The sequence below is a fragment of the Pseudosulfitobacter sp. SM2401 genome, assembly GCF_042932805.1.
In the GTDB taxonomy this organism is placed as follows: Bacteria; Pseudomonadota; Alphaproteobacteria; order Rhodobacterales; family Rhodobacteraceae; genus Ascidiaceihabitans.
On record NZ_CP170633.1, the window covers coordinates 2447758 to 2505428 of the forward strand.

The following is a 57671-nucleotide window of genomic DNA, read 5'->3' on the forward strand; positions in this document are numbered from 1 at the left end:
GATCAGCCACGCATCGGTGGGCGTGCCACTGCGCGAGGCAAGGCAGGACACAACTGCATCAAAATTTTCGCCTCGAAAACCATCATTTTGAAGGGAACCAAGGTCGTTTACGTCACCGTTTCGTCGTGTGGCCCCGGGTAGGTTTAACGTGCTTGACAGGCGCAGAAAACAGACAACGTCGTGACCCGCATCGATCAACCCTTGCGCGGTGGCGTGGCCTGCCGTCCCTGACGCACCAATCATGAAAATCCGCATGATTTAGAACGGCCAGAGCAGCGGAATAACGGCAGATGCAAGGATTCCGATGCTCAGGTTCAGCGGAATGCCGACACGCATAAAATCAGTGAATTTGTAGCCCCCCGGACCATACACCAGCATGTTGGTTTGATACCCGATGGGCGTCGCAAAACTGGCTGACGCGGCGACCATCACCGCCACAACCAGCGGTCGCGGGTCAATGCCCAAAGCCGAGGCAAGGCCAATCGCAATCGGCGTCACGACCACAGCAACTGCATTGTTGGACACCAATTCGGTCAGTACCGACGTCAGCAAATAGATCGCCCAGACGATCAAAAATGGTGGCAAAACACCCAAGGCCGGCGCGATAAAATCAACGATCAGCGCGACAGCGCCAGATGCCTCGAGCGCGGCCCCAATGGCCAGCATCGAAAAGATCAGCGCCAACAGGCGACCATCCACAAAGGAGAACGCCTCTTCTGCGTCGATGCAGCGGGTGATCAGCACCAACGACACCGCCAAAATAGACAGCAGCAAGATCGGGGCGACACCAAATGCAGCCAGTCCAACAATCGCGATCAAACCGGCAATCGCGATAGGCGCGTGACTGCGGCGAAACGCGCGGCCTGACGGTTTGGAAACATCCACCATTTCCATCTCGATCGACAGCTTTTGAATGTCGGCAGGTGCCCCTTCGAGCAATAGCGTGTCGCCGACTTTGACCACCAGATCATCTAGTTGCCGCCCGATGTTCTGGTTGCGCCGATGCACGGCCAATGGATACACGCCGAACCGTCGACGCAGCCGCAGCGACCCGAGCGAACGCCCGATCATTTTGCACCCCGGTGTTATCAATGCCTCGACGGTTGAGGTTTCAACGGCCGACACCTGATCGACGCGCTTGAGTTCTTTGTTGCGCTGTAGGCTAAGCAATTCCGTGATCTGAGTGCGCAAAACCACGCGGTCCCCGACGGCCAGCTCCACGCCTTGCAAATTGCGCCGCAGGGATTGGTCGCCGCGGACCACATCAATCAGGCGCACACCGTCACGTTTGAACAGCTGAACGCCAGTGACCTCCCGCCCGATCAGGTTGGATTCAGGCGGGATCACGGCCTCGGTAAAGAACTTCATCCGGCTGCGGTCAGACAGCAAGTCGGCCATGCTTTCCCGATCTGGCAGCAGTTGTGGCGCGATGAAACGCAGGTAAATCATGCCCCAAATGACCAGAATAATGCCCAGCGGCGTGACCTCGAAAATCGAGAACCCTTCGAGCCCTTGGGCCCGCGCTACACCATCCACCAATAGGTTGGTCGATGTCCCGATCAAGGTTAACGTACCACCCAAGATCGCGGCATAACTGAGCGGGATCAACAGCTTGGATGAAGACACACCCATGGTTTTAGCCAGCTGAATGAACACCGGGATCATCACCACAACCACCGGCGTGTTGGACACAATCGCCGAGGCCAGAACCACAAACGTCATCAGCATTGCGATGGCCAGCGCCGGATTGGTTTTGGCGGTGCGATCGGCAAGGCCGGTGAACGCCTCAAGCGCACCAGTGCGCACCAAGGCCCCCATGATGATAAACATTGCAGCGATGGTCCACGGGGCGGGATTGGACAAGACCGCGAGTGCCTTTTCGTAGGGCAAAACGCCAAGGCCCAGCATCAGCGCTGCACCGGTTATAGCGACCACTTCGGTTGGAAAGGTTTCGCGCAAGAACAACACAAACATTATGACCACGACAGTCAAAGTCACCACGGCGCTGCCGGTCTGCGAAAGCTCGAATAGGCCCATCAGCGTGTCCTTGAAACAAGATCGTTGAAGGTCAGTGTCGTTGAAAGTGATGCAGCCTGCAACAGGCTTAGGTGCGTTTGGGTTGGACCAGATACATGCCCGCCAGCATCACGCATAACGCGATCCAGATTTGTGGGGCATAGCTTTCGCCAAGCAAAACGCGCGCCCAAAAAACGCCAAAGATTGTAACCAGATAGCTGACTTGTACCGCGAACACTGGTCCGGCGCGCCCGACCAACCAAACGTAGCCGCTGTAGACTAAAACGTGGATGACCGAGCTGGCGATCAACGCATAATCCGGCGCGCTGTAGGGTGGGAGCGGGTTGATCCACTGGCCTGACAGGATTGCGAGTGGCAGGCTTATGATGACCCCGACCAGTGACGCGCCCCACAAAACCTGAATCGGGTCTAATCCTGCCGTGCCCCATTTTGCGACGTAGTTGCCCTCGAATGCATAAAACAAACCAGCAATTAGCCCGATCAGCACCCAAAAACCCGACGGCGATCCTGCAAGGCTGGCCCCGGGCAAAACAATCAGCAAAACGCCGATGAACCCGACAAGCAAACCGCCAAACCTGCGCCATTCAAACCGGTCATTTCCAAGTGCCAGCGCAATCGGGAACGCAAAAATCGGAACCATCGAGAGCAGGATTGACAGTACGCCAGCCGGCAAATGCACCGCGGCCTGATAGCTTGCCGAATTGGGCAGCAGCGTTCCGATCACGGCGATGATGAGATACAGACGAAGGTGGTTTTGCCCCATCGGCAGACCACGCCTGCGGATCATCGACACCACGGCCATGACGACCGCACCGATCACAGATTGCCAGAAAATCAGCCCAAAGTGTTTGTAGCCTTCGCTGACTGCGATTTTCGACATCGGTTGGGTAAAGGCCCAGCCCGCCCCAAGCAGGATCAGAAACGCGCTGTATCCAATGATTTGTCTCTGGCTGAGCGTCCGGTTCACGGCCCTGCCTGTGACAAGCGCCCGCCTTGGCGTACCATTTCTATGCGGGTGGCCTTGCCGGTTTTGTCATCGGTTTCGATGTAAACGCCGGACAATGTTGCCTCGCCATTCGCGGGTGTGAACCGCTCTTTTGGCATGCCTGTGATGAACCGGCGCAGGGGTTCGTGTTTTTCCATACCGATGACCGAATTGTAATCACCGCACATGCCCGCGTCGCTAAGATGGGCTGTGCCACCCGGCAAAATCATCGCATCGGCAGTGGGCACATGGGTGTGCGTGCCGACAACAAGGCTGGCGCGCCCGTCACACCAATGGCCCATCGCCATTTTCTCCGAGGTCGCCTCGCAGTGGAAATCGACGATAATCGCATCCGCTTGACCACCTAACGGATGGGTTTTGAACACAGGTTCGACAGCTGAAAACGGGTCATCAAACGGGCGCTTCATGAACACTTGGCCCAGTGCCTGCATCACCAGAACTTTGCGTCCGGTTGGTGTTGTAAACAGACGTGACCCTTTGCCAGGCGACGCTTTGGAAAAATTCAAAGGGCGGATAACACGCGGTTCTTGCTCAATAAATTGCAGCATGTCTTTTTGATCAAACGCGTGGTCACCCAGCGTGACGCAATCGGCACCAGCCTCGAGCAGCACTTTGGCATGCGCGCCAGACAGCCCCATGCCGCCCGTCGCATTTTCGCCGTTCACCACGACAAAATCCAGTTTCCACGCCTCGCGCAATCGTGGCAAATTTTCCGTGATGGCCCGACGCCCCGCGCGGCCCATCACGTCTCCGAGAAACAAAATCTTCATGCTCAAACGCTTACGGCGCTGCCCGTATCACTGCAAGTGTCTCTTTTGCTCAGACAGATATGACACCAGCTTCGGTCACGATCATATCCAGCGGCTGATCGGTCACCTCAAGCGGCAAATCGTCCGCTTGTTGCGCCGCAAAGGCAAAGCCAATCGCCAAGGTCGCGCGTTTTGCCCGCAACCCCTCAAGCGTGCGATCATAAAACCCACCGCCGTACCCCAACCGTCCACCATTTCGATCAAATGCCACCAGCGGCACGATCACGATTTCAGGTTCAAAAAAGTCATCCACAGCAGGGATTTGTGCACCGAATTGGCCTGAGATCATGTCAGCGTCTGGTTCCCAACGCGAAAACAGCAATGGTTGCCCGGCACCGGTGATCACCGGGACCCCGACAGGGCCGTACGCGCTGGCTTCGGCCATGGCAGCCAATGGGTCAATTTCGGTTCTGATTGGCATGTAGCCAGACAGAGGCACCCCCCGATATCCCGCCAAAAGCGCTGATAAATGCCCTGCGGCACCGCCAAATCGCGCATCAAACGCCAGCTTGCGGCGGGCAAAACCGTCTTTGCGCGCCTGCGCTTTGATTGCCGTTAGATCACTCATAGCAGCACCATCGCCGCGAGGCCAAGAAACGCGAAAAAGCCGACAATGTCAGTCACCGTCGTCACAAAGGCACCCGAAGCAAGGGCCGGATCAACGCCAACCCGCTCTAAAACAACCGGAATAACGGTGCCGGCAAAACCCGCCACAACCATGTTCACGACCATCGCTGCGGCGATCACGTATCCCAACGCGGGCGAGCCGAACCAAACGATCCCGACGAGGCCCATCACCACGGCAAAGATCAGGCCGTTCACCAACCCCACCAGCACTTCGCGGCGGATCACACGCCAGACGTTCGCGCCGGTCAAATCCTTGGTTGCGATGGCGCGTACGGCCACCGTCAGCGATTGCGTGCCCGCGTTGCCGCCCATGGACGCGACAATCGGCATCAGCACAGCCAGCGCTACAATCTGGGTGATCGCCATTTCGAATTGCGCAATCACCATGGACGCCGCAATCGACGTCACAAGGTTCACGGCCAACCACGGCATCCGCCGTTTGGTCGTGTCGATAACGCGGTCCGACAGCGACCCCTCGCCGACACCGGCAAGACGCATGATGTCTTCTTCGTGTTCTTCGTCCAGAACAGCCATAGCGTCATCGATCGTGATCAAGCCGATAAGGCGGCCTTCGCCGTCAACAACAGGGGCGGAAATCAGGTGATATTGGTTGAACGCATAGGCCACGTCGCCCTCGTCCTGATCGACCGGAATGACCTGAAACACGTCTTCCATAATGTCCGTCAGCATCACAGCGCGGGGCGAGCGCATCAGCTTGCCCAGCGTCACATTGCCAATCGGGTGCAGGCGCGGATCGACCAGAACGATGTGGTAAAACTGATCCGGCAAATCATCTGGCGGAGCCGAGCGCAGATGATCAATCGCGTCCCCCACATTCCAGTGTTCCGGGGCCATCACAACTTCGCGTTGCATCAGACGGCCGGCCGAGAATTCAGGATAGCTGAGGGCTTGTTCGACAGCCGCGCGGTCGCTGTCTTCGAGCACCTCAAGAATGGCGTCTTGTTGGGTTGTGCCCAGATCTTCGACCAGATCGACTACGTCATCGCTGTCCAGATCACGCACCGCTTCGGCCAGCACTTGTGGCGTCAGGACGCCCAAGACCTCTTCGCGGATGCTTTCATCCAGTTCCGACAGAATGTCGCCGTCAAATTCACGGTCATAAAGACGGATCAGGCGTGCGCGTTCAAAGCTGCTGATCTGCTCCAAAAGGTCGGCGATGTCAGCGGCATGCAGCGGGTCCATCAGCTCGGACAGCTTGGCCTTGTCATCAATATCAACGGCATAGAGGATTGCGCTGATGTCCTTGCGGTCCAGCACATAAGCGTCGTCGTCGCGCGCGTCTTGGGGAGGATTTTCGATCTCTTGCATGATGAGGCGGACCATAGGTGGCGGCTGTGCAACTGACAATGGCGTCGCGTGCAATCGGCGTGCGCAATTGCGATTTACGGCGGTGCGCGGGGGCAATAGAGTTGGCGCATGACTGATTTGACCCTTTTGTGCGGCCATGTGCTGACGTACGCCGCGAACCCTTTTGCCGTTCCCTGGTCCGAGGCTGTGCGTGTTGATTCTGCGGGCGGCGTTTTGCTGTGTGGTGACCGGATTGCCGAAGTCGGGAACGCGGATGCGATGCGCCGCGCCAATCCAACGGCCAAAGTTGTCGAATACGGCGACAAACTGATCATGCCCGGCTTTGTCGACGCCCACGTGCACTATCCGCAAACCGGCATCATCGCGAGCTGGGGCAAGCGGCTGATTGACTGGCTGAACACCTACACATTCCCCGAAGAAATGCGGTTTGGCGATCCCGACTATGCGCGTGACGTTGCGGGGCGGTACCTTGATTTGACGCTGGCCTGCGGCACCACAACGGTGTGTTCCTACGCCACGATCCACCCCGCATCTGTCGATGCCATTTTTAATGCCGCCGCGGATCGGGGCCAACGCATCGTCGCTGGCAAAACCTGCATGGACCGCAATGCGCCCGATGGCTTGCGCGACACGCCACAGTCCGCCCATGATGACAGCGCAGATTTGATCGCGCGCTGGCACGGTAAAGGGCGCGCAGTGTACGCGATTACGCCGCGATTTTCGCCAACCTCAACGCCAGAGCAGCTCGAGGCATTGGGCGCGCTTTGGGCCGCAAACCCTGACTGTTTGATGCAAACGCATCTTAGCGAACAAGTCGATGAGATCGAGTGGGTCAAGGGCTTGTTCCCGACTGCCCGCGATTATCTGGACACCTACGAAGCCTTTGGCCTGCTTGGCGCACGCGGCGTTTACGGGCACGCGATCCATCTGGAAACCCGCGAGATTGACCGCTTGTGCGAGGTCGGCGCAGCACTGGTGCATTGCCCGACGTCCAACACATTCATCGGCAGCGGATTGTTTGATCTGGCAGGTGTTGTCGCGCGCGAAATCCCTGTGGGGTTGGCGACAGATACAGGCGGTGGATCATCGTTTTCAATGCTGCGCACGATGGCTGCAGCCTATGAAATTGCGCAACTGCGTGGGCAGGCCGTGCATGCCAGCCAACTGCTGTGGCTCGCGACCGCTGGATCGGCGCGCAGCCTGCATTTGCAAGACAAAGTTGGCAGTTTGGCTGGTGGATTAGAGGCAGATATTTGCGTGCTCGACCTTGGCTCAACCCCCGCCATCGCCCAGCGCAGCACACGCGCGAACGACATTTGGGAAGCCATTTTTCCAACGATCATGATGGGTGACGACCGCGCGATTGCAGATGTTTGGGTGGCCGGCGTGCGACGCGATTAACAGGGCGCGGCCAACACCATCACCCAAACATTGCCATCACCGCGCGCAAGGCCAAATTCCTGCGCCTTTTTGTGCATCATATTTTTGTAATGCCCCTTGGATGACTTCCAGCCGGCCATAACTTGACCAAGGTCTTTTTGCCCTTTGGCAATGTTTTCAGCGACAAAACACCACTGGTATTTTTGCGATTTGACCCGATCACCAACGGACGATCCGTTGGCCCCTGTGTGGCTAAAGTAACCCTTGTTTGCCATGTCGTTAGCATGGCTTTGGGCGACTTTTCCCAAGGTCTGCGAGTACACCAAAGGCGCGCGTCTTTTGTCGCTGCGATAGTCGTTGATGATCGACGTCGCGGCCGGATTCGCCACTGCCGCCGAGGCCAGCAACGCGAAAATAATCGCACCAAAAACCGTTTTCATAATTGTTCCCTTAGCTCTAAGGCCAATGTGTTTTGGTGCGCGATGACGCTTGGCATATCCAGGGTTGTGACGTGCCCGTCTGCCACGATCTGGCGACCTTCGACCAACAGATATTTGACCCGTGTGGGGCCAGCCAACAACAGCGCAGCGGGGTCCCAGCTGCCTGCACTTTCGATGCCCGTTGTGTCCCAGATCGCGATGTCTGCGCGTGCGCCGGTCTGGATGCGTCCACATTCGGGACGTCCCAAAACATCTGCACCGCCGCGTGTCGCTATTTCTAGCGCCGTGCGCGCGCTCATCGCGTCGGCCCCCAGATTGACGCGCTGCAACAGCATGGCTTGGCGGGCTTCAGCGATCAGATTGCCCGCGTCATTGCTGGCTGATCCATCCACGCCCAAGCCCACCGGCACCCGCGCGTCGTACATTTTGCGCACTGGCGCGATGCCCGACCCAAGGCGGCAGTTTGAGCAGGGACAGTGCGCCACGCCGGTTTTTGTCTCTGCGAACAGCTTGATTTCGGCCTCGTTCAGTTTGACGCAGTGGGCGTGCCAAACGTCTGGGCCAACCCAGCCGAGGTCTTGGGCGTATTGCCCCGGTCGTTTGCCGAATTTCTCAAGGCTGTAGGCGATGTCTTCGTCGTTTTCGGCCAAATGCGTGTGCATCATCACGCCTTTGTCACGCGCAAGGATCGCCGCATCGCGCATCAGTTCTGTGCTGACGGAAAACGGCGAACATGGCGCGACACCAACACGGCACATCGCATTGGGATTTGGGTCGTGGAAGGCATCAATCACACGAATACAGTCGTTCAAAATCGCCGCTTCGTTTTCGACCAGCGCATCGGGCGGCAGGCCACCATCACTTTCGCCAATGCTCATCGCGCCACGTGTTGGCTGAAACCGGATGCCCAGTTCGGCGGCCGCATGGATCGTATCCTCCAGCCGCGATCCGTTGGGGTACAGATACAAGTGGTCCGAGCTAAGCGTGCAGCCCGACAGCGCCAGTTCAGCCAGCCCGATCTGCGCAGAGGTGAACATGTGGTCAGGTGTGAATTTCGCCCAAATCGGGTAGAGCGTTTGCAGCCACCCAAACAGCAGCGCGTCTTGGCCGCCGGGCACCGCGCGGGTCAGCGATTGGTACAAATGGTGGTGCGTGTTCACGAGGCCCGGCGTCACAACACAACCAAGCGCGTTGATCACGTCACCCGTTGTCGTTAACCCCTGCCCGACCTCGGCTATTTCACCGTCACGGATCAGCACATCTGCGCCGTTCAATTCACGCCGCGCGTCATCCATGGTCAGGATCGTGTCGGCGTTTTGAATAAGGGTTTCGCTCATGCGTGGTCTTTCAGGATTGCGTGGTCTTTCAGAATTGCGAGGGCTGCGGCGTGGATTTCGGCGTTTGCCGCTGCAATTGCACGACCGCCGTTATGTGCAGGTTTGCCCGACCAATCGGTGACAATGCCCCCTGCCGCTTGGATTACGCCAATCGGGCCTTGGATGTCGTAGGCGTTCAAACCGGCCTCGATCACCAGATCAATTTGGCCTGCTGCCAACAGCGCGTAGGCGTAGCAATCCATGCCGTAGCGCACCAGTTGCGCTTGGGTGGCGACGGCCTCAAATGCTGTGCGGTCTGACGGGCTGCCGACTTCGGGGAAGGTCGTGAACACAATCGCTTCGGCCAAGGGGCGCGGCGCGCGCGTTTGAATGGCGTGGCGCGCATGCGGACCTGCAAAAAACGCGCCCTTGGGTGTGCCGGTGAAACGTTCGCCAATGTACGGCTGATCAATGATGCCAATCTGCGGGCCGGCATCATCGCCAACGGCGATCAACACACCCCACGTCGGGGTGCCCGCGACGAAACCACGCGTCCCGTCAATCGGATCCAATACCCACGTCAGGCCGGTTGTGCCGCTTTGCTTGCCAAATTCTTCGCCCAGAATCGCATCGTCGGGGCGCATTTTCGCAAGAACAGCACGCATTGCCTGTTCCGCGGCGCGGTCGGCAACCGTCACCGGATCATAGCCATGGGCCAGTTTATTTTCTGTCCCCAGTGATGCGGTGCGGAAATGTGGAAGGATAGCATCGCGTGCGGCATCCGCCAACGCGTTTGCCACAGCTTCTAGTTGATCAAGATCAGTTTGATTGAATGGTTCATTTGACATGAAAAAGGGGTGCCAGTTTGCACCCCCAATTGCAACATCTCAAGCGATGCCGGTTTTATGCGACGTCGCTGAGGACGCGCGCCAGTTCGAACAGTCGGCGGCGTTGTTCTTCGGGGATGGCATAGTAGGACCGCACCAATTCCATCGCCTCTTTGTCACCCAGAATATCGGCTGGGGCCAAGGCAGCGCCCGATGGTTCTGCCTCGGTGTCGATCGCTTCCATTCCCTCAAAGAAGAAAGACACAGGAACGCCGACCACTTCGGCGATGTCCCAAAGGCGCGATGCGCTCACGCGGTTTGCACCGGTTTCGTATTTTTGAATTTGCTGGAATTTGATGCCAACGCTTTCGGCCAAGGTCTGCTGCGTCATACCAATAAGCCAACGGCGTTGCCTGATGCGTTTGCCGACATGAACATCAACTGCGTGAGGCATTGTTTTCCCTTACTCGATAGAAAGCCTCGTAGTGCACCCGATTACAGGCACAATGCGCGGCTGATTTGGTTGACGCGGAATATCGCCACGTCAAACTTATACACCAAAGATACTGAAACCGAGCACCATATCAACAGCCTCAAGGCCGCACAGGAATTCGGATTTCTACCTTACTAATAGATGGGAATATCTCAATTTTCCCCTCACATTCAGTAAACATACCGTTGAAAGGTCAAAATAAATCCTCAAGTTACTGAAAAGAAAAGGTTTAAATGTGCGCTGACACTCCGATAGTCCGCGTCGCACGGTTGGTGTCTTGGCAAGACCTCTGCCAAAACGCCGATTTATTGGGCTCTTTTCTAGGGCTTCACCGCATCACACACACAAAATCTTGCATCGCTGTGACTATCACACTGCGCGAAGTTTCGCCGGTTGGGTCGCGCTAAACGTGTTACGCAGCAGATCCGCCAGTGAATCATGCACCATATCTTTGGCCCCACCTGCCCCATAAAGGTTAATTTGTTGCACCGGCAAATCAGGCAGAATGCCACTGTGATCGATCCGGTCCAAGTGCGGCGGCTCTGTCCCTTCGATCATGGCGTGGACCGCCAGATCGGCGCTGACGGTCGCCTCGATTGTGCGGTCACTTTCGGTTTCAACAAAAACGTCCCACGGGATGCCCGCCTCGTCCAAGCTTTCGACCACACGGGGGCGGAACGTGCATTGCCGCCCAAAGGCGAGCTTTAGCGGACGTTGCCGCCACGCAGATCCACCGGGCGCACCGATCCAGCACAGCGGTTTGGTGCACAAGGCCTCGCCCCCGGTTTGCAGGCCAGTTTCGGTGGTTAGGATCAAATCACATTTGCCTTTGGAAAAATCCGCGAGCAAAGCGCGGGTGTAGGACGAAATCAGCTGCACTTTGACCCGGGGAAACGCCGCATTGAATTGTTTCAGCACACGCGGGATCGCCGGATAGACAATGTCGTGGGGCACACCAAGGGTGATTTCGCCCTCGAACGCTTGGTCGGTCAAGCGGGTGATCACCTCGTCATTCAGGGCAACCATGCGGCGCGCATACACCAGCAACTGCTCGCCCGATGCTGTCAGCGCGATCGTGCGACCAGAGCGATCCAGCAATTGCAGCCCCAACAGTTCCTCTAGGCGCTTCATCTGCATCGACACCGCAGATTGGGTCAGGTGCAGGAAACCGGCTGCGCGGGTCACGCCGCCCGATTCAGCCACCGCCACAAACGAGCGTAGTGTTGTTACGTCTAAATTTCTCATTCATCACCATCCTTGATGCATTGCAGCACAAACATTCGTTTTTCAAATGTAACCGACACAGGCATACACATCAACAAGAATGATACGAACACAACAAACCATCTGATTTAGTGAACTGGAGACCCTCATGGCTTTGATCGAAAACACCTGCTACGCAAATTGCGCCCAAGCGGAGGCGCGTTCTTCTATCTCGTTGCGCCACATCTATTCTGTCTGGCAATCGCGCCGCGCCCTTGCTGCACTTGACGCCGCCGCCCTGCGCGACATCGGTGTCAGCTATAAAGAAGCGCAAACAGAGGCCAACCGGTCCGTTTGGGATGTTCCGCAAAACTGGCGTCGTTAAGGGCGCATATCAGCAGAACGGACAATTTCGTAAAAATGCGTCAGTTTGACCCGATAAAATCGACAGATTTACAGCAACTATCGGACTGATTTGACTTGAAATGTTGCCCATTCGCGCCAATATTCCTTACAGAAAGCCTCGGGGACGCGCCCCGGGGGCACATTTGGTTTAATTGGAGGTCTTAAATGGCTGACGCAAATACAATTCGCACGGTAGGCGGATCCCGCGCCGCCGATATTGATGCTGGGCTGCGCGCTCACATGAACAAAGTCTATGGTCAAATGTCGATTGGCATGTTGATCACGGCACTTGCAGCATGGGCGATTGCCGGGCTGTCCATCACGTCCGACATTTCGGCCGCTGCAACCAACGCTGAAGGCGCTGTGTACGCGCTGCGTGAAGGACAATTCCTGACCGGTTTGGGACAAACACTGTTTGCATCCCCGCTCCGCTTTGTTGTGATGTTCGCCCCGCTGGCCTTTATCTTCTTTGGGTGGGGCGCATTGATGTCGCGCGGGTCTGCCGCTGCGGTTCAATTGGGCTTTTTCATCTTTGCCGCCGTTATGGGCGTCTCGATGAGCTCGATCTTTATGGTCTACACGCCATATTCCATCGCATCCACGTTCCTTGTGACTTCCATCGCATTCGCGGGTCTTAGCCTGTACGGCTACACAACCAAACGCGATCTCAGCGCAATGGGCACGTTCCTGATGATGGGCGTGATCGGCTTGCTGATCGCAATGGTCGTCAACATGTTCCTGCAATCTGGACCGATGATGTACGCGATCTCGGCACTTGGTATTCTGATCTTTGCAGGCCTGACGGCGTACTACACGCAAGACATCAAGAACACATATGTTGCGCACGCGCACATGGGTGACCAAGAATGGCTGGACAAAGCGGCCTCAGACGGCGCGCTGTCCTTGTACATCTCGTTCCTGAACATGTTCCAGTTCCTGTTGATGTTCATGGGATCGCAAGAATAGCGACGTTTGAGGTGACCGATTTTAGGGGCTGCCCAGCGACGGGCGGCCCCTTTTTCTATGGAGGATCAAACGATGTTAGAACTGCGACCGAATTGCGAACTCTGTGATTGCGATTTGCCTGCTGACTGTGATCAGGCACGCATATGCAGTTATGAATGTACGTTTTGCGCCTCTTGCGTCGACGACGTATTGCACAACGTTTGCCCCAATTGCGGCGGTGGATTTGTGTCGCGTCCGATCCGCCCAAAAATGGCGCGCAGAGATGGCGTGAGCCGCGCGCATCAAAAGCCAAGCGATCAGCGAAAAGTAGCTAAGTTCACGCGCCAGCAGATGATTGTTTTTGCAGCCGCACACAAAGCCGTGCCACCCGCGCAACGATGACAGGTGGTGCGTCAAGACGCACCTTACCCGACGGCCCGTAAGGTGTGGCTTGCCACACCACCGTCTTTCATTCCGATCCCATCAAAGGACATGCCATGACTGACCTACCCGACGTGATCAATTGGCGTCGCCGCGACAGCATAACCACGATGTCGGGCCAACCAACCGAAGATCAAATGGCGCAGATCAAAGCCTTGGGCGTACGGGACGTCATCAACTTAGGCCCGCACACCAACACGGGCGCACTGCCGGATGAAACTGGCACGTTGGCCGCGTTGGGCATGAAATACATCTATATCCCTGTCGATTTCAGCGCGCCGACCCAAGCGGACTTTGATGCGTTTTGTGCGGCCCTCGCGCAGCTAAAAGACCGTCCTGTCCATGTGCATTGCATCTACAACGCGCGGGTGTCCGCATTCTTCTATCGCTATGCGCTCGAACGACGCGGCGGCAGCGTCACAGAGGCATTCGCCCTCATGGACGGGATTTGGCGGCCGGGCGGTGTTTGGGCCAGCTTTATCGACAAGCCAGAAGACATCGAATTGCCTATCAGATACGCCGGTTACGATTATTGAGTGCGGGTAAGGTGCATCTTGATGCACCCTCCTGACCTCACAAAATGCACATCATTCGAATACTAGGAAACGGAACATGCCCGTCTAGCAGCACATCAAATTGTTCCACCCGCTCGAATCCCATTCGCTTGTAAAATCCTTCGGCATTTCTGGTTGACCAACACTCCATCCGAACAAGGCCCGCCATACGCCCCTCACAAAGCGACCTTTCAATCACTCTCCGCGCGATCCCTTGTTTCAGAGCGCTTAGATCCGTGACCAAATGTCGAATGTGACCTCTCTTCAGGTCTGAGCGATCAATGGCCCATCCGCCTGCGCCCAACAACGCACCGGCTTCCTCCCAAACATAGTAGGTGCCTGATGTCAGCAACACTGGCTGCGCTTTGGTCATCAATGGCAACGCAACCTTTAACAGGTCAGCATCATACGCCGACGCCAAAGCCGGGGGGTAACTGCGCTGAAACACGGCATCCAGTGCCGCCTGATCAGTCAACTTTGCAATTCGTAAATTCATAATGTCTTCCGGTGCTTGCGCCACACCAGAAACGACAAAAGCCGCGCTGGTCCAGCGCGGCCTTGTTCGTCTTCAAATCAGGGTCGATCTTACTTGATCTTGCCTTCTTTGTATTCAACGTGCTTACGCGCAACCGGATCATATTTCCGAGCGACCATTTTTTCGGTCATCGTGCGTGCGTTTTTCTTTGTCACATAGAAGTGACCCGTGCCTGCGGATGAGTTCAGACGGATCTTGATTGTGGTTGGCTTCGCCATGTGTCTTCTCCTGCTGCGCTGGTTGCCCGGTGGCTGAGCGCGTGAATTCTTGAACTTCGGCTTCTAACGGGCTGGTTCCCTGAGTCAACAGCAAAAGGCGTGGGTTTGAACCCTAGCCCCAAGATTTTCCCACACGCAGATCATAGTTCAATCCGAATGTCGTGAATCCACAGCTTTGGCGGGCGTGACAGCATAAACACCACCACATCGGCCAGATCATCAGGCTCGGTGAAAATGTGGTTCGGAACATCTTCATCCGCTTTGGCAAACATGCCGGTGTTGGTCCCGCTTTGGTACAACCCCGCCACGCGCACGCCATTGCCGATCTCGTCCTCTTTCAAAACATCCGTGAACCCGCGCACCCCATATTTTGTCGCCGAATAGACCGATTGGCCGGTCTGAGCGACCACGCCAGATTTCGAGACAACATTCAGCACAGCACCCTGTTCCGCCTCTCGGATCGCGGGCAGCGCGGCTTGGGTGATTTGCATCAAGCCTGTCAGGTTTGTCTGCACTGTCGCCTCAAGCATGTCGGGCGCGATGGTGTCGAGCGGACCTGCCTTGTGCCAAATTCCGGCGTTGTTGATCAAAATGTCTATGCCACCAAAATCTGCGATTATCCGGGCAACGGTGGCAGTAATTTGCGCGATGTTCTGCATGTCACACAGCAAACCTGCGGCTTTGGGGGCACCCGCCGCCAAAGCTTCTGCCTCTACTGTCGCCAGCCGTTCTGCGTTGCGTCCTAAAAACGCGACCTGGGCCCCTGCGGCCCCCAGTTTCAGGCAAATGTGACGCCCGATTCCATCGCTGCCGCCTGTGACGACAACCACTTTGTTCTTCAATTCCATTGATCAATCCGTTTGTGGGCCCGTTTGGCGCAATGTCTCATCCCATGCGGGCAGGCACAACAGGTTAGAAAAATATGCGCGGAAGGCCTGTAAGCCGGATTTTGTCTAGGCGAATTGCTCCACCCGAGATGATCATTCATCTTGAGATACAGTTACCTGCACCCCTCTAGCTGCCAACCCGGACCTGCTGGGGCCAAAGCGGCCCCGCCGCATGCCCGAAGGCAATTGGCGCGCGATCCCTATTTGGCATTGCTCCTGGTGGGGCTTGCCGTGCCGGTCTGGTTGCCCATCCCGCGGTGGGCTCTTACCCCACCGTTTCACCCTGACCTGCGTGTGATATCGGTTGCCCGATCCGCGCACAGGCGGTCTGTTTTCTGTGGCGCTTTCCCTGGGGTTGCCCCCGCCGGGCGTTACCCGGCACCATTGCTTTGTGGAGTCCGGACTTTCCTCGGGTCTGTTGCCAGTCCCGCGATCACCCAGCCTTCCGCGCAGGGTGCTTTTGGCGGGTTGGGGGCGGTGCGTCAATGGAGGAGTTTGTGCATGCCTTTACCGGCCCTTCGGGGAGAGTATTTTTGGATCAAGACAATGGCGGGTTTTAGATCAGGTTGGGCCAGCGCAAAGCGATAGCGTGGCGCAGATCTATTGGGTCACAGGTGGCGGTGTAACCTGCGGCGATACCAGACGCTGCGATGTTTGCGGGATCAATGCCTGTTGCCGGTGCCGCAGCGGCGAGATTTTGATGTGCCAAGCGGGTCCAGTCAAAATATGGGCCCGGGTCAAATTTGCGCCCGGGAGCCATGTCTGAATGACCGATGACACCCTCTGGGGAGATGTCCCATCGATCCAAAACCCCGACCAACAAGGTTTCTAACGCCAGCATTTGCGGTTCCGGGAACGGGTGCGTGCCGGTGTTGTCCAATTCAATCCCGATGGAGCGTGAATTGATGTCGTCCTGCCCATGCCACTGCCCTGCCCCTGCGTGCCATGCGCGTTGATCCTCGGAGACCAGCTGCGTCACCTGCCCGTTGCGTGCGATGACATAGTGGGCTGACACTTCGTGTACGGGATCGCACAGCCGTATGATCGCGGCAGCAGCAGAAGTCATCGCCGTATAGTGGATCACCACCAAAGAGGGCCGCAACCCATTCCGGCGCGGCCCACAATTTGGTGAAATATGCTGGTTGATCTGCAGCTTAACCGCCTGATGTGGCACGGTACGGGGCTGGGTCCCAACCGCAAGCGTATCCGTCACCGTCAGGGTCCAGACCTTTGCGGTCTTTGATCGGTCCACCCCGTGCGAGGAAATCGATTTGCGCTTCGTCTGATGAGGCAAAGACTGCGCAATTGCGGGCAGATTTGCTGGCCGACACAAGGCTGATGCGCCGGTGTACTTGGGTGCCGCGCGGGTGTGACGTTTCCAAAGCGTAGGCCACGACGTTGGGTTGGCTGTTGCCGGCGCGTGTTGGCAGGGCCGTGGGCTGCACAACTGAGTATTGCGCGCGGTTTGCTTCAATTCGGGCCTTGTCGCTGGCGATAGATTGGCGCCCTGCGACGGCATCAAAGTCGTTTTCATCCGAAATGCCCGCGTTGTCCACAGCGAGGGGTACGGGATTGGACGGGCTTGCGTTCACGACTTGGCGGCCAGAATTGGCAGCTGTCGCGGATGCGTTTTCTGCATCCTCTAGCGCCGCTGTTTGCGCGTCCAAATTCAGCGGTTCCTGATTTTGCGAGGCTGTTGGGCGACGCGGAGGTTGTCCCGCAGCCGTTTGATCAGACGGTGGTTGTCCGCCCGCAGGTGCCGCAGGTAAAGCGCTGCTGGCCACTTGAGCGGCCGCGGGTATTGTTGTTGGTGCCCTTGCACCGGCAAGTTCTGCCTCACGTTGGCGTTGCGCCTCAAGTGAGTTGTCAAAACCGACGCCACGTCCGGGCGCACCCGCGCCGCTGTCAGGGACCGCCGGCTGGCATGCTGCCAAAGCGCCCAGCGCCCCAGCCATAAGGAAGAATTTGAATGTCATGTCGTGCCTCAGCTCGCGTCTCTAAGTTCGCTTAATGACGTCTATCTACCACCATTTATTTGGTTTGGCTACAAATCCGGCCGCCTGTTCAAGGGCATAGGCGGAAGACAGCAGATCGCCTTCTTCCCACGGACGCCCAATCAGTTGCAGACCCATTGGTAGACCTTTGGAATCCAGCCCCGCAGGGACCGCAATGCCCGGCAAACCCGCCATATTCACCGTCACCGTGAACACATCGTTGAGGTACATTTGCACCGGATCAACATCCGTCATTTCCCCCAAACCAAAGGCCGAAGACGGCGTGGCTGGCGTCAGGATCGCGTCGATCCCTGCGGCGAACACGTCTTCAAAGTCTTTCTTGATCAAGGTACGCACGCGGCGCGCGCGGTTGTAATACGCGTCGTAGAAACCTGCAGACAGAACGTAGGTTCCGATCATCACGCGGCGCTGGACTTCGGGACCAAACCCTTCAGCGCGGGTTTTTTCGTACATCTCGGTGATGCCATCGCTCGCATCCAAAGTGGCGCGATGCCCGTAGCGCACACCGTCGTAGCGCGCGAGGTTACTGGAGGCTTCGGCTGGCGCAATCACGTAGTATGCTGGCAGCGCGTATTTCGTGTGTGGCAATGAGATATCGACGATTTCAGCCCCGGCATCCCGCATCATTTCAGCGCCGTTTGACCACAGTTTTTCGATCTCTTCGGGCATGCCATCCATGCGGTATTCTTTGGGGATACCGATTTTCTTGCCGCGAATGTCACCGGTCATCAGGGCTTCAAAATTCGGCACCGGCAAGTCCATGCTGGTGGAATCTTTGGGGTCATGCGAGCACATGGCCTCTAGCATGATCGCTGCATCGCGCACCGATTTGGTCATCGGGCCTGCTTGATCCAGGGACGATGCGAACGCCACCACACCCCAGCGCGAACAACGGCCATAGGTTGGTTTGATCCCGACTGTGCCGGTAAACGCGGCAGGTTGGCGGATCGAACCGCCGGTGTCTGTGCCGGTCGCAGCAAGGCATAGATCAGCGGCAACCGCTGCCGCAGACCCACCGGACGAACCACCGGGCGTCAACGCAGTATCGTCGTTGCCGCGTCGCCACGGGTTTACAACGTTGCCATAAACAGACGTTTCGTTGGACGAGCCCATGGCGAATTCGTCCATGTTCAACTTGCCCAACATCACAGCGCCCGCATTTTGCAGGTTGGCCGAGACAGTGGATTCATACTGCGGCAAGAAACCTTCCAAGATACGCGAGCCCGCTTGGGATGGCACGTCTTTGGTGCAAAACAGGTCTTTGATCCCGATCGGCAGGCCACACATATCAGGGGCGTCACCGGCTTTGATGCGCAGGTCAGCGGCGTCGGCACGTTCCATCGCGATCTCAGGCGTGTGGTGCACAAAGGCGTTCAGCGCGCCGGCCCCTTGGATCGCGTTCAGGCAGCTTTCGGTCAATTCGCGTGACGTTGTTTCACCTGCGCGCAATGCATCGCGGGCTTCTGCCAGGCCCAGTTTGTTCAGATCAGACATTATTCAACCACCTTCGGCACGGCAAAGAACCCTTCGCGTTGATCGGGCGCATTTTTCAAAATGGCCTCGGCTTGGTTGCCGTCATTCACCACATCGGCGCGCCGCTTTAGGCGTTGCGGGGTAACAGAGGTCATCGGTTCAACACCTTCAACATCGACCTCGTTCAACTGCTCGATGAACCCGAGGATCGTGTTAAATTCCTCGGCCAGCGCCGGAAGCGCGTCTGGTTCGACCTTGATGCGGGCCAGTTTGGCGACGCGGGCGGCTGTGCTTGGATCAATCGACATGAAAACCTCATTTGCTGATCGGTGGTTTAGCGCGGGTGGCAAGCCCTCGCAAGGGGTTAGCACCCTGTGCAAATCGACGAACGCAGGCTTGCCGCAGATCGGGTTTTATGGGCACTCTGGCGAAACGCCCTCACAGGAGACTTGCGATGAAACTTACCCTGCACCACGTCAGCTTTAGTTCGGAAAACGTCGCGCGACTGGACGCGTTTTACCGCGATGTTTTGCAATTAGACGCGGTGACCGAAGACATCCCCAAACGCGAGGTGAACAAAGGTTACGCAGGCGATATTGCCTTTATCACAGATGGCGAAATCCAGACGCATATCGCGCAAAAAGACCTAACTGTCGGGTTCAAAACCGGACATGCGGTTAACCCCGTTGAGCGCGGGCACATCGCGTATCGCACAGACAACATCCAAGAGGTCATGGCGCATCTGGACGCAAAAGGCATTCAATATTCGGATTGGGGACACACAGCGGCCGCTGAATGGCATCAGATCTTTTTCTACGATCCGGACGGCAATGTGATCGAAATCCATCAGGTTGATACATGACGGCGGTAGACCTCGATCATCCAACCTAACATTGTTGCGTTCAATACATGCCAAATGAAATGCGTACCGATGGGCCAGTTGGCGCACAGGCTTTGGTCCAGTGACCGGATGGTGATCGACACACATAAAATCAGCGCTCCGATGGCCAAACCGCGTGCAGTTGCCGAAAAGCGGCGACGCAGTAGTGCCGCATAAACCAACAGCAAAATCGGGACTGCCCAGTAGAAATCGGAAATCCTTATGAACGGAATGGAATCGAGGATCGGCACCATCACGTAGGCATAAGGTGCAAAGCCAAGTGTCGCCAAAACCGCCCACCACCAGCGCATTCCAACGACGTCACGGTTCACCAGAAACAGATACACAAGGATAAAGGTCGCAATTGGCACAACATCCGCCAATTCAGCCCAGCGCGTTGCGTGCGTATGGAACAAAAATGACCCGATCCCGATGACAAACAATATCGCGCACAGCACCCGCGCACAGACAGCGCCCGAACACCGCCGCCACATCCACGCCGCCGCAACCAGAAACGCGCCGTTAGACACAGCATTCATCGGTTCCGACCAATAGCTCAGGTCCGTTCGTTCACAGTAATAATCCCCCTGCTCTGACCAATTCATCACCCGCCCCTTTTGTCTTGATCAAAAATACTCAACCCTTAGGCTCCCATACTTCGCGACACAGTGCTAGCGTGACGCAATACAGGAGACATCTCAATGAACATCATCTGGCTCGGCCACGGCAGCTTTCGCATCGAAATCGAAGATCAAGTGCTCCTGATCGACCCATGGCTGACCGGCAATCCGATGCTGAGCGAAGACCAGCACGAGGCCGCCCTGAACGGTGCGACCGATATCCTTGTCACCCACGCGCATTTTGACCACATCACCGATGTTCCTGCCATTTCCAAGGCCCAAAACGCGCCGGTTTCAGGCATGTACGAGCTGGCACAATTCTTGGCCAGCCAAGGTGCTGTAGAGGGTGATGCCTTCAACATGGGCGGCACAATCATGCGTGGCAACGTTGCGATTTCGATGGTGCCTGCCTCCCATTCGTCCTCTGCTGAGATCGACGGCTTGCGTCACTACATGGGCAACGAAAGCGGGTTGATCATCAAAGGTGAAGGGCACTGTATTTACGTGTCCGGCGACACCGGCATCATGGCAGACATGGACTGGATCGGGGATTTCTACAAACCCGACATTGGCATCCTGTCCGCAGGTGGGCATTTCACCATGGGCATGGCCGAGGCCGCCTACGCCGCCAAACGCTACTTTGATTTCAAGACCGTCATCCCGTGCCACTACCGCACCATGCCGCTGCTAGAACAATCAGCCGATGTTTTGCGCGACGGCTTGCCCGGTGTCGACGTGGTCGAACCGCAAGTGATGCAGCCCTTGGCGTTCTAAGCCCCTGCGACAAAGCGCACATGTGCATTTTGCCGCATCCAACTGTTTTTTAAGGTCGTCGCATTACTTCTAGTCCAAAGATGAACGCACACCGGCGTTTACTGATCAAAGGGCGAACCCATGGACACACTATTGCTGTCACGCATCCAATTCGGGGCGAATATCTCGTTTCACATCCTGTTTCCGACCATCACGATTGCGCTCGGATGGATGTTGCTGTTTTTCAAGCTGCGTTTTAACGCAACAAAAGACCGCAAATGGATGGACGCTTACATGTTCTGGGTGAAAATCTTTGCCCTGTCCTTTGCCATGGGTGTTGTGTCCGGCATCACCATGTCCTTCCAATTCGGCACCAACTGGCCCGGCTTTATGGAAACGGTCGGCAATGTTGCGGGCCCCCTGCTCGCCTACGAAATCATGACCGCCTTTTTCCTCGAGGCTGTGTTTTTGGGCATCATGCTGTTCGGTGCGTCGAGGGTGCCTAGCTGGGTGCACACCGGCGCGACGTTCCTTGTGGCGTTCGGCACAACCATGTCGACCTTCTGGATCATCGTTCTGAACAGCTGGATGCACACGCCACAAGGGTATGAATTGGTCGACGGGGTCGTCCATGCAACCGACTGGTTTGCGATCGTGTTCAACCCCTCGATGCCCTACCGCTTTGTGCACATGTTGTTGGCCTCTGGCTTGACTGTCGCCTTTTTGATCGCCGGTGTGTCCGCCTTGCGGATGCTGTGGGGCGACACCGCCGAAAGCGTCAAGTCTGCACTGCGCGTGGGCATCATCACTGCTGCCGCATTGATCCCGCTACAAATCTTTGCCGGTGACATGCACGGTCTGAACACGCTGGAACACCAGCCTGCCAAGGTCGCCGCGATGGAAGGCAACTGGGAAACCGGCCCCAACATCCCGCTGGTTTTGTTTGCCATTCCGGATCAGGAAACCCGGTCGAACAAATTCGAAATTTCGATCCCCAACGGTGCCTCTTTGATCCTGAAACACAAAGCTGACGGGATTGTACCCGGCCTGAACGATTTTGTGGCCGAAGATGGCACCATCCTGCACCCTCGCGTGTCCGCTGTGTTCTTCAGCTTTCGGATCATGATCGGCGTTGGCGTGGCTATGCTGGCGTTGTCTTGGGCCGGCGTGGTTCTGCTGCGCCGCCGTGGTGCGGGCAACATGCCAAAACTTGTTCTACTGGCCTTTACCGGCATGACCTTTGGCGGCTGGATCGCGACCCTCGCGGGCTGGTACACCACGGAAATCGGGCGCCAACCGTGGCTGGTCCAAGGGGTGCTGAGCACCAAGGATGCGGTCAGCGATGTGCCTGCCGGCATGGTCCTTGGCACGCTGATCGCCTACCTCGTGATCTATCTGGCCCTGATCGTCGCCTACATCAGCGTCATCCTGTATTTGGCCCGCAAGGCCAGCACGGGCCAGCCATTGTCCAAACGCGATTATCCGCGTGGCGGCGAGGCCGAAGTTTACGCAATGCAGCCCGGAGAATAGCAGATGGAATTGTTTGGAGATCCGGCCGTTTGGCTGCCGTGGACATTCGCCGCCCTGATGGGCGTTTCAATCCTGATCTACGTGATTTTGGACGGCTTCGATCTGGGTGTCGGCCTGCTGATGCCGTTGGCGGATGACGACGAAAAAGACCGGCTTGTGGCCTCGATCGGGCCGTTCTGGGACGCGAATGAAACGTGGCTCGTGCTGGCGATTGGCTTGTTGCTGGTGGCCTTCCCCCCTGCTCACGGGATTATCCTGACGGCGCTGTACCTGCCGGTGTTCATCATGCTCGTCGGCTTGATCCTGCGCGGTGTGTCGTTCGAATTCCGCGCCAAGGCACCGATTGCGCAAAAACCAAAATGGAATGCTGCGTTTTTTGTAGGGTCGCTGATGGCCTCGATGTCGCAAGGCTTCATGCTGGGCATGTACGTGATGGGGCTGACGTGGACGTGGGCGCATGTTGGCTTTGCGATGTTGACCGCGATTTTCCTGACGGTCGGATACAGCTTTATCGGCGCGGCGTGGCTGATTGGCAAAACCGAGGGGCGTTTGCAATCCCACGCGGTGCGCTGGGCCAAAGGCGGCATTTGGGGCCTGATCCTCGGGATTGGGGCGATCTCGCTTGCGACCCCGTTCGTCAGCACCCGCATCTTTGACAAGTGGTTCAGCTTGCCCGAGGCGTTGTATCTCGCGCCGTTACCAATCGTTTCAGCCGCACTGGTCGCCTACATCTGGTGGGAATTGCGCAATCTACCGAGATCAGATGATCGTCGTGCGTGGGGGCCATTCATTGCCGCCGCAACCTTGTTCATTTGCGCCTTTGTCGGCATGGCCTATTCGTTCTATCCGTATGTGGTGCCGGAAAAGCTGACGATCTACGAATCCGCATCGGCCCCTGAAAGCCTGTTCATCATCCTGATCGGAACGCTGTGGGTGCTGCCTGCAATCCTCGGCTACACGATCCTGTCCTACTATATTTTCCGCGGCAAAGCGTCAGATCTAAAGTACGACATTCAGGAACAGGTCGCGAATGAAGAGGCGACCTAGCGTCGGGTCTTAAAGAAATCTGTGAGTAAGGTGCGGGATGCTTCAGCGTCGATGCCGTCATACACCTCTGGGGCGTGATGGCATTGGGCGTGGGTGAAAATGCGCGCGCCAACTGTGACGCCGCCTGATTTCGGATCATCGGCCCCGAAATACAGCCGTTTGATCCGCGCATTGCTGATCGCCGCGGCGCACATCGGGCAAGGTTCTAGCGTCACGTACAGATCGTGATCGTTCAACCGCTCTGCCCCGATCGCAGCGCAAGCAGCGCGGATCGCCAAAACTTCGGCGTGGGCCGTCGGGTCGTTCAATTCGCGCGTGCGGTTGCCCGCAGATGCCACGATTTGCCCACCCGGGGACACGATCACAGCGCCCACAGGCACTTCGCCGCGCGCACCGGCCAGCCGCGCTTGTTCCAGTGCATCACCCATGAAAGATCGAAAAACCATGCCCCATCTGCCATCAACATAGGCGCTTTCGCAAGACTGCCAGATAGGCTAGGTGCAACGTCATGAGCACAGATACCCCAAAAGACGCCCCAAAGGGTGACCGTATCGCCAAGGTTTTGGCCCGCGCAGGCGTGGCCAGTCGGCGTGATGCAGAGCGCATGATCGAAGCCGGTCGTGTCTTTATGAACGGCACCAAAGTCGAGCGCGCCGCCCTGAACGTGCTGCCCAGCGACAACATCACCGTCGATGGCAAGCCGATCTCGGAGCCCGAACCCGAACGTCTGTGGCTGTATCACAAGCCCGTCGGTCTGGTCACATCGGACCGCGACGAAAAGGGCCGCAAGACGATTTACGACGACATGCCCGACGATCTGCCGCGCGTGATCTGCGTGGGGCGGCTCGATATCAACTCCGAAGGATTGCTGTTGCTGACGAACGACGGCGGCATCAAGCGCAAGCTGGAATTGCCCTCGACAGGTTGGCTGCGTCGCTACCGTGTGCGCATCAACGGGCGCCCGACGGACGAAACATTTGCGCCTTTGCGCCGTGGCATCACGGTTGACGGCGAAACATTCCAGCCGATGCAAATCCAGCTGGACCGCCAGCAAGGTGCGAACGCATGGCTGACGGTTGGCCTGCGCGAAGGCAAGAACCGCGAAATTCGCCGCGCCATGATGGACATCGGCCTTAGCGTGAACCGCCTGATCCGCATCAGCTATGGCCCCTTTCAGTTGGGCGATCTGAAACCCGGCGGCGTCGAGGAAATCCGGCGCAAGGTCATGCGTGATCAGTTGGGCATGGAAGATCTGGAACAAAACCCGCAAGGCACGGCGCAAAAGAAGCAAGTCAAACGCGTGCGCAAAGAACCAATTTCGCGCAAACCATCCGAACAGGGGCGCACGCGCAACATGGCCCGTTCAGAGGCGGATCGCAAAGCCGGATACGTGCGCGGTGAAAAACCAACCGGAAAACCGAACAGCAAGCCGTTGGGAAAACCCGCGGGCAAACCGTCCGGAAAACCCAGCGGCAGACCCGGCGGTCGTCCCGCTGGCAAGCCAAAACGTTAAGCAAAACAACCTACAATTGTGCCCAAAGGGTACTTTATCGGCGTCTTTCCCCTTTGAGCGCTGTTTGCATTCACATATTCCTGCGATAAATGGTCTGACGCGCCACTGCGCACAGAACATTCTACGGGGAATAAAATGGCCGATCTGCTGACTATCGAAAATCTGGGCAACCTGCTTATGCTGTGCTTTTTGCAAGCTGTGCTGGGCTTTGACAACTTGCTGTACATCAGCATCGAAAGCCAACGTGCCCCTGTGGCCAAACAAGCGTCCGTGCGGCGCTGGGGCATCATAGTCGCGGTCGCTCTGCGGGTGGTTTTGCTGTTTGTGATGATCCGCTTGATCGACGCGATGGCCGAACCGTTTGTCGTGCTTGACTGGACGGGTGTGATCACCGGCGGCATCAACTTTGCAACCTGCGTCTTTGTGATTGGCGGTATTTTCATCATGTACACGGCCGTCAAAGAAATCGGCCACATGCTGACCATTCACAATCTTGATACAGATGTTGAGCAAAAGTCAGGTAAATCCGCAATGCAGGTTGTTGTCATGATCGTCATCATGAACCTGATCTTTTCGTTCGACTCCGTGCTGTCGGCGCTGGCGATCACCGATGTGTTCCCGATCCTTGCAGCGGCAATTCTGTTGTCGGGCCTTGCCATGCTGTTGCTGGCCGACGGTGTTACCAAATTCCTTGAATCCAACCGCATGTACGAAGTCCTTGGGCTGTTCATCTTGTTGATCGTCGGCGTTGTTTTGATCGGCGAAGCGGGCCAAGCGGCAGCGCATGCCATGCACGACGACACGTTGGCCCTGCGTCTGTTCGGCTACGAAGTGATCCCGATGTCCAAGACAACCTTCTACTTTTCGGTTCTGGTTTTGGTCGCGGTCGAGATCATCCAATCGGGCTATACCCGCAAACTCAACGCCGAGCGGCGCACAGGTGCCAAGCACTAAACGCGCTTCAATCTGGCGCGATGCACAATCGCGTCCTATAGTCGCGCAAATGCTCTGAGGGGGGCTTATGACACCAACGTCGCTACAAAAAATCGCATTCGCCGCACTTCTGGTGCTGATGTTCGGTGTGACCACCGGCTGGCTCGGGGGGCTGTAAGCGATATGGCACAACGATACGGTGGAAAATTTAGCCCCGATGGGCAGTCCGAAGATCTAAGCACACCGCAAGACGGCGCCTATACGCGCGCCAAAGTAGACCCGGTTGGGGCCAAGGCAAACCTGCTGTTCATTCCGGCAATTCCGATGGTGTTCATGTCCCTGAACGACGGGGCAATCGGGCTGACGGTCGGGCTGGTTTCGGCCGGCATTCTGACGCTGGCTGCGTGGTTGCTGCGTGGCGGCTTGCACGCCGAGGCGGAATACAACGCCCGCCGGGTTGCCCGCCGCCCTGCCCTGCCTCGCAAGGTAATTTCGTCCGTGTTGACAGGGGTTGGCATTGCGCTGGCGGCCTATCGATCCGAGCCCGGTTTGGTGGCCCCCCTTTTGTACGGCGCCGCCGCGATGGGTTTGCACATGGCAGCCTTTGGGTTTGATCCGATGAAATCCAAAGGCATGGAAGGCGTCGATACGTTTCAACAAGACCGCGTTGCCCGGGTTGTGGACGAAGCCGAACGTCACTTGGGCGCAATGAACGACGCAATGCTGCGCGCAGGCGATCGCCAGATGGAACAACGCCTCGAGGCGTTCCAGCTTAAGGCGCGCGACCTGATCCGCACCGTCGAAGAAGACCCGCGTGATCTGACAGCAGCCCGCAAATATCTGGGCGTCTATTTGATGGGTGCGCGCGATGCGACCATCAAATTCGCAGACGTCTATAGCCGTACGAAAGACGCCAAAGCCCGCACCGACTACGCGGCCTTGCTGGACGATCTGTCCACAAACTTTGACGCACGCACCAAGAAATTGCTGCTGGATGACCGCAGCGATTTAAACATTGAAATTGACGTGCTGCGGGATCGTTTGCAGCGCGAAGGCGTGACGCTACCGTCCGCTGACGACCATTAAGGAGTACCATTATGTCTGATACCATCCGCCAAAAAGCCCAAGAAACGCTGGCGCAAATCGAAGAAGTCACCGCCGTCGCATTGCGCGAACCAGTGGAGGCGACCACTATCGTACCATTGGCGCAGGCCGACGCGCCAGTCAGTGCCGCGATCCGCAAACGCATGGACGAAATCGACATGACGGACACGCAGTCCATCGTGTCCTTCGGGTCCGGCGCGCAGGCAGAACTGCAAGTCATTTCGCAATCCATGCTGCAAGACGTGCGCAACAAAGACGTGGGCCCCGCCGGCGATTCACTGCGCAACATCGTCACCACGATCCGCGGCTTTTCTGTATCCGAACTGGACGTGCGCCGCAAACGCAGCTGGTGGGAAAAACTGATCGGTCGCGCGGCCCCTTTCGCCAAATTCACCGCGAAATTCGAAACCGTCCAAGGCCAGATCGACAAGGTCACAGACGATCTTTTGGGTCACGAGCATACGTTGCTGAAGGACATCAAAAGCCTTGATGTTCTGTACGACAAAACGCTGGATTTTTACGACGAATTGGCGCTGTACATCTCTGCGGGTACCGAAAAGCTTGAGGAATTGGATACAAAAACCATTCCTGCCAAGGCTAAAACAGTCGATAAAGCCAAGGAAAGCGATCAGGTTATGGTCGCCCAGGAACTGCGCGATCTGCGCGCGGCCCGTGACGATCTGGAACGCCGTGTTCATGATCTGAAACTGACGCGCCAAGTGACGATGCAGTCGCTGCCGTCGATCCGTTTGGTTCAGGAAAACGACAAATCATTGGTCACCAAAATCAACTCGACTTTGGTCAACACTGTGCCGCTTTGGGAAACGCAATTGGCCCAAGCCGTGACGATCCAACGCTCTGCCGAGGCGGCCGTTGCTGTGCGTGCAGCCAACGATCTGACCAACGAATTGCTGACGTCGAATGCTGCCAACCTGCGCACATCCAACAAGATGATCCGCGAAGAAATGGAGCGCGGCGTGTTCGACATCGAAGCGGTCAAACAGGCCAATGCGGACCTGATCGGCACCATCGAAGAATCGCTGCAAATCGCGGACGAAGGCAAAGCCAACCGTGCCGCCGCAGAGATCGAGCTGAAGAAAATGGAATCCGATCTGCGTGACACTCTGGCCTCGGCCAAAGCGCGCAAAGACGGCGTCGGCGACACCGCCGGCACTGCGGTTCCAAGCTAAGCATCGCGGGCGTGGCGGGGTCCATCAAACGGTTCGGTATAGGTGCAGCTTTGGGCTGCATCTGTGCTTTGGCCGCTTGCGATGTGTCGCCCCCCGTTACGCCCGTTTTGATCCCTAAATCACGGCCCGCGGTCGCAGCGCCAATCAAGGTTGCGCAGGCGACATCAGAAAAAAGCGCCGCCCTTCGAAGCCAGTTGCGCGCGGTTCAATCCTCGCAGCTGACCAACGGGTTGCTACGCCAGGACGGAGGTGGTCCGGACACGCCGTTTGATGCAGAAATGCTGGTGCGCAATTTCAAACGGCTCGCGTTTTTCAACGAATATTTCACACCAGGAACCCCGCAAGGTGTGCCCGGACAATTGCGCCGCTGGGAAAAACCGATCCGTTTCGAGGTGCAATTCGGCGCATCGGTTCCCGCCTCGCAACGCCGCGCAGACCGCGCTGATGTCGCAGCCTACGCCCAGCGTTTGTCGAAACTGACAGGCCACCCGATCTCGATGTCCGGTCCTGCGAATTTTTACGTCCTGTTTGTCGGCGAAGATGATCGCGCCGCAACCATCGACGCTCTTGTCGGCCGATTGCCGGGCGTGCGCGCCGAAAGCCTTGCGTCCCTGCGCAACCTTAGCCCCGACATTTACTGCGCGGTCGCCACCTATTCAGATCGCCGAGGCTCCAGCGTTTACGACAGCGCCGTGGCCGTCATTCGCGCCGAAAACCCCGACCTGCTACGCCTGTCCTGCATTCACGAAGAATTGGCACAAGCCATGGGCCTTGCCAACGACAGCCCCGATGCGCGCCCGTCGATCTTTAATGATGACGACGAATTTGCCTTGCTAACCGCACATGACGAACGGTTGTTGCAAATGCTGTATGATCCCCGTCTGCGCACGGGCATGACCATGTCGCAAGCGGACCCGATATTGCGTGTAATCGCAAAAGAACTGATATTAGGGCCGGTCTAATCCGTCCCCCAAAAGGAGAAACCTGCCATGGGTATTTTTGATTTTCTAAGCGGTGAATTCATCGACGTCATCGCATGGACGGACGACAGTCGTGACACGATGGTGTCCCGTTTTGAACGTGAAGGCCACGAAATCAAATACGGTGCCAAGCTGACGGTCCGCGAAGGCCAAGCGGCCGTTTTTGTGCACGAAGGGCAATTGGCAGACGTCTTTTCCCCCGGTCTTTACATGCTCGAGACCAACAACTTGCCGATCATGACGACCTTGCAGCACTGGGATCACGGGTTCAAATCGCCGTTCAAATCCGAAATTTACTACGTGAACACCACCCGTTTCAACGATCTGAAATGGGGCACAAAAAACCCGATCATCTGCCGCGATCCCGAATTTGGCCCCGTGCGCCTGCGCGCCTTTGGGACCTACTCGGTCAAAGTCACGGACCCTGCGCGTTTCTTGACCGAAATCGTCGGCACCGATGGTGATTTCACCATGGACGAAATCAGCTTTCAGATCCGCAACATCATCGTGCAGGCGTTTTCGCGCACCATCGCAAAATCCGGCATTCCAGTGATGGACATGGCTGCAAACACCCGTGAATTGGGCAAGCTGGTCGGCAAAGATATCGAGGCGCAATTGGCTGAATACGGTCTGAGCCTGCCCGAGTTGTACATCGAAAACATCTCGCTGCCGCCTGCGGTTGAGGCCGTAATGGACAAGCGATCGTCCATGGGCGTGATCGGAAACTTGAACGAATACATGCAGTTCCAAGCCGCCGAAGCGTTGGGGCGCGACGGCGCAGGCGCTGCTGCAATCCAAGCAGGCATGGGCGCAGGTCTGGGTATGCAAATCGGCCAATCGGTCGCAGGGGCCGGTCCGTGGGGGGCGCGGCCGGCCAATGCAGCACCCGCCGCAATGGCACCACCACCGCCACCCGTCGAACACGTCTGGCACATCGCCGAAGGGGGCAACACCACCGGCCCGTTTTCTAAAGCGCGCCTTGGCCGCATGGCAACCGATGGCGATCTGACCCGCGAAACCTATGTCTGGACCCAAGGTCAAGACGGCTGGATGAAGGCCGAAGATGTGCGCGAATTGGCGCAGTTGTTCACGATTTTGCCACCGCCCCCACCGGGTGCATGATCGGCAGATGAACGCGACAAACATATCTTGGCGGGATCGTTTTCGCCAAGGCATGCCAACCCGTCGCGCCGCGCTAAAGGCGCTGCATTGGGTGATGGTGCCCCTGTTCATCTGGTTCTTGTTGGTCAAACCAAAAGACGTGACGCCGTTTGGGCCGACAGCCTTTCAAATCCATTCGATTCTAGCTCTCGTTTTTGTAACGCTGTCCTTGCTTTGGTTTGCTGACATGATGCGGCGCGGGTTGGCCAGCAGGCCGGGTCCAAAGCTGACAGGATGGCTACGCCCCCTACATCTTTGGATGCACCGCGTGTTGATTTGGGGGTTGTTCTTTGTGGCTGTGACGGGCTTTTTGCTGGGGCTGACATCTTCGATTGTGCTGAAGGCCGGTGGGTTTCTTCCGATTGCCCCACCCCTTGGACTGGCGCAGGCCAATCAAATCGTCGGCACCGTTCACATCGTAGAATTCTATGCGCTTGGCGTGATTGCAGGCGGTCATGTGTTGTTTCATATCTGGCGACATTACCGGCTGAAAGACAACGCGCTGCGCATCATGGTGCCCAAGCGGTTTCACCCTTACCTCTAAGCACCGCCTGCGATAGCCTGCGTCCAAGATATCAGCGAGCCAGCCAATATGATCGATCACGCGCCCATCAGCGAACACCGTTTTCCCTGCGACAATTGCGGGGCGGATTTTCGATTTGATCCCACCACGGGCGGGCTGGCGTGTGATCACTGCGCCAACACCTCGAGCATCGGAACCGCGACGGGCACGGTGACAGCCATTCGCGAACTGGATTTGCGCAGCGCCATTGAAACCAAACTACCGCAATCTGAAATCGAAGAAACCCGGGTATCCAAATGCCCGAATTGCGCCGCCCAAATAGAGCTAAGCGAGACGGCGCATGCCGCAGAATGCCCGTTTTGCGCGACCCCCGTCGTCACCGACACAGGCGTGCACCGCCACATCAAACCACGTGGTTTGCTGCCCTTCGCCCTAGAGGAAGAAACCGCGCGTGACGCTATGACCAAATGGTTGGGGCGGCTCTGGTTTGCACCAAACGGGCTAAAAGACTACGCGCGCAAAGGCCGTCGTATGCAAGGCATTTACGTGCCTTACTGGACGTTTGATGCGGATACAAAATCGCGCTATTCAGGCGAGCGCGGCACTGTGTACTACGAAACCCGAACCGTGATGCGCGACGGAAAACGTCAGCAAGTTCAGGTGCCCAAAGTGCGCTGGAATGGCGTCAAAGGCCGCGTCACGCGTTTCTTTGATGACGTGTTGGTGCTGGCCTCAACATCCCTACCAAAGCGATTCACCGATGGACTAGAGCCGTGGGATTTGTCCGCCATGGAACCCTACAGCCCGGAATATCTCGCCGGTTTTCGCGCCGAAGGCTACAGCATTGAATTGCAAGACGGCTTTGCCGAAGCCCGCGCCTACATGGACCGCGTGATCGAGCGCGACGTCAAATTCGACATCGGCGGAGATCGCCAACGCATTCACCAACTCGACACCGAATTGGGCAACCTGACGTTCAAACACATCCTGCTGCCGGTCTGGCTGGCCGCCTACAAATACCGTGGGACAACCTATCGTTTCGTGGTGAACGGGCGCACAGGACGGGTGCAGGGTGAACGCCCCTATTCCGGTGTCAAAATTGCAATTGCCGTGATTGTCGGGGGGCTGGTCGCCGCCGCAATCGGCTACGGAGTAGCTTTGAACCAATGACTGATTTTGACGCCTTTGATCGTATTTTGACCGCCCGTCATTCGTGCCGTGCATTCCTGCCAGATCCGGTGGCGCAGGATGTTGTGCAAGACATTGTAACAGCCGCGCAAAAGGTTCCATCGTGGTGCAACGCCCAGCCTTGGCACCTGACAATCACGGCTGGTGACGCAACCGAAAATTTCCGCAAGGCGCTCTATGCCCACGCGTTGTCGACGCCCCCGCAACCTGACATCGAATGGCCCAAAGGCTACCCCGGCGTCTACAATGAACGGCGACGGGCTTGCGGCTTTCAGCTTTATGATGCTGTTGGCATCGAAAAGGGTGACCGACCGGCCTCGGCCAAGCAAATGTTGGAAAACTATCACTTTTTTGGCGCACCCCACGTGGCAATCGTCACCAGCCCTACGGATTTGGGGGCGTACGGCGGCGTCGATTGCGGTGGCTTTGTCGCGGCATTTACGCTGGCGGCACAGGCCAAAGGATTGGGCAGCATCGCCCAAGCCGCCATCGCGGCCCACGCGCCAATGGTGCGCGATCATTTCGACCTTCCGGCTGACCGACTGGTCCTATGCGCCATTTCGTTTGGCTATGCCGACACCACCCATCCCGCCAACGGGTTCCGCACGGATCGGGCAGACACCACCGACGTCATCGACTGGCGCACAACATGAGAGCCGTCGTGCAAAGGGTCGCCCAAGCCCGCGTGGACGTCGACGGCGAAACGATCGGGTCCTGTGACGCAGGCGCGCTGATCTTGGTCTGCGCAATGCCCGACGATGATCTTGATTGCGTGCGCGGGCTCGCGGCTAAAATCGCCAAGCTGCGCATTTTCAAGGACGAGGCCGGCAAGATGAACCTGTCGCTGGTTCAATCAGCTGGCAGCGCTTTGGTCGTGTCGCAATTCACGCTGGCCGCAGACACTTCGCGCGGCAACAGGCCGGGGTTTTCCGGGGCGGCAAAGCCGGATGACGCACGAACCTTGTACTTGCATTTTGCGAACTGCTTGCGCGATTTGGGCATCACAACCGAAACCGGAAAATTCGGCGCGGACATGCAAGTGCATCTGGTCAACGACGGGCCGGTGACAATCTGGTTGGACAGCGACACCTGACCCGAGGGGCTATGGTTCGTGGAATGCTTCGCGCGATTTATACAAAGGCTTGAGCAAGTATTGCATGACCGTTTTTGACCCTGTGTGCAGCTCAACTGAGGCCTGCATGCCAGGGCGGATCGCGATGGATGCCTGACGCTGTGTCAGGTTGTCCACGTCCACGCGCAGGGTCACTTTGTAGTGTGGATTGCCGTCCGCATCGCGCGAATTTTCGTCCTTGAACGTATCCGCCGAGATCAATTTGACCTCACCCTTTAGCGTTCCGTAAATCGTGTAGTCATAGGCCGACAGCTTGATTGTGGCCTCTTGGCCGGGGCGCACATTGGCGATGTTTTCAGGGGGCACACGGGCCTCGACAAACAGTTCTTCGTCCAGCGGAATGATCTGCAATATCTCTTCGCCGGGGCGCACGACGCCGCCAATCGTTGTGACGCTTAAATTGTTCACGATGCCCTTCATCGGGGACAGTAAAACCGTGCGGCTTAGCTGGTCCATGCTGCCCTTAAGCGCTTGGCGCAGCGTGCCAATTTCCTTAAGCGTGTCGGAGTAAGATTGCGCGCGATCCAGTTCTGTTTGCGTCATGATTTCGTCCAGAACACTGCGGGCATCGGCATGGGTTTTGCGCACACGGGTCACTTCGATCAGCGACACGATGTTGCGCTCCAACAAGTCCTCAAGCAGGGCGCGTTCTTTTGCCGCTTGATCGAGCACGCGCTGAGCGCCTTCGCGGCGGATCACAAAATCGGATTGACGTGCTTGCAGCAACGCACGTTCAGAAGACACGATGCCGGGTGTGCGGCGCGCGAGTTCTTCGGGCACGGTGAAATCAAACTGACCGGCCAGCTCCGCCTCGAGGCGCAAACGGCGCACGTCAAGCGCTGTGATCTGATCACGCAGATCATCGACGGCGGATTTGAACTGCGTGCCGTGCAGACGCGCCAGCACATCGCCGCTCTCGACGACGTCGCCTTCTTTGACCGACAGTTCGGCCAGAATCCCGCCTTCGAGGTTTTGAATGATTTGCGGACGAGAGGAAGAAATCATCGACCCTTCGGCGCGCACAATTTCATCGACCCACGCAAATGCAGCCCAGAGCAGGAAAACAACAACCGTCGCCAGGCTAAGCCAAATGACCATGCTAGGTCCGCGCAATTGCACGTTCAATTGCGCGTTCAAATTGGTCTGGCTTGCAGCGCTCATGCGACCGATCCTTTCATCGGAACGACGATGCCGGTTTGGCCGAGGTGCGCCAGAACCGCGTCACGTGGGCCGTCGACTGCCATGCGTCCGCCTTGCAACAACAGCGTGCGGTTGGTCAGCGCCAAAATCGGGGCGCGGTGCGTGGCGATGATCGCTGTGCGCCCTTGCATCCAGGTGTCCAGACGCGACACCAAATTGGCCTCCAGCGTTTGATCAAGGGCCGCAGTCGGTTCATCCAGCAGGCAAATCTTGGGGTCTTGTAGCCACAAACGCGCCCACCCGATGGACTGGCGTTGTCCGATCGACAGCCCTTGGCCGCCGTCCAGAATTTCCAGATCCAAGCCCTTGTGGTGGCCTTTGACAAAGGGACCGAGGCCCGCAAATTCCAATGCTTCGTTCAGACGTTTGTCGTCACGTTCCAGCATCGTCAGGTTCAGGTTATCGCGCAAAGTGCCGGAAAACAGACGCACGTCCTGGCCCAGATAGCCGATCAAACGGCGCAAGTCGCGTGGTTCGATCTGGCTCATTTCGGTGCCGTCGATCAGGATACGACCTGTCGTGGGGGCGTACAGACCGCTGAGCAATTTCAGAAACGACGATTTGCCAGAGCCGTTGGACCCAAGGATCGCAACGCGCTGCCCCGGCAAAATCGCGACGCCCGGAATGTCCAGCGTCGGCGCGCCGTCATCTTCGTAGCGGAACGTCATCTCGCGCAGCTCGAAATGCCCATCAAGGGTTTCGCGGCGCAAATACGTGCGGTTTTCGTCCGCGTCCTGTTGCGACATCGCAATCGCATCCAAGCCGTCCAGCGCCGTTTTCACATTGCCCCAGCGCGCCATTGTGCCGGCCAACTGCGTCAGCGGGCCCAATGTGCGCGAGGTCAAAATGCCGACCGCAATGATCGACCCCACCGTGAATTGACCGGCGAAGACGAGGTAAGTCCCGACGATCACGGCAGCTACGTACGTGGCTTGCTGAACACCTTGGCTCCAGAAGGAAAGAACCGAGGCGAGCTTGCGTTGATCTGATGATTTCATCGCGCTTAGCGTGGTCAATTCGGACCACAAGCGCATCACACGGTCTTCGCCGCGTTGAGTTTTGACTGTGTCACGCTCAAAGATCGCTTCGTGCAGCAGGCGCGATGATTTGGCTGATGCCCCTTGGGTTTCGGCCGTCAACTGCATCATTTTCTTTTGCATAAAAAAACCGGGAACAACCATCAGGATGCCGCCCAGAACCAACACCCAAACCACGTTGCCCGCGATGGATGCAACCAACAGCAAGAACACAAAGATGAACGGAATGTCAGCGATTGTGCCGATGGTAGAGGCGGTGAAAAATTCGCGCACTGACCCGAATTCGCGCATCGCAGAAAACGTCATCGACGGGCTTTGCCCCCGCGCATCAGAGCGCATGCCCAACACGCGGCCCATCAGGATCGACAGGACCGACAGTTCGATCTGGCGCCCTGCCCCGTCCATCAAACGGGCACGCGCGATTTTCAAAAACGCTTCCATCAGCAATGCAAGACAGGCCCCTGCAGCCAAGACCCAAAGCGTGGCTTCCGACTGATGCGGGATCACGCGGTCATAGACCTGCAGGGAAAACAGCGCGACAGCAACAGCCAAAAGATTGGCGACAAATGACCCCAAGGCCACTTCCATTAACTGGCGTTTGAATTTGTGAAATTCACCCCAAAACCAATGCGCAGGCGCGGCTTCGGTCTTGTGGGTTTTGGCAACGGTTTGCAGCGGCGCTTCGGCGCGCACCACGAGACCGGCAAAGAACGGTTCGAAATCTGCAATCGGCACATGGGCGCGATTGTCGGTGCAGGTTTTGTCGTAAATAACCAGATCGCCGCGCGATTGACCCAGCACAAGGATCACCTGACCGCTGGTCATGTAGGCCAGCGCGGGCCATTGATCGGCGGTGAAATGCTGCACGGTGCTGACTTGGGTCAAGCACCCGATGGCCTTGAGCCCGTCCGCGATTGCACCTGCCTCAACGGCGTCACTGGCCCCCTCGGAGGTGCCAAGGCTGATCGCGTCAAACGCGTCTGATTGCAGCGCCTCGATCCCCAGAATTCCGGCGTAGGTCACAGCCAATTCAGCGCGCGCCTTGACCCGATCCGCGTGAGTGCTGGTGTTGTTTGCTTTTGGGGCCTGAACCTTTGGCGACGCTGTGATGCGGCCCTGATTGCCGTTGGTGATCGTCAGCGTAAAGGGCTGCTTTGACATTAAATCAGCTCCCCGTCCGCAAGCACTCCTAGGATCCGCGCCATTTCTATGCGCAGGGTTGCGGCCTCGTATTTCAGACTGACTTCGGCCTCTTGGGCGCGGGCAAATGTTTCGTAAACACCCACCACATCCATGACCTGTCGTTGTCCGGCCTTGTATTGTGCTTGAAACAGATCAAGGTTGTTTTTGGCTTGCGCCGTCAACCCGCTGGCCTCGCCCGCTTGACGGGATTTGGCGGCAATCTGGCTTTCTAATTTGCGTAATGCGCGGTTTGAATCCTCAACCGCTTGCGTCACCCGGCGACCAGCGGCCTCAGAGGCGACCTCGATTGCACGCAGACGCGCAGGCGTGCCAAGACCAAGGCTTGCGCCGCCCGCATTCACTGCAATTCCACCGTTTTTCCCGACCGTGCCTTGCAGGTTCACACCCGGCAACTGGCCCGCGCGCTCAACCTTGGCAGCCGCAATATCGCGGGTCTTTTCAGCTTCGGCTTTGGTGACGCCCAAAGGCTGCGCGGAACTGGCGCTGACAGACAAAGCAGTCAGGCCGCGCACGTCATTCAGCGGGTGAATTGACATCGCGTTCAACTCGGCGATGGCGCTGCGTGTGGCTTCGCGGTTTGTGGTATGGCTGGCACGGATTTCGCCCAGCTTTTGACGGATGATGTTCAGATCGGACATGTCCGACACACCACCGCGCACGCGCTCGGACATGATGTATTCGAAATGCGCCATGTCTTCGAGCGTGGTTTCAGACAACGCTGCTTTTTCGCGCCCCTCAGCGGCGGCCAAATACAGGCCCAACGCTGTTGCGGCCCGGTCATTGGTGTCAACGGACAAGGCGACAGCGGCAACTTCGACATCAGCCTTGGCGTATTCGCGTTCGCCCTTTTTGCGGCCATTGTCGAACAACACCTGATCTACAACCAGATTGACGATAACGTCAGATAGGCTGGTCAGGCTGATTGACGGACCAACCGTTGGCAACCAGTTTTTGCTAGCCGCCTCGGCCCGCAAACGTGCTGCGCGCAAATCGGATTCAGCCGAGCGCGCGTTGGCCGCCAAAACCGCGCCTGTCACTTGATCATACGCACTGTCACTTGGCACCGCGGATTTGCGTGCCACAAGACTGTTGATCACCGTACTTTCGGCGTTCAATGCGCTGTCATATTTGGTGGAGGTGCTGGCAAATGCCGTCTGTGTTGGCGTCGGCGTTTCCACCGCAACCCCCACATCCGGTGATTTCAAGCGCGACACAAAACCTGCCCCGCCTGCATCTGTCAAACAGCCGCTTAACCCTATTGATGCTGCGAATAACGCCGCAGCCCGTACGAAACAATGCCCCATGTCCTGCCCTTAACGTAGCCGGTACTTATGTACTTTTATCTTTATCGGGCGCGGTTTGGTTGCCCATCCGCGCCTCGATTTTTGTTCTTCAGCCTTAGCCGATCACGCCTGTATTGACCGTGATGTCATCATCAATCAGCACTGTGCCTGCACCCAGGCTGTAGACGTCGTAGGTTTGACCATCATGCGTGATCGAACCGGTTTGGTTCGCGCCTGTGATCGTCACTTCGTCGTCGCCGCCGCCTTTTACCGTCAGCGTATCGGTGCCATCGGCCAAGCCGACCAGCTGCGCTTCGGTGATCGACAGATGTGCTTCTTCGGCGAACTGTAGATCGACCGTTTCGATCTGGTAGTTGCCCAAGCTGGCGTTCGACATATCGACCCCGGAATTCGCGCTTTCGTCATCGAGCACAACGTAGGTGCCAGATGCGTTGCCCGCACTGTCCGTAGAAGAAACGATCAAATGTGACCCGTCCGGCACTTCGGAGTTGAACGAAAAGTTCGTCTCGCCGATTTGCGGGATGTCGATTTGCGTCGCTGACACTTCGGTGATGGACCCGTCCGCATTCACTTGTGCAATGCTCAGATCATCAGCGCTAAGTTCCGTTGAAATCCCGCGGATGCCGTCGCCGTCACGTGTGTAGGATGCGATGACCGGACCGTCTGGTGCGTCCGTATCGATTGCCAACGTGTCAGAGATCGTCGCCGTGTTGCCCACCGCGTCTGTCGCCATCACTGTGATGTCTGCGTCATAAGACCCTGCCGCAATGGCAGAGGCCGGGATCGCAATGCTCCAGTTGCCGGCAGCATCGACGTTCGCCGCCAATGTTGTGCCTTCAAAGTCAACCATGACGGTTGACCCCGGCTCCACTTGGCCTGACAAGTTGATGCCATCGCTGGCTTCCGCTTGGTTCACGACGTTGTCGCCTTCAACCGCTGCCGAAGACAGGTTCAGTTGGTTGACCAACGTGTCGACCTGAACGGTGCTGGCAACAGAATCGACGTTGCCTGCGGCATCGGTCGCTGTGACGGTGACGTTTGTGGTGTATTCGCCGGTCGGGATTTGGGCGGCGGTAAAGTTCGCAGTCCAGTTGCCGTTGGCATCGACCATCGCGTTAACGCTTTGACCGCCGATGGCCACCACAACGGATGATCCAACTTCGGTGGTGCCTGTGACGACAACCCCGTCTGCTTGCTCGGCGCCGCTGATGACGTTGTCACCTTCGATCGTGTCGGCACTAACGGACAGGTTATCGACGGTCGTGTCGACGTTAACGCTGTCGGTGACAGTGCGTACGTTGCCTGCCGCATCCGTGGTTGTTGCTGTGATATCAGCAACATAGGTGCCCGGTGCGATTTCGCTGGCGGCAAAGTTTGCCTGCCAAACACCGTTCGGGTTGGTCACGACAGAATGTGTCACGCCGCCCATCGTCACCTGAACAATCGCGCCTGCGTCGGACGTACCGGACAGCACAACTCCGTCTGATGCTTCAACTGCGTTGATCACATCGTCGGTTTCAATCGGGTTGCTGCTGATGGTCAAGGACCCTGCTTCGGTGTCGACATTAACCGTCTGGGTGATGGTTGATGTGTTGCCCGCTGCGTCCGTTGCCGTGGCAACCATGTCTGTCGAATAGGTGCCCGGTGCCAATTGGCTCGCGCTGTATGTCGCGGTCCAGCTGCCGTCGGCATTGACCATCGCGACTTGCGTCACGCCGCCCAGAACAACTGAAACGGTCGACCCTGCTTCGGCGTTGCCTGTCACGATCAGACCTGATTGTGCCTCGGTTGCGTTGATCACGCCGTCCGCGCCGCCGGATGTGGATGTGTAGCCGAACGTGTTCACAAATGTGTCGACCTGGATCGTGCCAGTGGATGTAGACACGTTGCCGTTGGCGTCTGTAGCAACGGCCGTGACGGTCGCCTCATATTCGCCGGTTGCAATGGCGGAAGGTGGGAAATCTACGCTCCAGTTGCCATTTGCATCGACTGTCGCCGCCAATGTTGTTGACCCAAAGGTCACGTCAACCGTTGATCCTGCCTGCGCGGTGCCTGTCAGTGTCACGCCTGCTGCTTGCTCGGCACCGTTGATGGTACCGTCGCCTGCAACTGTGCTTGTTGAAACGGAGACTTCGCTGATTGTGTCAACGTGGATCGTGCCAGTTGTTGTGGCCGAATTGCCGTTGGCGTCTGTCGCCACAGCGGTAACCGTCGCGTCGTATTCGCCCGTTGCGATGGCAGAGGATGGGAAAACCACGCTCCAGCCACCTTCGGAATTCACCACCGCAGGAAGCGTTGTAGACCCAAAGGTCACGTCAACGGTTGAGCCCGGTTGCGCGGTGCCTGTCAACGTCACGCCTGCGGCTTGCTCGGCCGCGTTGATCGTGCCGTCGCCTGCTGCGGTGTTCGTTTCGATGGTCACTTCGCTGATCGTGTCGATCACAATCGTCGCTGTGGTTGTTGACGCGTTGCCAATGGCATCGGTCGCGACAATCGTCATTTCAGAGGTGTATTCACCCGCTGCAAACGTGCCCGCAGGCCATGTCACTGTCCAGTTACCGTCTTCGCCGATGGTTGTGGTTTGCGTGTGCTCGCCCACGGTCACAACCAAAGTTGCGCCAGCTTCGCCTGTGCCGGAAATCACCGCACCGCCATCCAGCTCTTCGCCGTTGAAGACGTCGCCAGTGGCTTGGATGCCGCCCGTGATTTCGATTTCAGGTGCTGTCGTGTCGATTGTCCAGACCGGACCGTCCAGCGGCGTGTTGCCGCCCGTCAGGTGGTCAACAACAACGATGGTTTCCCATTCGCCGTCGGATGGCAGGTTTTCACCGTCCAGAACCACGCCCCACGTGCCATCGTCGCCAATGATCGTGTCACCGGTTTGATCGCCAACTGTGACCGTGACCGTATCGCCGGGCTCGCCCGTGCCTGTCACTTCGACGCTGTAGGGTTGCTCTTGGCCACCAACAACAGGTGTGCCGTCGGCATCGTCAACTGTCGGAACTGCAGGGGCTGTGGATCCGCCACCACCTCCGCCGCCGCCGCCGCCGCCGGAACCAATCACAACCGCACCAACACCCGCAGCAGCTGCCGCAGTGCCAAGGCCACCGCCGCCCAAAAGCGCAAGTGGTGCCAACATGGACACTTCGTCATCAACCGGAAGGGCTGCAATGTCCGTGCGGCCCAAATAAATCAAATCGTCAGACGGGCTCCATTTGCCCCATTGCTCGGTCGGACCGAACTGTGCGTACAAGCCGCCATCTGTCGTTTCCACAAACGCAACCTCGTTAAGGTAGCCATCAGCAGAGATGAACAAGCGGTTCGCGCCGCCATCATCATTAAAGTAGTTTTCGATCACGATGATCCGGCCATCAGCCAAGACAATGTTCAAGGCATCGCCATTGCGTGCGTGGGTCTGCATATCGACCTGACGCAAGTTCAAAGAGATTTCTTGATCAGATCCTGCCTGAATTGTGGTCGTCTGATCCCCAGCTGGGATGACTCCACGTTGCAATGCGCCCGATTCATCACGGACGACGAAATCAATCGCCTTCATAACACCACCACTTTTACCTCGGACATTCGTTCAATGCGAACGCCCATTTGTTTTTACCCTACAGGAGCGCCTTTTGACGTCATCCTATCGTTGCTCTGTGCGACATTGATAACCGAACACCGAATCAAGGGCTAGTCTATTTTTTTGGCGAAACCACAATTTCGTCAACGATTGGGTAGATATAGCGGTCGTTTTACATGTAAAACGCGACTGGAACTTGCACAACTGACGTGAAAAGTGCAGTCCTTCTGGCATGACACATCAAGCAGATTTGGCCGCTCTTTGGTGGCAAGGCGTGCGCGCCGTGCAGGGCAAGCCTGCGGTTATTATGGCGATTGAAGCCCATCGCGTTTCCAAGCCAGATCAGATTTTGGCCGTCGGAAAGGCCGCCGCATCAATGGCCGCTGCCGCGTATGAAGTGTTTGGGCCGGTGCCGACCCAAATTGTGACAAAATACCATCACATTGACGATGTCCCGCCCCATGCAAGCCTGATCGAGGCGTCGCATCCGGTCCCTGACGCCGCCAGCTTGCACGCAGGCAAAGCGTTGCGTGACACGGTTCAGGCCTGCAAATCCGATGCGCATCTGTTGATGTTGGTGTCAGGTGGCGCGTCGTCCCTGGCCGAGGATTTGCCTGCAGGAATGACCCTTGCCGACTTGGCCCAGCGCACCGAAACTATGCTGGCTTCTGGTGCTGACATCCATGCGATGAACACTCAGCGCCGTGAGATTTCGCAGATCAAAGGCGGCAAGCTGCTGGCCCGTTTTGGTGGCATCCGTGTGACCAGTTTGGCGATTTCAGACGTCGAGGGTGACGCACTTGGCGTCATCGGGTCCGGTATTGGCGATGCACCGCTGGATGCCAATTTTGCGTTCGACGCCCATATCGTTGCCAACAACCACTTTGCGCGCATGGCCGTTGCGGCGGCCAGCGAACTGCCCGTCCTCACCAACGCAGAAACGCTGTATGACAATGTCGAAACCCTTGCCCCGCGCATCGCAACCCAGCTGTTGAATGGCGAAAAAGGACTGCACGTATTAGGCGGTGAACCCACCGTGGTTTTGCCAAAAAACCCCGGCAAGGGCGGGCGCAATATGGCATTGGCGCTGCTGCTGGCCGGGGAAATCGCTGGCTCTGACGGTTTGCGTATTTTGGTCGCCGGCACTGATGGAACCGATGGTCCAACGGATGCAGCGGGCGCATTGATCGACGGCAACACTTGGGATGACAGCGCACAGGACGCTATTGATCGCGCAGATGCGGCCCCTTGGTTGGACGCACGCGGCGCGTTGTTCCGCTCTGGTCCGACAGGCACAAACGTCATGGATTTGTTGATCGCAGAACGCTTTTGATCGGGTAAGGTGTGCGTGTCGCACACCACCGCTTGACAGAATCTGCGCAGCCCCCGAACGTCGCCAAATGAATACCCCAAAAAACGCATTGCGCGAGATCACCGAAGACGCCGACTACGCCGTCACCCTGTCAGATGGCACACGCCTTTCAGCCCGCGTCTGGAAACCCGCAGATGCAGGCGACGATCCGGTCCCGGCCATCCTCGAATTCCTGCCCTACCGCAAACGCGACGGCACCTGTGCACGCGACGCCCTCACGCATCCGTATTTTGCCAAACGCGGCTACGCCTGCCTGCGTGTCGATATGCGCGGCAATGGCGACAGTCACGGCTTGATGGAAGACGAATATTCCCAACAAGAACTGGATGACGCAGTCGAGGTCATCAACCACTTTGCCGCCCAAGACTGGTGCAACGGCAGCGTCGGCATGATGGGCATCAGCTGGGGTGGTTTCAATTCACTGCAAGTCGCCGCGATGACGCCCCCTGCTCTCAAGGCGATCATCACGCTGTGCTCTACCGTCGACCGCTTTGCCGACGACATTCACTACAAAGGGGGCTGCCTGTTAAACGAAAATCTCGGCTGGGGGGCGACGATGTGGTCCTATTCATCCCGCGCACCCGACCCTGCCCTGCGTCCTGATTGGCGCGAGATGTGGATGGATCGCTTGGAAAACGAACCTTTCTTGCCGTCCAAATGGCTGCGCCACCAAACCCGCGATGACTATTGGAAACACGGATCGGTCTGCGAAAGCTACGACAAGATCAAAGCCAAGGTGCTGGCAGTTGGCGGCTGGGGGGACGCGTATAAAAACGCGGTGCCGCAGATCGTTGACAACATTCCCGGGGCCAAGGGCATTGTTGGTCCTTGGGTCCACAAGTACCCGCATTTTGCCGTGCCCGAACCGCGCATCGGGTTCCTGCAAGAGGCCCTGCGCTGGTGGGACAAATGGTTAAAAGGCATTGAAACCGGTGTTGAAGACGACCCCGATTACCGCGCCTACATCATGGACGGCGTGCGCCCGCAAACGTGGTACACGGATCGCATCGGGCATTGGGTCGGGATGGAAACCGGCACAACAGATCGACCGCCCTCTGAGGATAAAACATGGCACCACTGGCATTTTGAAGCCGATAAACTGCAACACACGCCACAGAATTCAAAAGGCGACCTCTTGGTAGACACGCCTATTTCCTCGCCTCAGGACTGTGGTGCAGATGCGGGCGAATACTGCGCGATTTGGCTGGGTCCCGAAATGCCCGGTGATCAGCGCCGCGATGACAGCAAAGGCGGGACGTGGACGTCCGAACCGCTGGATGCACCGCTTGAAATTCTGGGTGCGGCGCAGGTTGGTCTTGCCTTTCAAATGGACGAACCGCGCGGACAGTTGGCAGTGCGCCTGAACCACGTTCACCCCGATGGCGCGAAAACGCGGATCACCTATGGTGTGCTCAATCTGGAAAACGCGGGCGCGGATCAAGTTTATGCCGACCCGGACACCCCCGCGCCCAAGAATTTTAGGGTGAACATCAAACTGGACCACATCGGCTACACCGTGCCTGCGGGTCATCGCATCTGTATTTCCGTGTCCACTGCCTATTGGCCGCTGATCTGGCCTGCCGCGCAAAAATTTCCACTAACGATCACTGGCGGTATCCTTGCCGCACCTTTGCCGATCCCTGCCAAAGGCGTCACCCCCTTTGCCCCGCCCGAGGCCGAAGCCCCTTGGCAAACCGAAACCATCCGCGAGGGGGCAAACAGCCGCAAACAGGAAACCGATTTGAACACCGGTTTTGTGCATTTGCGAATCGTTGATGATTTTGGAAAGATAAGAGATCTGGACCACGGGCTGATCAACGGATCGATTGCGCGGGAAACCTGGAGCATCCATCCAGATGACCCGCTGTCTGCGCGCGGGGCGTGTCATTGGTCCGACGAAATCGAGCGTGACGATATCCGCCTGCGCACCGAAACCCGTTGTGAAATGTGGTCGGACGTCGAAAACTTCTATCTCAGCGCGAAACTCGAGGCCTATGAAAACGACGCGTTGATCTATGAAAGAGAGATCACAGATCAGATTGCACGCAACGGCATCTGACACATCAATGTCATTAAAGGGGTATTAACCCTTGCGAGGCTGCGACAAATGCGCAAACTTGATCCATCAATCAAGAAAAACGCGGCCAAAACCGCCAAAAATAACCAACTGGGAGACCACCATGAGTACTGAACTCAAATTTCTAACATCCAAAGTGACCGCTGGCACGATGACGCGCCGCGAGTTCATGGGCAAAGCTGCAGCCTTGGGCGTCACCGCCGCTGTTGCGTCTACAATGCTGGCCGATGCGGCCCGCGCGGCCGGACCTGTCAAAGGCGGCACATTCAAAATGGGCGTTTCCGGTGGCGAGTCCACAAACTCTCAGGACCCCGCATCTTGGGCCTCTGATGCACCTCTGGCTGGTGGTTTTGTTTGGGGCGAGACACTGGCATACGCAGGTCCGACCGGCCTAGAGCCACGGGTTGCCGAAAGCTGGGAAGGCTCTGCCGACGCCAAAACGTGGCGTTTCAAACTGCGCCAAGGCATCACATTCTCCAACGGTGCGGCCGTAACAGCCGAAGACATTCTGGCGACGATGCAGCGTCACTCGAATGAAGATTCAAAATCCGGTGCTTTGGGCATCATGAACGGCATCGAATCGATGCGCGTTGATGGCGACGTCTTTGAACTGACGCTGGCAATCGGCAACGCCGACCTTCCATACCTGATGGCCGACTACCACTTGATCATCCAGCCAAACGGTGGCTTTGACGATCCGATCGCCGCCATTGGTACCGGTCTTTACACGCTTGAGTCCGACGAGCCGGGCGTACGCATGACGTTCAAAAAGAACCCGAACCACTGGGCCGCTGATGAAATGGGGCACTATGACGCCGTTGAATTGATCGTTTTGAACGACGCCACTGCGCGCACTGCGGCACTGCAATCGGGTCAGGTCGATTCGATCAACCGCGTTGAACCAAAGATCGCTAAACTGCTGGGTCGTTCGCCTAAAATCGACGTTAAAACCACATCCGGTCGCGGCCACTATGTGTTCATCGCTCACGTTGACACAGCCCCGTTTGACAACAACGAACTGCGCCTTGCCCTCAAGCACGCCATGAACCGTCAGGAAATGGTCGACAAAATCTTGCAAGGCTTTGGTTCTGTCGGGAACGATATTCCGATCAACGAAGCCTACCCGTTGTTCGACGAAACCATCCCACAGCGTTCCTTCGATCTGGAAAAAGCCGCCGCACACTACAAAGCGTCCGGCCATGATGGTTCACCGATCATTCTGCGCACAGCAGATGGTGCATTCCCGGGTGCGGTCGATGCCGCAGCCTTGTTCCAACAGACGTGCCAAGCCGCCGGTATCCCGCTCGAAATCAAGCGTGAGCCAAACGACGGTTACTGGTCCGAAGTGTGGAACGTGCAGCCGTATTGCGCATCCTACTGGGGCGGTCGTCCGGTCCAGGACCAGATGTATTCCACAGCGTATCTGTCCACAGCCGACTGGAACGACACGCGCTGGAAGCGTCCGGAGTTTGACGCGATGCTGCTTGAGGCCCGCGCCGAGTTGGACGAGACCAAACGCAAAGAGATCTATTCCAAAATGGGTCGCATGTTGAACGAAGAAGGCGGCGTCATGGTGCCAATGTTCAACGACTTTGTGGATGCGATTTCTACCGAAGTTCAAGGCTGGGAAACCAACCCGTCAGGTCCACAAATGTACTGGACTGCCTTTGCCAAAACATGGAAAGCGTAAGTCATTCTTATGCACCCCATTTTTAAACTTGTTGCCCAGCGTTTAGCGCTGGGCATCATTCTGCTCCTCGCCGCGTCAATCATCATCTTTGTCGGGACCACGATCCTGCCCGGTGATGTTGCGCAACAAATTCTTGGTCAAGGTGCCACGCCCGAAAACCTCGCGAACCTACGCGAAGAGTTGGGGCTGAACGACCCGCCACTTACCCGCTATTTTGCATGGCTGGGTGGGGTTGTGCAGGGCGATCTGGGCACTGCGCTGACCAACGGACGTGATATCGCATCCACTATGTCAGACAAAATGGGCAAGACACTGTTCCTTGCGTTTTGGGCTGCTGCAATTTCTGTCCCACTTGCGATTTTCCTTGGGTTGGTCGCTGTGCGGTACAAAGACCGCTGGCCGGACAAATTGATTTCATCCGTCACACTGACGACCATTTCGATCCCCGAGTTTCTTATCGGCTATCTGTTGATCTACTTTGTGGCTGTGAAACTGGGCTGGGCACCGTCTGTGGCGATGATCAACGACAGCATGACCTTTCTGGAAAAGCTGCACTCGATCTCGATCCCTGTGGCCGCGCTGACGCTGGTGGTTCTGGCACATATGATGCGTATGACCCGCGCCGCGATCCTGAACGTGATGCAGTCGGCCTATATCGAAACGGCTGAACTCAAAGGTCTGACACCTCTGCAGGTCATCCGCAAACACGCCTTTCCAAACGCTGTGGCCCCTATCGTGAATGTTGTCATGATCAACCTCGCGTATCTGGTCGTTGGCGTTGTTGTCATCGAAGTGGTGTTTACCTATCCTGGTATGGGCCAATATTTGGTTGACCACGTGGTCAAACGCGATGTGCCTGTTGTGCAAGCCGCCGGTCTGATGTTCGCCGCGATCTACATCTTGCTGAACATGACTGCTGATATCGTTTCGATCTTGGCCAACCCACGTCTGAGGCATCCAAAATGAGAATACCCACCGCTGCTCTTTTCGGGCTGTTCTTTACAGGCCTCTACTTTTTTGTCGCAATTTTTGCGGGCTTTATCGCACCCTACGGCTTGGGTGAAATTGTCGGTGATGTCTGGGAACCTGCACGCCTCGGATATTTCCTTGGCCTGACACCGGACGGCTACGACGAACCGCAATACTGGCTTGGCACCGACCAAATTGGCCGCGATTTGCTGACCCGCATGATCTACGGCGGTCAAACCACGATCTGGATCGCAACCATGGCGACCATCCTGTCCTTCACAACCGGAACGATTATGGGCTTTGTTGCGGCAGTGAATGGCGGTTGGATCGACCAAGCGTTGTCGCGCTTTATTGATCTCGTCATGTCGATCCCGTCACTGATTGTGGCCTTGGTGGTGTTGTCCGTTCTGGATACGACCATTTTGACCTTGATCCTTGTCATGGGCCTGCTCGATAGCACACGTGTGTTCCGTCTGGCGCGCGCTGTTGCGGTGGACATCACGGTCATGGACTACGTCGAGGCCGCGCGCCTGCGCGGTGAAAGGGTCGGCTGGATTATCTTCCGTGAAATCCTGCCAAACGCGCTGTCACCTCTGGTCGCTGAAATGGGCCTGCGGTTCATCTTTATGGTTCTGTTCATTTCAACCCTGTCGTTCCTCGGGATTGGCGTTCAGCCCCCTGCGGCAGACTGGGGCGGTATCGTTAAAGACAACAAAGACGGTATTAACTTTGGTATTGGCGCAGCACTTTATCCCGCTGTTGCCATCGCGACTTTGGCGATTTCAGTCAACCTTGTGGCGGACTGGATCCTCAACCGAACAACCTCACTCAAAGGGGGACGCGGCTGATGGCTACTCCACTTCTTAGCGTTCGCGGCTTGAAAATCGGGGCACGGATTTTTCCGCCTGACGCCAAGCCCCACGACATCGAAATCGTGCACGGCGTTGATTTCGACGTCGAGGCTGGCAAGGTTCTGGGTCTGATCGGTGAATCCGGTGCCGGTAAATCCACCATCGGGCTGGCGGCTATGGGCTACGGGCGCGGCGGCGTAAAGCTGACGGGCGGCGAAGTCTGGGTGAACGGACGCGACGTGCTGCAATCAGGCACGCGTGACATCCGCCGCCTTCGCGGGGCCGAAGTCACCTATGTGTCGCAATCGGCTGCGGCCTCGTTCAACCCTGCCAAACGGATCATGGAACAAGTGATCGAAGCGGCGGTTTTGCAAAACAAGTTCTCGAAATCTGACGCCGAAGCGCGCGCAGTTGATTTGTTCCGGAAACTGGATTTGCCCGACCCTGAAAACATCGGTAACCGCTTTCCCCACCAAGTGTCCGGCGGACAGTTGCAGCGCTGCATGACGGCGTTGGCCCTGTGCCCCGAGCCCGATCTGGTGGTCTTTGACGAGCCCACCACAGCGCTGGACGTGACCACCCAAATCGACGTGCTGAAAGCGATCAAAGAAGCGATCCGCGACACTGGTGTGGCCGCCCTGTATATCACGCACGATCTGGCCGTTGTGGCCCAAGTCAGCGATCACATCATGGTGCTGCGTCAGGGCGGAATGGTCGAATACGGCACAGTTGATCAAATCATCAACGCCCCCGCCGAGGATTACACCAAAGCACTGGTGTCCGTCCGTTCGATCGAACACGTGGAAAAGACACCTACCGACACGCCGTTGCTGCGGGTCGAGGGGATCACAGCCCGCTACAAAGGCACCAAGTTTGATGTCCTGAAAAACATCAACGTCGAACTGCACCCCGGCCAAACGCTGGCGGTCGTTGGTGAATCCGGGTCTGGAAAATCGACGCTGGCGCGTGTGATCACGGGGCTTTTGCCGCCCTCAAAGGGCACCATCCACTTTAACGGACGCGACCTGACACCAGAGCTAAAGACCCGCACACGCGATGATCTGCGTGAATTGCAAATGATCTATCAGATGGCTGACACGGCGATGAACCCGCGCCAGACTGTTGGCACGATCATCGGTCGTCCGCTTGAGTTTTACTTTGGACTGAAGGGTGCGGAGAAACAAAAACGCATCAAAGAGCTGCTTGACGAGATCGAGATGGGCGATGGTTTCATCGACCGTTACCCGGCAGAGCTGTCAGGTGGTCAAAAACAACGTGTGTGTATCGCGCGCGCATTGGCGGCCAAACCCAAGCTGATCATCTGCGACGAGGTCACCTCGGCCCTTGATCCGCTGGTTGCCGACGGCATTCTGAAACTGCTGTTGGACCTGCAAAAGGTCGAAGACGTCGCCTATCTGTTCATCACCCATGACCTCGCGACTGTCCGTGCCATCGCGGACAGCATCGCAGTGATGTACCAGGGCGAAGTTGCGCGCTACGGCGGCAAGACCGACGTGCTGTCGCCGCCGTTCGATGATTACACCGACCTGCTGCTCAGCTCTGTTCCGGAAATGAAACTCGGCTGGCTCGAAGATGTCATCGCGAACCGCAAAATGGCAAGCGCTGGCAACTGATCAACTCAAACGACGCACCAAAACTGACCTAGGATTGGTGCGTCGAAGTCGGGCAATGGCCTGTTTTGGTCAATGCTGCACGATCTATTCGATCGTTTTAGCCCAGTGGCAGACCGGGATCCGTTTCCAGAATGCTTTTTCGCTGAGAGGTACTAGCCCACCAATCCACAAGCGCAGAGTATTTGGCTAGCGCTGCTGCGCCCTCAGGTGCTTGGACGAAATAGGCGATCATCGGCGCGAGGTGGCAATCCGCGAGCGTGAAAACTTCGCGACCCAGAACATGGCCTTCTGATGCCAGTTTGTTGAGCGCATCAAGAACCGGCAGCGACGCTTTGATGCCGAGCGCAATTTCGGTTTCGTCGCTCTCTTCGCCAACAGCCGGGCAAAATACGCGATGGGCAAACACCTGTCGGACCATGGGGCGGTACCCGTAACTGTCCACAATCGAAACGACTTGTGCGACGCGGGCGGCGCGTTTGGCGTCGGTTGGCATTAGCGCAGGGCCATCAAACGCAGCATCGATATACCGAAGTATTGCAGCGGTTTCATAAACGTCAAATGCGCCATGGCTCAGCACCGGAACCCGACGAAACGGATGACGTTTCAAGTATTCCTCGGGAATGTCCTTTGCAAACGGATCAATTTCTTGCGTTTCATACGCAACGCATTTTTCGTGCAGCGCCACCCGCGCGATGCGATTGTAGACGCTGAACTGATAGCCACGGAGCACAACAGGTTTTTTCATTCTGTCAGACTAGCGATCGGGAGGCTGTACTGAAAGTGAGATCTGCCAACCGTCGCTGCGGTGGGTGCCCAAAGGATGTTCGAAACTGCGGCGTCGGCTTTAGACGGCTCCGTGTTCCTTAAAATGGCCAGCCAAAATCGTTTCCAGCTCGGCGCGGTGGCGCATGCCTTGCAGGGTTTGCGTGCGGTTTCCTTCGGCGTCGAACAACAACAGCGTCACGTGACCAACGCCGTGCTGCACTGCAAACTTGCGCCCTTGATCTTGGGAAATGTCCGCCACCAGAAACACCACATCGCATTCGCCAAATTGTTTCATCGCTTTGCGGGTCTCGCGTTGCAGCGCCGTGCATGTCGGGCAAGACGGATCGTGGATTTGCACAACCGACGGCTTGCCCTGCCCCACACGGGTCAAATCTTGTTCCGACGCCATGGCTTGGACCGAGTTCATCACCCAAAATCCGGCCCCCCCCAAAACGGCCAGCCCCAGCGCGCCGTTGCGCCCCAAACGCAGCATGTCGCGACGGTTCATCGGCGATTTTGCGGCATCAACAGGCTGCGTCGTTTGCGCTTTTTTGCGTTTGTTGGTTTTGGATGACTTGGCCATGATGCCCTCTTAGCGGTTGTTCGCCACACTCTACGCAAGGCCGTGTGCAAACGCTCATCACATTCGCGTCACGTCACCGGTGTCGCCCCCATTGTCAGCGCCGTTTTGATGTGCAGAAGTAAACGCACCCTATCGCAACGCAGAGGTACGCGCGTGGACAAAAAATTGCTGCTGATCATTCTGGACGGTGTTCCCTATCGCAACTGGCGCCGACTGTTTGGCAATCTTGAAGGCTGGGTCGACAGCGGCGATGCCCGCGTCTGGAAAATCCGGTCGGTGTTGCCGTCGATTTCCGCCAGTTGTTACGCGTCGATCCACACCGGCGTCGCACCCGCGACGCATGGCTGTACGGGCAATGGCAACGTATTCCGCCTAAGCCAGCCTGACGTGTTTGCCCAAACCCGCTTGGGCGGTGGCACAACCGGCGCAGTCGCCCATTCGTTCTGGTCCGAATTTTTCAACCGCCACCCCTTCGATTACGTGCGCGACATCGAATACGACGAACCTGACAGCGACACGATCAATCATGGCCGTTTCCACACGATGACGGGCTACGGGCAAAGCAACCAGATGACGCCGTCAGACGTGGATTTGTTCGGTACGCTGACCAATCTGTGCCTGCGCTTTGGGCTGAATTACGGGATGCTGCACACCTGCACGCTGGATTCCATGGGCCACCGGTTTTTCCACGAAAGTCAGGAAATGGATCACGCCTGTCACATTATGGACGAGATGCTGGCCCCCTTTATTCCCAAGTGGCGCGCCGCCGGATACGAGGTCATGGTGACGGCGGATCACGGGCAGGATGAACGTGGCCATCACGGTGGGCGGGGTGCGTTGCAACAAGAGGCAGCACTGTATTATTTTGGCGATGCCACTGGTCCCTCAGAGGACACTGTGATTGATCAATTGCAATTGGCCCCGACGATCTTGTCGCGCCTTGGGGCACCGATCCCGGACTCGATGAAGGCGAAATCATTCCTGACCTAAAGGTCAGGCAGCTCGCCTGCGCTCAATGACGTAAGCGACGCGATCATGCGCGCAAAGCTATCGCCTGCTTTTTGCGACATCACGCGGGCGCGCAGGTAGGCGTGAACGAGGCCTGCTTCCTCGACCCAGATCGCGTTGCCGCCTGCCCCGATCAGCGCGTCACGGTAGGCTTCGCCGTCGCTGGACAGCGGATCGCATTGCGCTGTGATCACGACTGTCGCGGGCAATCCGGTAAAATCCGTGTCGTGCAGTGGCGCATAGGTCGCATCGCCAGTTTTGTCCTGCCCGCCTGAGCGGATGTTCATGTAGAATTCCATGTCGCGCGTGGTCAGGCCGGGGGCGTCTGCGTGTTCAACGTAGCTGCCTTTTGACCAGTCGCCGCCAAGGCCCGGATAGATCAGCAACTGGCCGGAAATACGGTTATCGATGCGGCCGCGGGCATAATGCGCAATTGCAGCGACCAAATTGCCGCCTGCGCTGTCGCCGCACAGAACGATCGCGCCCTCAAAAGCTGCAGCAACGCCCTGAAACGCCGCCCAAGCATCATTGAAATCGACAGGATGCGGGTGTTCTGGTGACATGCGGTAATCGACAGCAATGACGCGCAGGTTGGTGCTTTCGCAAAATTCGGCGCAAATGCTGTCGTGGCTGTCCAATCCGCCAACGACAAACCCGCCGCCGTGGCAAAAGAACACCGTAGCTTTCGGGTCCGCTGTGGGGGAGTAGAGGCGGCAAGAAACTCCGCCAAAGGATGTGTCTGTGACCGTCACGCCAGCCGGTCGCCCTTGGTCAAATGCTGTGCACATCCGGTCGTAAACGCGGCGTTGTTCCGCGATGCTTAGGTCCACGGCATCAGGTGGGTAGTACCGCGCGCCCTCATCCAGAAAGGCCCAAACCTCTGCATCCAAAAGCGCGCGGTAGTCTGTCATTTATTCAGCTGCGACAGCTGGGGCACCTGCATGTTCCCAAGGGCGAATGAACCCGCCCAGAACCGTTTGCAGTGCCGTTTCAGATGCGCCATTTGCCTCGATCTGGGCAACCAAACCACGCTTTTTGTCATCAATTACATTGACGACGCGGGCTGGCAATTCAGCCGTTTCAAGTGCTTCGTTGTAGATGCGGGTGATCGCATCTTTGCGCAGGTCAGGTTTAAAGATTTTGCCGACAGCGGTCTTTGGCAACTCGTCCATAATCTTGATGTGTTTTGGACGGGCTGCGCGTTCTTGAACGTGCTCTTGGCAGAAGGCAATCAGCTCTTCTGGTGTGGCGCTGCCACCCTCGACCAGTTCGACAAAGGCGCATGGGATTTCACCGGAGTGCGCGTCTGGCTGGCCAATTGCGCCGGCAAATCCGACCGATGGGTGCGCAAGCAACGCTTCTTCGATTTCGGCGGGATCGATGTTGTGACCGCCACGAATGATCAGGTCTTTTGCACGGCCCGTGATCCACAAATACCCGTCTGAATCTACGCGCCCCAAATCACCTGTGCGCAGGTATTTGTCTGCGTAGTAAAGGTCCTGGTTTTTCTCGGATTCGGTGTAGGTGTTGCCCACGTAGACGCCCGGGTTCGAGACACAGATTTCGCCGACCTCATCCACGTCCGCATCGACGTCACCGTTTTCGGACCCTTTGACAATTTTGATGTCGGTGTAAGGGAACGGAATACCGATCGAGCCGACTTTCTTAACGCCGTCCAAGGGGTTACCGGACACGAGGCACGTCGCCTCGGTCATGCCGTAGCCTTCAACGATGGTCATGCCTGTGGTTTCTTCAAAGCGGCGGAACAGTTCTAGCGGTAAAGGGGCAGAGCCGGAAAACGCGGTTTTTACTGTCGAAATATCGGCATCAACAGCGCGTTGCATCGTGGCCGCCAAAGCCGTCGGAACCGACACAAGGAACGTGACCTTCCAGCGTTCTACCAGCTTCCAGATGTTGTCGAAAACGCCCTCGCCGCGATAGCCTTGCGGGGTCGGGAACACCACATGCGCGCCCGAAGACATCGCGCCCAACAACATGACCTGACAGGCCATAACGTGGAACAATGGCAGTGGGCACAGCATCACGTCGTCTTCGGTCAGCAACAGTTCCGAGCCAACCCAACCGTTGTAGATCGTGCCGGAATACAGGTGTTGCGCGACCTTTGGCATGCCGGTTGTGCCACCGGTGTGAAAGTAAAACGCGACGCGGTCTTCTTGCACGTCTTCAAACTGCAATGTCGTGGATTGCTTGTTCATCTCAGTGTTGAAGTTTTTGTATTCAACCGATGCAGGGCGCTCCATTTTCGGGCGGATCAGCGGAATGATCCAGCTTTTGGGCGGGGTCACGTAGCGCAGCAAATCGACTTCGAGAACGGTTTTGACGTTTGGGGCCAAGGCCACAGCCGCCGCTGTCTTTTCAGCAACATCCGTTTTCGGGAACGGGCGCAAGGTCACGACAACTTTGGCACCGGTTTCGCGAAGGATCGCACCGATTTGTTCGGCCTCAAGCAGCGGGTTGATCGGATTGGCAATGCCAGCCACGCCGCCGCCCAAAAGGGTCAAAACGGTTTCGTTACAGTTCGGTAAAACATAGGCCACAACGTCCTTTGGACCGATGCCCAAGCTGCGGAACAAGTTGGCGGTTTGCGTGGTTTTATCCTTCAATTGTGTCCAATTGAATGTCTCGGCCTTGTCTTTGGGGCCTGAAAAAATCTGATAACTGACCGCATTATGCGTTGGAAACTTTGCCGTTGTTTGGCTTAGCAAACCATAGAGCGTGACAGGCACGTCCCGGTCTTCCCACGGCATCTCTGCTTCAATACGGTTGCGGTCTTGCATGCCTTCGTAAGCCATGTGTCTTCCTCCCTTGGTCACCCCTCTTGCGGGGGTGATGAATTCCCTGTTGCAAAGGATGCGGCGAAATCAGGTTTTGCGCAAGGTTTTCAAGGCAAATGCTGTGATCAAACGCAGCGTAAAACCGCCTTACCAAAGGTCAAAGGGCGGCCCGTTTCGGAACCGCCCCTTTCAATTTCGCAAATCTCTGTTCGGGATCAGGCAAATGCCCTGCCCGCACGCCAAATTAGTCCTGCGGAATACGCAGCATTTGGCCAGGATAGATTTTGTCAGGATGGCTCAGCATCGGCTTGTTGGCTTCAAAGATTTCTTCGTAGCGCGCGCCGTTGCCCAATGCCTTGGCTGAAATCGCCCAGAGGGTGTCGCCCTTTTCCACGGTGTGGAACACAGGTTCGCCCGCACTTGGAACGCTGTCCTCAACCGCTGCGACGCCTTTGACGTTGCCCACGGCCAGAATGACTTTTTCTTTCATCTCTTGGCTGACGGCCTCGCCGGACACGGTCACTTTGTCACCTTCGACGGTGATTTCCATGCCGGTTGCGTCCAGACCCAGTTCCTTGATCTCGTCTTGCAGCGTTGAACCGTCCAGTTCCGGCTCATCGCCGCCACCGAAAAGTTTCTTACCGCTGCCTTTTACAAAGCTCCACAAACCCATTGTCTAACTCCCTTAGTATTATGGTTGGCCATAAGATGAAGGGAACGGGCTGTGAATGAAAGGGGGAATTATGTGTCCAATTACTCTGCGGCCATTCCATCGGTGAATTGCAGGCGGGCAAGGCGGGCATAAAGACCATCTTTGGCCACCAAATCATCATGCGTGCCAGAGGCGATGATGCGTCCCTGATCTAACACCACGATGCGATCTGCCTTTTTGACGGTTGCCAAACGGTGCGCCACAATCAGCGTGGTGCGATCAGCGCTGAGCGCGTCAACGGCGGCCTGAACCGCGCGTTCACTTTCTGCGTCCAAAGCCGAGGTTGCCTCGTCCAGCAGCAGCACAGGCGCGTTGCGCAGAATGGCACGAGCAATGGCGATGCGTTGCTTTTGACCACCCGACAACATCACGCCGCGTTCGCCCAGCGGGCTGTCATAGCCAGACGGTAGTTTTTGGATGAACTCGTGGGCTGCGGCGGCAATGGCTGCGGCCTCGATTTCAGCGTCCGTGGCATCTGGCCGCCCGAAACTGATGTTGTCGCGGGCAGAGGTCGCAAAGATCACCGGATCCTGCGGCACCAAGGCGATGTGTTCGCGAAATGCGGAGCGTTCCAGCGAAGCGATGTCGTGACCATCCAGCGTGATGCGCCCTGATTGCGGGTCATAAAAGCGCAAGATCATCTGGATAATCGTGGTTTTGCCCGCGCCAGACGGGCCAACAAACGCAACGGTTTCACCCGGTTCAATGACCAAACTGACGTCGTCCAACGCTGCTGTGTCCGGGCGGGACGGATAGGTGAAATTCACCGCCTCGAATGCGATCCGCCCTTGCACCGGCCCCGCGATCAAATGCGGAACGGCCACGTCCTGGACCGTATCGACGGTGTGCAACAGTTCGATCAAACGCTCTGTCGCGCCTGCTGCACGCTGCAATTCACCCCAGATTTCTGACAAGGCGGCAACACCGCCTGCAACCATCACAGCGTAGATCACAAACTGGATTAATGCCCCGGATGTCATCACCCCTTCGCGCACATCATTTGCGCCGATCCACAACACGCCGACGACACCGGCAAAGACCAGAAAGATCACGATCACCGTCATCAAGGCGCGCGTGTAGATCCGCCGTTTGGCCGCATCAAAGCTGCGCTCTGTGACGTCAGAAAACTGCCGACGGCTGATGGTTTCATGGGTAAAGGCCTGCACCGTTTGCACGGCCGTCAGCGCCTCGGATGCGCTACCGGAACTGGCGGCAATCCAATCCTGATTTTCACGGCTGATCACCCGCAAGCGACGACCCAACACCAAAATCGGGATCACAACGGCGGGAACGATCAGCAGCACAAGGGCCGTCAATTTGGCTGACGTCAGCATCATCAATGCCAAACCTCCGATAAAAATCAGTATGTTACGCAGCGCGATCGACACGGATGATCCAAT

Annotated in this window: 56 protein-coding genes and 1 other RNA gene (2 of these 57 only partly in view); 26 read left to right on the plus strand and 31 right to left on the minus strand. The window is 57.2% G+C overall.

Features of this window, described 5'->3' with window-relative positions; translation table 11 throughout:
* From ACFIO0_RS12195 to mgtE, 6 genes are all read right to left on the minus strand, one after another.
* Positions 1-255, minus strand: the 5' end (the start) of a protein-coding gene (locus ACFIO0_RS12195) for an NAD(P)H-binding protein (RefSeq protein WP_390910668.1). It extends 690 nt beyond the left edge of the window; 255 of the gene's 945 nt are visible here — the first part of the coding sequence; it begins with the start codon at positions 253-255; its stop codon lies beyond the left edge, outside the window.
* Between the two features lie 3 nt (positions 256-258).
* Positions 259-2037, minus strand: a complete 1779-nt coding sequence (locus tag ACFIO0_RS12200) for an SLC13 family permease (RefSeq protein ID WP_390910669.1) — start codon at positions 2035-2037, stop codon at positions 259-261.
* 67 nt (positions 2038-2104) lie between these two features.
* Positions 2105-3004 carry an EamA family transporter gene (locus ACFIO0_RS12205; protein ID WP_390910670.1) on the minus strand — a complete coding sequence of 300 codons (900 nt, stop codon included), beginning with the start codon at positions 3002-3004 and terminating at the stop codon, positions 2105-2107.
* Entirely contained in the window at positions 3001-3813 is an 813-nt protein-coding gene (locus ACFIO0_RS12210; RefSeq protein WP_390910671.1) for a TIGR00282 family metallophosphoesterase, read from the minus strand. The genes ACFIO0_RS12205 and ACFIO0_RS12210 overlap by 4 nt, the downstream gene beginning before the upstream one ends.
* 49 nt (positions 3814-3862) lie before the next feature.
* The gene (locus ACFIO0_RS12215) at positions 3863-4420 is read right to left on the minus strand and encodes a 5-formyltetrahydrofolate cyclo-ligase (protein WP_390910672.1); all 558 of its coding nucleotides are present in this window, start codon (positions 4418-4420) and stop codon (positions 3863-3865) included.
* Entirely contained in the window at positions 4417-5823 is a 1407-nt protein-coding gene (gene mgtE, locus ACFIO0_RS12220) for a magnesium transporter (protein WP_390910673.1), read from the minus strand. The genes ACFIO0_RS12215 and mgtE overlap by 4 nt, the downstream gene beginning before the upstream one ends.
* 93 nt (positions 5824-5916) lie before the next feature.
* Here mgtE and guaD point away from each other — a divergent pair, with 93 nt between their 5' ends.
* The gene (gene guaD, locus ACFIO0_RS12225; protein ID WP_390910674.1) at positions 5917-7209 is read left to right on the plus strand and encodes a guanine deaminase; all 1293 of its coding nucleotides are present in this window, start codon (positions 5917-5919) and stop codon (positions 7207-7209) included.
* On the opposite strand, the gene ACFIO0_RS12230 is transcribed toward guaD, so the two are convergent.
* The 5 genes from ACFIO0_RS12230 to ACFIO0_RS12250 all read right to left on the minus strand — a co-directional run bounded on the left by ACFIO0_RS12230 (position 7206) and on the right by ACFIO0_RS12250 (position 11509).
* On the minus strand, positions 7206-7628 hold the full coding sequence (locus tag ACFIO0_RS12230; RefSeq protein WP_390910675.1) for a CAP domain-containing protein: 423 nt from the start codon (positions 7626-7628) through the stop codon (positions 7206-7208). The genes guaD and ACFIO0_RS12230 overlap by 4 nt on opposite strands.
* Positions 7625-8965 carry an 8-oxoguanine deaminase gene (locus ACFIO0_RS12235; RefSeq protein ID WP_390910676.1) on the minus strand — a complete coding sequence of 447 codons (1341 nt, stop codon included), beginning with the start codon at positions 8963-8965 and terminating at the stop codon, positions 7625-7627. The genes ACFIO0_RS12230 and ACFIO0_RS12235 overlap by 4 nt, the downstream gene beginning before the upstream one ends.
* On the minus strand, positions 8962-9792 hold the full coding sequence (gene hisN, locus ACFIO0_RS12240; RefSeq protein WP_390910677.1) for a histidinol-phosphatase: 831 nt from the start codon (positions 9790-9792) through the stop codon (positions 8962-8964). Before hisN ends, ACFIO0_RS12235 begins: the two co-directional genes overlap by 4 nt.
* Positions 9793-9847: 55 nt before the next feature.
* The gene (locus tag ACFIO0_RS12245; protein ID WP_390910678.1) at positions 9848-10225 is read right to left on the minus strand and encodes a helix-turn-helix domain-containing protein; all 378 of its coding nucleotides are present in this window, start codon (positions 10223-10225) and stop codon (positions 9848-9850) included.
* Positions 10226-10633: 408 nt separating this feature from the next.
* Positions 10634-11509 carry a LysR family transcriptional regulator gene (locus tag ACFIO0_RS12250; protein WP_390910679.1) on the minus strand — a complete coding sequence of 292 codons (876 nt, stop codon included), beginning with the start codon at positions 11507-11509 and terminating at the stop codon, positions 10634-10636.
* 127 nt (positions 11510-11636) lie between these two features.
* Here ACFIO0_RS12250 and ACFIO0_RS12255 point away from each other — a divergent pair, with 127 nt between their 5' ends.
* The 4 genes from ACFIO0_RS12255 to ACFIO0_RS12270 all read left to right on the plus strand — a co-directional run bounded on the left by ACFIO0_RS12255 (position 11637) and on the right by ACFIO0_RS12270 (position 13794).
* A complete protein-coding gene (locus ACFIO0_RS12255) occupies positions 11637-11852 on the plus strand; it encodes a DUF1127 domain-containing protein (protein WP_390910680.1) in 216 nt (71 codons plus the stop codon).
* Positions 11853-12037: 185 nt separating this feature from the next.
* Positions 12038-12838, plus strand: coding sequence for a Bax inhibitor-1 family protein (locus tag ACFIO0_RS12260; RefSeq protein ID WP_390910681.1), 801 nt, complete (start codon positions 12038-12040; stop codon positions 12836-12838).
* Positions 12839-12910: 72 nt separating this feature from the next.
* Entirely contained in the window at positions 12911-13219 is a 309-nt protein-coding gene (locus ACFIO0_RS12265; RefSeq protein ID WP_390910682.1) for a DUF1272 domain-containing protein, read from the plus strand.
* Positions 13220-13314: 95 nt separating this feature from the next.
* Positions 13315-13794, plus strand: coding sequence for a beta-lactamase hydrolase domain-containing protein (locus ACFIO0_RS12270; RefSeq protein WP_390910683.1), 480 nt, complete (start codon positions 13315-13317; stop codon positions 13792-13794).
* Between the two features lie 37 nt (positions 13795-13831).
* Here the strand turns inward: ACFIO0_RS12270 and ACFIO0_RS12275 are convergent, their stop codons facing one another.
* The 8 genes from ACFIO0_RS12275 to gatC form a co-directional block, all read right to left on the minus strand.
* Positions 13832-14308: a GNAT family N-acetyltransferase gene (locus ACFIO0_RS12275; protein ID WP_390910684.1), complete on the minus strand. Its 477-nt coding sequence runs from the start codon at positions 14306-14308 to the stop codon at positions 13832-13834.
* Between the two features lie 89 nt (positions 14309-14397).
* Complete coding sequence (rpmG, locus tag ACFIO0_RS12280; RefSeq protein ID WP_044050162.1) at positions 14398-14565, minus strand: 50S ribosomal protein L33; 168 nt, start codon at positions 14563-14565, stop codon at positions 14398-14400.
* 140 nt (positions 14566-14705) lie between these two features.
* Positions 14706-15413: an SDR family NAD(P)-dependent oxidoreductase gene (locus tag ACFIO0_RS12285; RefSeq protein WP_390910685.1), complete on the minus strand. Its 708-nt coding sequence runs from the start codon at positions 15411-15413 to the stop codon at positions 14706-14708.
* A gap of 74 nt (positions 15414-15487) precedes the next feature.
* Positions 15488-15901, minus strand: an RNA gene (rnpB, locus tag ACFIO0_RS12290) — RNase P RNA component class A.
* Positions 15902-16008: 107 nt separating this feature from the next.
* Complete coding sequence (locus tag ACFIO0_RS12295) at positions 16009-16554, minus strand: N-acetylmuramoyl-L-alanine amidase (RefSeq protein WP_390910686.1); 546 nt, start codon at positions 16552-16554, stop codon at positions 16009-16011.
* Positions 16555-16606: 52 nt separating this feature from the next.
* On the minus strand, positions 16607-17428 hold the full coding sequence (locus ACFIO0_RS12300) for a hypothetical protein (protein ID WP_390910687.1): 822 nt from the start codon (positions 17426-17428) through the stop codon (positions 16607-16609).
* Positions 17429-17473: 45 nt separating this feature from the next.
* Positions 17474-18961: an Asp-tRNA(Asn)/Glu-tRNA(Gln) amidotransferase subunit GatA gene (gatA, locus tag ACFIO0_RS12305; protein ID WP_390910688.1), complete on the minus strand. Its 1488-nt coding sequence runs from the start codon at positions 18959-18961 to the stop codon at positions 17474-17476.
* Complete coding sequence (gene gatC, locus ACFIO0_RS12310) at positions 18961-19248, minus strand: Asp-tRNA(Asn)/Glu-tRNA(Gln) amidotransferase subunit GatC (protein ID WP_390910689.1); 288 nt, start codon at positions 19246-19248, stop codon at positions 18961-18963. Before gatC ends, gatA begins: the two co-directional genes overlap by 1 nt.
* 146 nt (positions 19249-19394) lie before the next feature.
* Between gatC and ACFIO0_RS12315 the strand changes: the two genes are divergently transcribed.
* Entirely contained in the window at positions 19395-19802 is a 408-nt protein-coding gene (locus ACFIO0_RS12315) for a VOC family protein (protein ID WP_390910690.1), read from the plus strand.
* Here the strand turns inward: ACFIO0_RS12315 and ACFIO0_RS12320 are convergent.
* Positions 19787-20425 (minus strand): ceramidase domain-containing protein, encoded by a 639-nt coding sequence (locus ACFIO0_RS12320; protein WP_390910691.1) that lies wholly within the window; start codon positions 20423-20425, stop codon positions 19787-19789. The two genes, ACFIO0_RS12315 and ACFIO0_RS12320, sit on opposite strands and share 16 nt — an antisense overlap.
* A 96-nt stretch (positions 20426-20521) precedes the next feature.
* Here ACFIO0_RS12320 and ACFIO0_RS12325 point away from each other — a divergent pair, with 96 nt between their 5' ends.
* The 3 genes from ACFIO0_RS12325 (at position 20522) to ACFIO0_RS12335 (ending at position 23770) form a co-directional block, all read left to right on the plus strand.
* Positions 20522-21214, plus strand: coding sequence for a metal-dependent hydrolase (locus ACFIO0_RS12325; RefSeq protein ID WP_390910692.1), 693 nt, complete (start codon positions 20522-20524; stop codon positions 21212-21214).
* A gap of 120 nt (positions 21215-21334) precedes the next feature.
* The gene (locus ACFIO0_RS12330) at positions 21335-22723 is read left to right on the plus strand and encodes a cytochrome ubiquinol oxidase subunit I (protein ID WP_390910693.1); all 1389 of its coding nucleotides are present in this window, start codon (positions 21335-21337) and stop codon (positions 22721-22723) included.
* Positions 22724-22726: 3 nt separating this feature from the next.
* Positions 22727-23770 carry a cytochrome d ubiquinol oxidase subunit II gene (locus ACFIO0_RS12335; RefSeq protein WP_390910694.1) on the plus strand — a complete coding sequence of 348 codons (1044 nt, stop codon included), beginning with the start codon at positions 22727-22729 and terminating at the stop codon, positions 23768-23770.
* Here the strand turns inward: ACFIO0_RS12335 and ACFIO0_RS12340 are convergent.
* Positions 23767-24216, minus strand: a complete 450-nt coding sequence (locus tag ACFIO0_RS12340; protein ID WP_390910695.1) for a deaminase — start codon at positions 24214-24216, stop codon at positions 23767-23769. The genes ACFIO0_RS12335 and ACFIO0_RS12340 overlap by 4 nt on opposite strands.
* A 62-nt stretch (positions 24217-24278) precedes the next feature.
* On the opposite strand from ACFIO0_RS12340, the gene ACFIO0_RS12345 reads away from it, so the two are divergent.
* From ACFIO0_RS12345 to dtd, 10 genes are all read left to right on the plus strand, one after another.
* The gene (locus ACFIO0_RS12345; RefSeq protein WP_390910696.1) at positions 24279-25283 is read left to right on the plus strand and encodes a pseudouridine synthase; all 1005 of its coding nucleotides are present in this window, start codon (positions 24279-24281) and stop codon (positions 25281-25283) included.
* Positions 25284-25418: 135 nt separating this feature from the next.
* Complete coding sequence (locus tag ACFIO0_RS12350; protein WP_390910697.1) at positions 25419-26237, plus strand: TerC family protein; 819 nt, start codon at positions 25419-25421, stop codon at positions 26235-26237.
* Positions 26238-26399: 162 nt separating this feature from the next.
* Entirely contained in the window at positions 26400-27302 is a 903-nt protein-coding gene (locus ACFIO0_RS12355) for a 5-bromo-4-chloroindolyl phosphate hydrolysis family protein (protein ID WP_390910698.1), read from the plus strand.
* 11 nt (positions 27303-27313) lie between these two features.
* On the plus strand, positions 27314-28510 hold the full coding sequence (locus tag ACFIO0_RS12360) for a toxic anion resistance protein (RefSeq protein WP_390910699.1): 1197 nt from the start codon (positions 27314-27316) through the stop codon (positions 28508-28510).
* An 11-nt stretch (positions 28511-28521) separates the two neighbouring features.
* Positions 28522-29472, plus strand: coding sequence for a DUF2927 domain-containing protein (locus ACFIO0_RS12365; protein ID WP_390910700.1), 951 nt, complete (start codon positions 28522-28524; stop codon positions 29470-29472).
* A 27-nt stretch (positions 29473-29499) separates the two neighbouring features.
* On the plus strand, positions 29500-30612 hold the full coding sequence (locus tag ACFIO0_RS12370; protein ID WP_390910701.1) for an SPFH domain-containing protein: 1113 nt from the start codon (positions 29500-29502) through the stop codon (positions 30610-30612).
* 7 nt (positions 30613-30619) lie between these two features.
* Positions 30620-31195 carry a cytochrome b/b6 domain-containing protein gene (locus ACFIO0_RS12375; protein ID WP_390910702.1) on the plus strand — a complete coding sequence of 192 codons (576 nt, stop codon included), beginning with the start codon at positions 30620-30622 and terminating at the stop codon, positions 31193-31195.
* A 48-nt stretch (positions 31196-31243) separates the two neighbouring features.
* Positions 31244-32344: a primosomal protein N' (replication factor Y) - superfamily II helicase gene (locus ACFIO0_RS12380; RefSeq protein WP_390910703.1), complete on the plus strand. Its 1101-nt coding sequence runs from the start codon at positions 31244-31246 to the stop codon at positions 32342-32344.
* Positions 32341-33015, plus strand: coding sequence for a nitroreductase family protein (locus tag ACFIO0_RS12385; RefSeq protein WP_390910704.1), 675 nt, complete (start codon positions 32341-32343; stop codon positions 33013-33015). The genes ACFIO0_RS12380 and ACFIO0_RS12385 overlap by 4 nt, the downstream gene beginning before the upstream one ends.
* Entirely contained in the window at positions 33012-33455 is a 444-nt protein-coding gene (gene dtd, locus ACFIO0_RS12390) for a D-aminoacyl-tRNA deacylase (protein ID WP_390910705.1), read from the plus strand. The genes ACFIO0_RS12385 and dtd overlap by 4 nt, the downstream gene beginning before the upstream one ends.
* 9 nt (positions 33456-33464) lie before the next feature.
* Here dtd and ACFIO0_RS12395 read toward each other — a convergent pair whose 3' ends face one another.
* The 4 genes from ACFIO0_RS12395 to ACFIO0_RS12410 all read right to left on the minus strand — a co-directional run bounded on the left by ACFIO0_RS12395 (position 33465) and on the right by ACFIO0_RS12410 (position 41794).
* Positions 33465-34655, minus strand: coding sequence for an HlyD family efflux transporter periplasmic adaptor subunit (locus ACFIO0_RS12395; protein WP_390910706.1), 1191 nt, complete (start codon positions 34653-34655; stop codon positions 33465-33467).
* Entirely contained in the window at positions 34652-36892 is a 2241-nt protein-coding gene (locus ACFIO0_RS12400; RefSeq protein WP_390910707.1) for an ATP-binding cassette domain-containing protein, read from the minus strand. Before ACFIO0_RS12400 ends, ACFIO0_RS12395 begins: the two co-directional genes overlap by 4 nt.
* Positions 36892-38175 carry a TolC family protein gene (locus tag ACFIO0_RS12405; RefSeq protein WP_390910708.1) on the minus strand — a complete coding sequence of 428 codons (1284 nt, stop codon included), beginning with the start codon at positions 38173-38175 and terminating at the stop codon, positions 36892-36894. The genes ACFIO0_RS12400 and ACFIO0_RS12405 overlap by 1 nt, the downstream gene beginning before the upstream one ends.
* Before the next feature lie 157 nt (positions 38176-38332).
* Positions 38333-41794, minus strand: a complete 3462-nt coding sequence (locus ACFIO0_RS12410) for an Ig-like domain-containing protein (RefSeq protein ID WP_390910709.1) — start codon at positions 41792-41794, stop codon at positions 38333-38335.
* Between the two features lie 253 nt (positions 41795-42047).
* Between ACFIO0_RS12410 and ACFIO0_RS12415 the strand changes: the two genes are divergently transcribed.
* The 6 genes from ACFIO0_RS12415 to ACFIO0_RS12440 all read left to right on the plus strand — a co-directional run bounded on the left by ACFIO0_RS12415 (position 42048) and on the right by ACFIO0_RS12440 (position 50408).
* Positions 42048-43148 (plus strand): DUF4147 domain-containing protein, encoded by a 1101-nt coding sequence (locus ACFIO0_RS12415; protein WP_390910710.1) that lies wholly within the window; start codon positions 42048-42050, stop codon positions 43146-43148.
* A gap of 67 nt (positions 43149-43215) precedes the next feature.
* Positions 43216-45246 (plus strand): CocE/NonD family hydrolase, encoded by a 2031-nt coding sequence (locus ACFIO0_RS12420; RefSeq protein WP_390910711.1) that lies wholly within the window; start codon positions 43216-43218, stop codon positions 45244-45246.
* Between the two features lie 121 nt (positions 45247-45367).
* A complete protein-coding gene (locus ACFIO0_RS12425) occupies positions 45368-46954 on the plus strand; it encodes an ABC transporter substrate-binding protein (RefSeq protein WP_390910712.1) in 1587 nt (528 codons plus the stop codon).
* Positions 46955-46963: 9 nt separating this feature from the next.
* Positions 46964-47920: an ABC transporter permease subunit gene (locus ACFIO0_RS12430; protein ID WP_390910713.1), complete on the plus strand. Its 957-nt coding sequence runs from the start codon at positions 46964-46966 to the stop codon at positions 47918-47920.
* Entirely contained in the window at positions 47917-48771 is an 855-nt protein-coding gene (locus ACFIO0_RS12435) for an ABC transporter permease subunit (protein WP_390910714.1), read from the plus strand. Before ACFIO0_RS12430 ends, ACFIO0_RS12435 begins: the two co-directional genes overlap by 4 nt.
* Positions 48771-50408, plus strand: a complete 1638-nt coding sequence (locus ACFIO0_RS12440) for a nickel ABC transporter ATP-binding protein NikE (protein WP_390910715.1) — start codon at positions 48771-48773, stop codon at positions 50406-50408. Before ACFIO0_RS12435 ends, ACFIO0_RS12440 begins: the two co-directional genes overlap by 1 nt.
* Before the next feature lie 97 nt (positions 50409-50505).
* Here ACFIO0_RS12440 and ACFIO0_RS12445 read toward each other — a convergent pair whose 3' ends face one another.
* Positions 50506-51153 (minus strand): glutathione S-transferase N-terminal domain-containing protein, encoded by a 648-nt coding sequence (locus tag ACFIO0_RS12445; RefSeq protein ID WP_390910716.1) that lies wholly within the window; start codon positions 51151-51153, stop codon positions 50506-50508.
* A gap of 99 nt (positions 51154-51252) precedes the next feature.
* A complete protein-coding gene (locus ACFIO0_RS12450; protein WP_390910717.1) occupies positions 51253-51756 on the minus strand; it encodes a thioredoxin domain-containing protein in 504 nt (167 codons plus the stop codon).
* Positions 51757-51909: 153 nt separating this feature from the next.
* Here ACFIO0_RS12450 and ACFIO0_RS12455 point away from each other — a divergent pair, with 153 nt between their 5' ends.
* Positions 51910-52746, plus strand: a complete 837-nt coding sequence (locus ACFIO0_RS12455; RefSeq protein ID WP_390910718.1) for an alkaline phosphatase family protein — start codon at positions 51910-51912, stop codon at positions 52744-52746.
* Here the strand turns inward: ACFIO0_RS12455 and ACFIO0_RS12460 are convergent.
* From ACFIO0_RS12460 to ACFIO0_RS12475, 4 genes are all read right to left on the minus strand, one after another.
* Positions 52743-53675, minus strand: a complete 933-nt coding sequence (locus ACFIO0_RS12460; protein WP_390910719.1) for an alpha/beta hydrolase fold domain-containing protein — start codon at positions 53673-53675, stop codon at positions 52743-52745. The two genes, ACFIO0_RS12455 and ACFIO0_RS12460, sit on opposite strands and share 4 nt — an antisense overlap.
* Positions 53676-55577 carry an acyl-CoA synthetase gene (locus tag ACFIO0_RS12465; RefSeq protein ID WP_390910720.1) on the minus strand — a complete coding sequence of 634 codons (1902 nt, stop codon included), beginning with the start codon at positions 55575-55577 and terminating at the stop codon, positions 53676-53678.
* A gap of 226 nt (positions 55578-55803) precedes the next feature.
* Positions 55804-56232, minus strand: a complete 429-nt coding sequence (gene lysM, locus ACFIO0_RS12470; protein WP_390910721.1) for a peptidoglycan-binding protein LysM — start codon at positions 56230-56232, stop codon at positions 55804-55806.
* 80 nt (positions 56233-56312) lie between these two features.
* Positions 56313-57671 carry the 3' portion of an ABC transporter transmembrane domain-containing protein gene (locus tag ACFIO0_RS12475; protein WP_390910722.1) on the minus strand. 453 nt of this gene lie beyond the right edge of the window, so 1359 of the gene's 1812 nt are visible here — the last part of the coding sequence; its start codon lies beyond the right edge, outside the window; the stop codon is at positions 56313-56315.

Coding starts and splice junctions, on each gene's coding strand:
- ACFIO0_RS12200 (WP_390910669.1), bottom strand. CDS start 2,037: ATGGGCCTATTCGAGCTTTCGCAGACCGGCAGCGCCGTGGTGACTTTG.
- ACFIO0_RS12210 (WP_390910671.1), bottom strand. CDS start 3,813: ATGAAGATTTTGTTTCTCGGAGACGTGATGGGCCGCGCGGGGCGTCGG.
- ACFIO0_RS12215 (WP_390910672.1), bottom strand. CDS start 4,420: ATGAGTGATCTAACGGCAATCAAAGCGCAGGCGCGCAAAGACGGTTTT.
- mgtE (WP_390910673.1), bottom strand. CDS start 5,823: ATGGTCCGCCTCATCATGCAAGAGATCGAAAATCCTCCCCAAGACGCG.
- guaD (WP_390910674.1), top strand. CDS start 5,917: ATGACTGATTTGACCCTTTTGTGCGGCCATGTGCTGACGTACGCCGCG.
- ACFIO0_RS12230 (WP_390910675.1), bottom strand. CDS start 7,628: ATGAAAACGGTTTTTGGTGCGATTATTTTCGCGTTGCTGGCCTCGGCG.
- ACFIO0_RS12235 (WP_390910676.1), bottom strand. CDS start 8,965: ATGAGCGAAACCCTTATTCAAAACGCCGACACGATCCTGACCATGGAT.
- hisN (WP_390910677.1), bottom strand. CDS start 9,792: ATGTCAAATGAACCATTCAATCAAACTGATCTTGATCAACTAGAAGCT.
- ACFIO0_RS12245 (WP_390910678.1), bottom strand. CDS start 10,225: ATGCCTCACGCAGTTGATGTTCATGTCGGCAAACGCATCAGGCAACGC.
- ACFIO0_RS12250 (WP_390910679.1), bottom strand. CDS start 11,509: ATGAGAAATTTAGACGTAACAACACTACGCTCGTTTGTGGCGGTGGCT.
- ACFIO0_RS12255 (WP_390910680.1), top strand. CDS start 11,637: ATGGCTTTGATCGAAAACACCTGCTACGCAAATTGCGCCCAAGCGGAG.
- ACFIO0_RS12260 (WP_390910681.1), top strand. CDS start 12,038: ATGGCTGACGCAAATACAATTCGCACGGTAGGCGGATCCCGCGCCGCC.
- ACFIO0_RS12265 (WP_390910682.1), top strand. CDS start 12,911: ATGTTAGAACTGCGACCGAATTGCGAACTCTGTGATTGCGATTTGCCT.
- ACFIO0_RS12270 (WP_390910683.1), top strand. CDS start 13,315: ATGACTGACCTACCCGACGTGATCAATTGGCGTCGCCGCGACAGCATA.
- ACFIO0_RS12275 (WP_390910684.1), bottom strand. CDS start 14,308: ATGAATTTACGAATTGCAAAGTTGACTGATCAGGCGGCACTGGATGCC.
- rpmG (WP_044050162.1), bottom strand. CDS start 14,565: ATGGCGAAGCCAACCACAATCAAGATCCGTCTGAACTCATCCGCAGGC.
- ACFIO0_RS12285 (WP_390910685.1), bottom strand. CDS start 15,413: ATGGAATTGAAGAACAAAGTGGTTGTCGTCACAGGCGGCAGCGATGGA.
- ACFIO0_RS12300 (WP_390910687.1), bottom strand. CDS start 17,428: ATGACATTCAAATTCTTCCTTATGGCTGGGGCGCTGGGCGCTTTGGCA.
- gatA (WP_390910688.1), bottom strand. CDS start 18,961: ATGTCTGATCTGAACAAACTGGGCCTGGCAGAAGCCCGCGATGCATTG.
- gatC (WP_390910689.1), bottom strand. CDS start 19,248: ATGTCGATTGATCCAAGCACAGCCGCCCGCGTCGCCAAACTGGCCCGC.
- ACFIO0_RS12315 (WP_390910690.1), top strand. CDS start 19,395: ATGAAACTTACCCTGCACCACGTCAGCTTTAGTTCGGAAAACGTCGCG.
- ACFIO0_RS12320 (WP_390910691.1), bottom strand. CDS start 20,425: ATGAATTGGTCAGAGCAGGGGGATTATTACTGTGAACGAACGGACCTG.
- ACFIO0_RS12325 (WP_390910692.1), top strand. CDS start 20,522: ATGAACATCATCTGGCTCGGCCACGGCAGCTTTCGCATCGAAATCGAA.
- ACFIO0_RS12330 (WP_390910693.1), top strand. CDS start 21,335: ATGGACACACTATTGCTGTCACGCATCCAATTCGGGGCGAATATCTCG.
- ACFIO0_RS12335 (WP_390910694.1), top strand. CDS start 22,727: ATGGAATTGTTTGGAGATCCGGCCGTTTGGCTGCCGTGGACATTCGCC.
- ACFIO0_RS12340 (WP_390910695.1), bottom strand. CDS start 24,216: ATGGTTTTTCGATCTTTCATGGGTGATGCACTGGAACAAGCGCGGCTG.
- ACFIO0_RS12345 (WP_390910696.1), top strand. CDS start 24,279: ATGAGCACAGATACCCCAAAAGACGCCCCAAAGGGTGACCGTATCGCC.
- ACFIO0_RS12350 (WP_390910697.1), top strand. CDS start 25,419: ATGGCCGATCTGCTGACTATCGAAAATCTGGGCAACCTGCTTATGCTG.
- ACFIO0_RS12355 (WP_390910698.1), top strand. CDS start 26,400: ATGGCACAACGATACGGTGGAAAATTTAGCCCCGATGGGCAGTCCGAA.
- ACFIO0_RS12360 (WP_390910699.1), top strand. CDS start 27,314: ATGTCTGATACCATCCGCCAAAAAGCCCAAGAAACGCTGGCGCAAATC.
- ACFIO0_RS12370 (WP_390910701.1), top strand. CDS start 29,500: ATGGGTATTTTTGATTTTCTAAGCGGTGAATTCATCGACGTCATCGCA.
- ACFIO0_RS12375 (WP_390910702.1), top strand. CDS start 30,620: ATGAACGCGACAAACATATCTTGGCGGGATCGTTTTCGCCAAGGCATG.
- ACFIO0_RS12380 (WP_390910703.1), top strand. CDS start 31,244: ATGATCGATCACGCGCCCATCAGCGAACACCGTTTTCCCTGCGACAAT.
- ACFIO0_RS12385 (WP_390910704.1), top strand. CDS start 32,341: ATGACTGATTTTGACGCCTTTGATCGTATTTTGACCGCCCGTCATTCG.
- dtd (WP_390910705.1), top strand. CDS start 33,012: ATGAGAGCCGTCGTGCAAAGGGTCGCCCAAGCCCGCGTGGACGTCGAC.
- ACFIO0_RS12395 (WP_390910706.1), bottom strand. CDS start 34,655: ATGAGCGCTGCAAGCCAGACCAATTTGAACGCGCAATTGAACGTGCAA.
- ACFIO0_RS12400 (WP_390910707.1), bottom strand. CDS start 36,892: ATGTCAAAGCAGCCCTTTACGCTGACGATCACCAACGGCAATCAGGGC.
- ACFIO0_RS12410 (WP_390910709.1), bottom strand. CDS start 41,794: ATGAAGGCGATTGATTTCGTCGTCCGTGATGAATCGGGCGCATTGCAA.
- ACFIO0_RS12415 (WP_390910710.1), top strand. CDS start 42,048: ATGACACATCAAGCAGATTTGGCCGCTCTTTGGTGGCAAGGCGTGCGC.
- ACFIO0_RS12420 (WP_390910711.1), top strand. CDS start 43,216: ATGAATACCCCAAAAAACGCATTGCGCGAGATCACCGAAGACGCCGAC.
- ACFIO0_RS12425 (WP_390910712.1), top strand. CDS start 45,368: ATGAGTACTGAACTCAAATTTCTAACATCCAAAGTGACCGCTGGCACG.
- ACFIO0_RS12430 (WP_390910713.1), top strand. CDS start 46,964: ATGCACCCCATTTTTAAACTTGTTGCCCAGCGTTTAGCGCTGGGCATC.
- ACFIO0_RS12435 (WP_390910714.1), top strand. CDS start 47,917: ATGAGAATACCCACCGCTGCTCTTTTCGGGCTGTTCTTTACAGGCCTC.
- ACFIO0_RS12440 (WP_390910715.1), top strand. CDS start 48,771: ATGGCTACTCCACTTCTTAGCGTTCGCGGCTTGAAAATCGGGGCACGG.
- ACFIO0_RS12445 (WP_390910716.1), bottom strand. CDS start 51,153: ATGAAAAAACCTGTTGTGCTCCGTGGCTATCAGTTCAGCGTCTACAAT.
- ACFIO0_RS12450 (WP_390910717.1), bottom strand. CDS start 51,756: ATGGCCAAGTCATCCAAAACCAACAAACGCAAAAAAGCGCAAACGACG.
- ACFIO0_RS12460 (WP_390910719.1), bottom strand. CDS start 53,675: ATGACAGACTACCGCGCGCTTTTGGATGCAGAGGTTTGGGCCTTTCTG.
- ACFIO0_RS12465 (WP_390910720.1), bottom strand. CDS start 55,577: ATGGCTTACGAAGGCATGCAAGACCGCAACCGTATTGAAGCAGAGATG.
- lysM (WP_390910721.1), bottom strand. CDS start 56,232: ATGGGTTTGTGGAGCTTTGTAAAAGGCAGCGGTAAGAAACTTTTCGGT.